Annotated in this window: 38 protein-coding genes (1 of these 38 only partly in view); 28 read left to right on the top strand and 10 right to left on the bottom strand. The window is 42.3% G+C overall.

Going from position 1 to position 54610, the window contains the following annotated elements; genetic code table 11:
* Positions 1 to 247: 247 nt before the first annotated feature.
* The gene (locus tag GQS54_RS05875) at positions 248 to 682 is read left to right on the top strand and encodes a hypothetical protein (protein ID WP_166423074.1); all 435 of its coding nucleotides are present in this window, start codon (positions 248 to 250) and stop codon (positions 680 to 682) included.
* 288 nt (positions 683 to 970) lie between these two features.
* On the opposite strand, the gene GQS54_RS05870 is transcribed toward GQS54_RS05875, so the two are convergent.
* A complete protein-coding gene (locus tag GQS54_RS05870; RefSeq protein WP_166423073.1) occupies positions 971 to 1498 on the bottom strand; it encodes a transposase in 528 nt (175 codons plus the stop codon).
* Positions 1499 to 1691: 193 nt separating this feature from the next.
* Between GQS54_RS05870 and GQS54_RS05865 the strand changes: the two genes are divergently transcribed.
* A complete protein-coding gene (locus tag GQS54_RS05865) occupies positions 1692 to 2888 on the top strand; it encodes a leucine-rich repeat-containing protein kinase family protein (protein ID WP_166423072.1) in 1197 nt (398 codons plus the stop codon).
* A gap of 101 nt (positions 2889 to 2989) precedes the next feature.
* Here the strand turns inward: GQS54_RS05865 and GQS54_RS05860 are convergent, their stop codons facing one another.
* Entirely contained in the window at positions 2990 to 3160 is a 171-nt protein-coding gene (locus GQS54_RS05860; RefSeq protein ID WP_166423071.1) for a hypothetical protein, read from the bottom strand.
* A 313-nt stretch (positions 3161 to 3473) separates the two neighbouring features.
* Here GQS54_RS05860 and GQS54_RS05855 point away from each other — a divergent pair, with 313 nt between their 5' ends.
* Entirely contained in the window at positions 3474 to 4307 is an 834-nt protein-coding gene (locus tag GQS54_RS05855; RefSeq protein ID WP_166423070.1) for a PEP-CTERM sorting domain-containing protein, read from the top strand.
* A 338-nt stretch (positions 4308 to 4645) separates the two neighbouring features.
* Here GQS54_RS05855 and GQS54_RS05850 read toward each other — a convergent pair whose 3' ends face one another.
* The 6 genes from GQS54_RS05850 to GQS54_RS05825 all read right to left on the bottom strand — a co-directional run bounded on the left by GQS54_RS05850 (position 4646) and on the right by GQS54_RS05825 (position 11145).
* Positions 4646 to 5557: a lipase chaperone family protein gene (locus GQS54_RS05850; RefSeq protein WP_166423069.1), complete on the bottom strand. Its 912-nt coding sequence runs from the start codon at positions 5555 to 5557 to the stop codon at positions 4646 to 4648.
* 5 nt (positions 5558 to 5562) lie between these two features.
* On the bottom strand, positions 5563 to 6486 hold the full coding sequence (locus GQS54_RS05845) for a triacylglycerol lipase (RefSeq protein ID WP_166423068.1): 924 nt from the start codon (positions 6484 to 6486) through the stop codon (positions 5563 to 5565).
* A gap of 295 nt (positions 6487 to 6781) precedes the next feature.
* The gene (locus GQS54_RS05840; protein ID WP_166423067.1) at positions 6782 to 7570 is read right to left on the bottom strand and encodes a 3-hydroxybutyrate dehydrogenase; all 789 of its coding nucleotides are present in this window, start codon (positions 7568 to 7570) and stop codon (positions 6782 to 6784) included.
* The gene (locus GQS54_RS05835; RefSeq protein ID WP_166423066.1) at positions 7563 to 8621 is read right to left on the bottom strand and encodes a PHB depolymerase family esterase; all 1059 of its coding nucleotides are present in this window, start codon (positions 8619 to 8621) and stop codon (positions 7563 to 7565) included. Before GQS54_RS05835 ends, GQS54_RS05840 begins: the two co-directional genes overlap by 8 nt.
* Positions 8622 to 8638: 17 nt before the next feature.
* Entirely contained in the window at positions 8639 to 9835 is a 1197-nt protein-coding gene (locus tag GQS54_RS05830) for a homoserine O-acetyltransferase (RefSeq protein WP_166423065.1), read from the bottom strand.
* Between the two features lie 14 nt (positions 9836 to 9849).
* On the bottom strand, positions 9850 to 11145 hold the full coding sequence (locus GQS54_RS05825; protein WP_166423064.1) for an SLC13 family permease: 1296 nt from the start codon (positions 11143 to 11145) through the stop codon (positions 9850 to 9852).
* 192 nt (positions 11146 to 11337) lie between these two features.
* On the opposite strand from GQS54_RS05825, the gene GQS54_RS05820 reads away from it, so the two are divergent.
* Together GQS54_RS05820 and GQS54_RS05815 are read left to right on the top strand one after the other, a co-directional pair.
* Positions 11338 to 13662 (top strand): TonB-dependent receptor, encoded by a 2325-nt coding sequence (locus GQS54_RS05820; protein ID WP_166423063.1) that lies wholly within the window; start codon positions 11338 to 11340, stop codon positions 13660 to 13662.
* A 398-nt stretch (positions 13663 to 14060) separates the two neighbouring features.
* Complete coding sequence (locus tag GQS54_RS05815) at positions 14061 to 14702, top strand: response regulator transcription factor (RefSeq protein ID WP_166423062.1); 642 nt, start codon at positions 14061 to 14063, stop codon at positions 14700 to 14702.
* Positions 14703 to 14824: 122 nt separating this feature from the next.
* Here GQS54_RS05815 and GQS54_RS05810 read toward each other — a convergent pair whose 3' ends face one another.
* Positions 14825 to 16669, bottom strand: coding sequence for a sodium:proton antiporter (locus GQS54_RS05810; protein ID WP_166423061.1), 1845 nt, complete (start codon positions 16667 to 16669; stop codon positions 14825 to 14827).
* A gap of 113 nt (positions 16670 to 16782) precedes the next feature.
* Positions 16783 to 20187 carry a hybrid sensor histidine kinase/response regulator gene (locus GQS54_RS05805; protein ID WP_166423060.1) on the bottom strand — a complete coding sequence of 1135 codons (3405 nt, stop codon included), beginning with the start codon at positions 20185 to 20187 and terminating at the stop codon, positions 16783 to 16785.
* Positions 20188 to 20389: 202 nt separating this feature from the next.
* Between GQS54_RS05805 and grpE the strand changes: the two genes are divergently transcribed.
* The 23 genes from grpE to GQS54_RS05690 all read left to right on the top strand — a co-directional run.
* Entirely contained in the window at positions 20390 to 21004 is a 615-nt protein-coding gene (gene grpE / locus GQS54_RS05800) for a nucleotide exchange factor GrpE (protein WP_166423059.1), read from the top strand.
* A gap of 125 nt (positions 21005 to 21129) precedes the next feature.
* On the top strand, positions 21130 to 23049 hold the full coding sequence (gene dnaK / locus GQS54_RS05795; protein ID WP_166423058.1) for a molecular chaperone DnaK: 1920 nt from the start codon (positions 21130 to 21132) through the stop codon (positions 23047 to 23049).
* A gap of 208 nt (positions 23050 to 23257) precedes the next feature.
* A complete protein-coding gene (dnaJ, locus tag GQS54_RS05790) occupies positions 23258 to 24394 on the top strand; it encodes a molecular chaperone DnaJ (protein WP_158770113.1) in 1137 nt (378 codons plus the stop codon).
* Between the two features lie 291 nt (positions 24395 to 24685).
* The gene (locus tag GQS54_RS05785; RefSeq protein ID WP_166423057.1) at positions 24686 to 25153 is read left to right on the top strand and encodes a cytochrome c; all 468 of its coding nucleotides are present in this window, start codon (positions 24686 to 24688) and stop codon (positions 25151 to 25153) included.
* A gap of 260 nt (positions 25154 to 25413) precedes the next feature.
* Positions 25414 to 25878: a GAF domain-containing protein gene (locus GQS54_RS05780; protein ID WP_166423056.1), complete on the top strand. Its 465-nt coding sequence runs from the start codon at positions 25414 to 25416 to the stop codon at positions 25876 to 25878.
* Positions 25875 to 26162, top strand: coding sequence for a hypothetical protein (locus GQS54_RS05775; RefSeq protein WP_166423055.1), 288 nt, complete (start codon positions 25875 to 25877; stop codon positions 26160 to 26162). The genes GQS54_RS05780 and GQS54_RS05775 overlap by 4 nt, the downstream gene beginning before the upstream one ends.
* Positions 26163 to 26183: 21 nt before the next feature.
* Positions 26184 to 26834, top strand: a complete 651-nt coding sequence (gene proQ, locus GQS54_RS05770; RefSeq protein WP_166423054.1) for an RNA chaperone ProQ — start codon at positions 26184 to 26186, stop codon at positions 26832 to 26834.
* Between the two features lie 4 nt (positions 26835 to 26838).
* Complete coding sequence (gene prc / locus GQS54_RS05765) at positions 26839 to 28878, top strand: carboxy terminal-processing peptidase (protein ID WP_166423053.1); 2040 nt, start codon at positions 26839 to 26841, stop codon at positions 28876 to 28878.
* A gap of 194 nt (positions 28879 to 29072) precedes the next feature.
* Positions 29073 to 30419, top strand: coding sequence for a sodium-dependent transporter (locus tag GQS54_RS05760; protein WP_166423052.1), 1347 nt, complete (start codon positions 29073 to 29075; stop codon positions 30417 to 30419).
* 2 nt (positions 30420 to 30421) lie between these two features.
* Positions 30422 to 31939 carry a Na+/H+ antiporter NhaC gene (gene nhaC, locus GQS54_RS05755; protein WP_166423051.1) on the top strand — a complete coding sequence of 506 codons (1518 nt, stop codon included), beginning with the start codon at positions 30422 to 30424 and terminating at the stop codon, positions 31937 to 31939.
* 100 nt (positions 31940 to 32039) lie between these two features.
* Complete coding sequence (gene pepN / locus GQS54_RS05750; protein WP_166423050.1) at positions 32040 to 34664, top strand: aminopeptidase N; 2625 nt, start codon at positions 32040 to 32042, stop codon at positions 34662 to 34664.
* Positions 34664 to 34885, top strand: a complete 222-nt coding sequence (locus GQS54_RS05745; protein WP_006993987.1) for a DUF2835 family protein — start codon at positions 34664 to 34666, stop codon at positions 34883 to 34885. The genes pepN and GQS54_RS05745 overlap by 1 nt, the downstream gene beginning before the upstream one ends.
* A gap of 180 nt (positions 34886 to 35065) precedes the next feature.
* A complete protein-coding gene (locus GQS54_RS05740; RefSeq protein WP_166423049.1) occupies positions 35066 to 37132 on the top strand; it encodes a DUF1302 domain-containing protein in 2067 nt (688 codons plus the stop codon).
* An 11-nt stretch (positions 37133 to 37143) separates the two neighbouring features.
* Positions 37144 to 38511, top strand: a complete 1368-nt coding sequence (locus tag GQS54_RS05735; RefSeq protein WP_166423048.1) for a DUF1329 domain-containing protein — start codon at positions 37144 to 37146, stop codon at positions 38509 to 38511.
* A gap of 60 nt (positions 38512 to 38571) precedes the next feature.
* On the top strand, positions 38572 to 39570 hold the full coding sequence (locus tag GQS54_RS05730; RefSeq protein ID WP_166423047.1) for a YCF48-related protein: 999 nt from the start codon (positions 38572 to 38574) through the stop codon (positions 39568 to 39570).
* 6 nt (positions 39571 to 39576) lie between these two features.
* Positions 39577 to 41892, top strand: coding sequence for an efflux RND transporter permease subunit (locus tag GQS54_RS05725; RefSeq protein WP_166423046.1), 2316 nt, complete (start codon positions 39577 to 39579; stop codon positions 41890 to 41892).
* Between the two features lie 283 nt (positions 41893 to 42175).
* Positions 42176 to 47014 carry an NAD-glutamate dehydrogenase gene (locus tag GQS54_RS05720; protein ID WP_166423045.1) on the top strand — a complete coding sequence of 1613 codons (4839 nt, stop codon included), beginning with the start codon at positions 42176 to 42178 and terminating at the stop codon, positions 47012 to 47014.
* A 71-nt stretch (positions 47015 to 47085) separates the two neighbouring features.
* Positions 47086 to 48093 carry a quinone-dependent dihydroorotate dehydrogenase gene (pyrD, locus tag GQS54_RS05715; protein ID WP_166423044.1) on the top strand — a complete coding sequence of 336 codons (1008 nt, stop codon included), beginning with the start codon at positions 47086 to 47088 and terminating at the stop codon, positions 48091 to 48093.
* 118 nt (positions 48094 to 48211) lie between these two features.
* Positions 48212 to 48748 (top strand): cell division protein ZapC domain-containing protein, encoded by a 537-nt coding sequence (locus GQS54_RS05710; protein WP_166423043.1) that lies wholly within the window; start codon positions 48212 to 48214, stop codon positions 48746 to 48748.
* Between the two features lie 142 nt (positions 48749 to 48890).
* Positions 48891 to 50996, top strand: coding sequence for a bifunctional 23S rRNA (guanine(2069)-N(7))-methyltransferase RlmK/23S rRNA (guanine(2445)-N(2))-methyltransferase RlmL (gene rlmKL, locus GQS54_RS05705; protein WP_166423042.1), 2106 nt, complete (start codon positions 48891 to 48893; stop codon positions 50994 to 50996).
* Positions 50989 to 51225 carry a glutaredoxin family protein gene (locus GQS54_RS05700; protein ID WP_166423041.1) on the top strand — a complete coding sequence of 79 codons (237 nt, stop codon included), beginning with the start codon at positions 50989 to 50991 and terminating at the stop codon, positions 51223 to 51225. The genes rlmKL and GQS54_RS05700 overlap by 8 nt, the downstream gene beginning before the upstream one ends.
* Positions 51222 to 53132, top strand: a complete 1911-nt coding sequence (locus GQS54_RS05695; RefSeq protein ID WP_166423040.1) for an ABC transporter ATP-binding protein — start codon at positions 51222 to 51224, stop codon at positions 53130 to 53132. The genes GQS54_RS05700 and GQS54_RS05695 overlap by 4 nt, the downstream gene beginning before the upstream one ends.
* A gap of 30 nt (positions 53133 to 53162) precedes the next feature.
* A protein-coding gene (locus GQS54_RS05690; protein ID WP_166423039.1) for a DUF3466 family protein crosses the window boundary here: on the top strand, positions 53163 to 54610 show its 5' portion. Its footprint extends 262 nt past the window's final position; 1448 of the gene's 1710 nt are visible here — the first part of the coding sequence; its start codon is at positions 53163 to 53165; its stop codon lies off the right edge, out of view.

Raw genomic sequence — 54610 nt, 5'->3', positions numbered from 1 at the left:
ACGCAGTGGCCGTCGAAGTTACAACTGGAGTAATTTCAAGAAGATGCTAGAGTATTTCCAAATACAGAAGCTACAAGGTAGCAAAAGAGTTATCCATGTTTACTGGTATTAAAGTGAGTGTGATTTACACGGGTGAATATATAACTGAAGAGCCGGATGCGGTAATTCCGCACGTCCGGATCTGTGTGGGGTCGGCTCAGTGATGGGCCGCTCTACCACGATTAAGTAAAAGGATATATATCGCGCTGTGGATATAGTTACTAAAAATGAACGATTGTTTTTCAAGTTACTTCCAGTCGTAGCTCCAATTATTCTTGTCGTTATTTTTGGGGTTCTTTCATATTTTTGGTATGTATCGAAATCAGCGTTAACTCCTTTTGAAACTATATTAACTAATAATAAATCTACTGTTATTTTGTGTGGCAATATCACCTTAGAAAAGACACCTGTTCAAATAGCCTTTAAAAATCTTGAGTACACCAAAATTAGTGGTACTCATCCGATAGATTTTTATAAGTTAAGCGTGGAATCGGGTGTTAATAAATCAGAAGTTAGTCTTGGTCAGGATTCAAATGATAAAAGTATGTTTTGGCTGTATTCTAAAACGAGTAAAATTAAAGGTTTTACTCTTGGTTATATTAAATCAGAGTACCTAAAAGATAATGTCGGGCAGTGTAGTTAAATTTACTTATAATAAATAAGAATAGGTCGTGTGAGCGACAGCGAACCACGACTTAATCCTATTGTTGGACAAGCCCGGATTGGAAGTTTTCTGCTTATATAGTAGATATATCGAAGGTCGGCTGAGGAGTGGTAAGTCGTTGTTATGACTTACCTTTTTATATCCGAGTTTGGCTAAGACCGCCATTTTACTGTTTTGGCTATCTGTTTTATCATCTTTTTTTAATTCTTTTTGTCTATTTATCTCCTTGTTTGTTTTTGCACACTGTAGCGTGGGCGCATCCTGTGCCTAAGCGCATTCCATTGCTGCTTGGGTTGGCGGTATCTGTGGTATGAGATTGTTTCGTTTCATCCATATCAGTTGCAGTTTTGTGCCGCAGTCAGGGCAGCACATCGCGGCTTTATGCCGAGGTGCTGGCGGTGTGAGAATGACCTTCAACATCAGTTGAATGCGCTGCAATGTGCGGCTGGCATTGCCATGTAATAAGCCATAATCTCGTGCTCGTCGAAAGCCTTTTGGCAACACGTGTTGTATCACACGCCATAAGAATTGGACGGCAGACTCGGTGATGGTTTGATATTGACCAGAGGTACTGTTTTTATAACGAAAGGTGATCCTGCCTTCATGGCAACGCAGGATGTTGTGTTCGTTGATGACGCCGCGATACAGATACCGCGCTAGGTAGGTTAATGCTTTATCACCTTTACCCACATGCTCACAATCCGCATTCCATTCTTTGGGTGTATTTTGAGGTAAGCGATATGCGGCCTGCCTTAAACATGAGTCAAAGGAATTTGCTTGCACTGGTTTTAACAACGTGTCTTCTTGGGTTTACCTTGCTTGTCGATAGTAAGTTAAATTGTTGGCCCTGACACTCGGTGTGATCGACTAAAATTGATGCTTTCGAATTCAGTGAGCTATCTTTTTTTGCCCTTTTTCAGTAGGCTATCGCGTTTTCTAGGGCTTGACTGCGTCACATTTCTTAACTTTCTAAATCGGATTTTCTATTTTGCACACCCTAAATCAGCTTAAAAACGGCGAGCTTGTTGGTATAACTCGACTCTTCTTATCTGAAGGTCTTACCGAATTTCCCATGGAGATTTTAACGTTATCCGATAGCCTTGAAGTGCTCGACTTATCCAATAATGCTTTAAGCAGTTTGCCTGATGAACTTGTTCAGTTCAAAAAACTTAAAATAATCTTCGCTTCTAACAATCAATTTGAGATTTTGCCAGAAGTGTTGGGGCAATGCGAAAACTTGGAAATGGTTGGCTTTAAGGCTAATAAAATTAAGCAGGTGCCAGAGCACGCATTACCCATCAAGCTGCGCTGGTTAATTTTAACGGATAATCTAATAGAGGCGTTGCCAAACACCTTAGGCGAGCGTCCTCGATTGCAAAAACTAGCGCTAGCGGGGAATAAGTTAACAAGTCTGCCTGAAAACATGCATCAACTACATAATCTAGAATTGCTGCGCATTTCTGCTAACGATTTGAGTGAGTGTCCCGAGCAATTATTGAACCTACCAAAATTGGCTTGGTTCGCGTTTGCGGGGAATCCTTTTTCGTATGCCGATGTGCATATTGAATCGGTGCCTCATATCAGCGCTTCTAGTTATCTATTACACGAAGTACTTGGGCAGGGGGCATCGGGTGTTATTTCAAAGGCTACGTGGCATAAGCCAATATATGATTTTCCGCCACAGGTGGCTGTTAAAGTATTTAAAGGGCAGGTAACCAGTGATGGCTATCCAAAAGATGAATTACAAGTTTGCCTTAAAGTTGGTGGTCATAAAAATTTGGTTAAGCCATTGGCTCAGGTAACTGAAGTTGATTATTTAGCCCTAATTATGGAGTTAATTCCCGCTGACTATCGTAATCTTGGACTACCGCCATCGCTCGATAGCTGCACTCGGGATACGTTCACCGATAATTTTACGCTGACATCAGCTGAAATTGACAAAATCATCAATCAAATGCAGCAGGTATTTGCGCATTTACACGCTAATCAAGTGTGTCATGGGGATTTATACGCCCATAACACCTTACTTGATAACGACGCCAATATCATTTTTGGGGATTTTGGCGCGGCCAGTATGTACCACATGTTAAGCGCTGAGCAGCAAGCTAAAATAAAGAATATAGAATCGCGGGCGCTTAAACATTTTAACGATGATATGCATAGTCTATTAGCGCTTGAGGCCTAATAAGCTATTTCTATAACCAATATTATGTACGCATTAAGCGGCCAAACACACCAAGCGAAAAACGATTTGATTTGTACTTTGTTCGTTATACAGCTGCGGGATCAGTCTTTTTTATCAATCGTGACTGAAATATTTTTCGACGATCCAGCATACCATTTTTGTACATAAATAGAGCCCAACACTGGGGCTTTGCCTTCTTCTGGCACCTCTTTATAGCGCACACTATTTTTAGTAACTTTTTCAAGGGTAAAGTTTAGTTTTACTGCTGACATAAGGTTTCCTTCTCAATGTAATTTCCCCGTGATGACGAGTGGTCACGTATGATATCCCAGATTATCTAAAAAAGCGTAACGCACATTTTGACTGTCAGTTGGGTGATATTTATCACGGTAAAAATGTCAGCTTTATTTACACAATTCATCAATATTATTTTGGGCGGTAAATTTTTTTCCTTTAAATCAATAAGGTAAACAAATGGTGTAAAATATGCATTTTACCGGTAGAGCAAGCATTAATTGTTCGAATGAGTAGGCATTCAGCAGTAGTTTATTCAACTTTTATGGCCCTGTTTAAAGGAATATACAAATGAAAAAATTACTAATTGGCAGCATTTTAGCGCTCTCCAGTATGGGGGTAAATGCGGCGGTTGTTTCAGCCGGTGGTATCTCTTGGGATGACACTAATCTCGGACCTGGCGGTATGTCTAATCAAGTAAACTTTCAACAATGGTTTACCACTACGCCCACGTTTACCGACACCAATGGCTCACCAGCCAATACAGCAGATGATTATCAACGGATAACTTCCGATGCGGCGGTAAATGGCGCATTGGGCACTGAACTTGTAGGTTTAGGCGAGTTTTACAGCTTTAACGATGGCAGAGATCCTGGCGGTTTTTGTGATAGCGGCGCTTGCGAACTTACTTTTGCATTTGGTGGGTTGGTGGTAAGTAGCTTTGCCGGAGCGACACCTTTATTTGATACAAGTAATGCGTGGTTCAATATTTATATTGATCAAATTCCAAATTTTGATAGCGCAGTTGTGACAGATACCACGTTAGGCTCAGGGGCTCATGCGCTTTTTGCTGAAGCACAAGATGGTCTGTTGTTCGCGGCGTTCGATTTTGACTCCTTTATTTTAGACGGCACTATTTTAGGTGGTGAGTCAGAAGCTGAGCTAAGTATTCGCACAACAGCGGGCTTAGGATTAGCAGATGTTCAGGCGGCATGGAATTTTGATAGTATTGGGTCGGATATTGGCCTTACGGCGGGTGCAATTTTCGATAATAGTATGTATTCCTCACAAGGTAATGGCCAATCGATAGGCGTTCCAGTTCAAGCGAGTGCCCCAGCCACCATAGCATTATTTGGATTAGGCTTATTAGGTTTAGCTGCAGTATCACGCCGTAGAAAAAGTTAATTAACAATCGAATTAACAATCGAATTAACACGTTAATGTAAATAATGGCCTTTGCCGTCTCGCAAAGGCCATTTTTTTTAGAATTTTTTGCTTATAAGCTTAATTGGGTAAACCTATAATTAATTCTGTGCTGAGTGTTAAAGGAGTTTGTGCCTATACCCTAAAGAATACTGTTTTCAGCTGATAAATAGTTTTTCGACCAAAATGTGTCACTCTCATTAGCTAGCTATTAAACACGCAGCTAATCAATCTGATAAGCTCGAATAAATACCATACCATGCAGAAATCGGATGAAAGTGGGTAGCTGTTATATTACGTAATTAGATTGATGATGGTGCTTATTGCTCACTAATGACAGCAATACGCCTAATTTCATTAGCCGTGAATAATTGGGTTTTTAATTTTTGTATTTCAATACTTAATTGCTCGTCTTGATAATGCTCGCTAAGATCTCTTCGTCTCGTTAGGTACTCACCGATACGTTGTTGCCAATTTTCACGTTGCTTTTTTAAGGCGATTAATCGTTCTGCGGCCTCTTCACCAAACTCTGCAGCAAGGGTATTGTAACTTTCTGTACTCTCATCGCCTTGTTGGCGCTGTGTCATTAATTTATGTAATTGAAACGTTGGTTGAAGGGCCGATCTAGACGATTCAGGCAAAGAGGCAATATGTGCTTCGAGCAGATCGCGCTTCTGGGACAAATCTAGGGTTGGGTCTAACTGAATTTCCAAACGTTGTATCGCTCCCTCATCCCACTGGATCTCTCGGGTGAATAATAAGGTATTTTCTGCTGGTGTGAAGAATCGCTCACGTATGATGTGTAAATCATCCATGCGCTTAACGAAGGTGCTCACATCTCGAGGTGATGGACCATCTATCTCCACTAACGCTTTTTTATAATCAATATATCGAACAAGTAGGGCGGTTAAACCATGGCAGTCGGCGAATAAGCTGCATTGGGTGCGAAACGACTGCCACATTTCCTTTTCATTCTCTTGATAATAAACAATATAGGAGTCTAAACGGTCCTTTAGTTGTTCATTAAACCAGTGTGGTTTTAACACCTCTTGAAACTCGCTGGTCTTTATTTGTGCGCTGTCGCTGCTGCCACTAATGACGTTGTTACTAGGCGAATGTGCAACCGACGAAGGCTGCATATTGATATTTTCTGAGGGCACGAGCAAGTGGTACGCTAGTAGTACACCGCCCAGTCCCAAGATAATTATTGCCAGCGTTAAAATACCTCGCAAGATACCTATAATCCCATGTTTTTTAGACGATTAGCGTGCTTACGATAAAGGGTGATCGGGTCGGTTTCAAAGAGATGATGGATCCCCAAAGTTTGATTTACCTCGTCAAGGTGATTCATTTTGTAGTTGTCTTTTATCACGTAGCCCAAATGGCTGCTACAGGATGAAACAAGGCCATCATTTGGTTCATTAAATAATAAGCTAATTACTGAAAGCGGACCATCTACAGGGTCAAATACATTGGTAAAGGGTCGTGCACCGCTCCATGAAAAATAGGCAACACCATTTTCTGCATAGATATCGCCTTGGCCGCAATAGTCATCGGGTATACCCTCAGGATAACGGTTATTGAATGCTAGAGAGCCTGCAGTACTAAGTGAGTCTAGCGACGCGATAGCGCTTTGGGGTAAATCGCTGTTGCCTGATAGTAATTCTATCAGTCCGGCTAAACTATTGCCGACAGTGGCGAGCACGGTCTCGGGAACACTATTTTCGGGCAGTGAGTGACGTAATAAGTCAGCGACAGGCGTGCCCCAATTTACACCCCCTACACTGGTGACCGATGCCACAAGTTGTGGACTGACTGAGGCGACATAGCGGGAAGTAGGGCTACCATGGCTATGGCCAATCAAATTAACTTTAGCTGCACCGGTTAACGCTAAAATATCTTCGACTTGGGCAAGAAGTTGTTCTCCGCGCACTTCTGTACTATTTGCAGCAGAAACAGCAGCGATAAATACTTTCGCGCCATCTCTGGAGAGCGAATTTGGGATGCGATAGAAATAATCGATACCGAATACGTCGTCGAAACCAAATAAACCATGAACCAATACAATGGGGTACTTCGTTTTGGTGTAGTTAGATGCACTGGCAACAAATGAAGTTATAAGACACAACAACACAGTAAAATATATACGGGCTAGTTTCATATCAGCTCTCTTTATAATTTAAGTTAACAATTATTTTACATAACAGTAGCATTATCTCATCAGAGGTCAAACCAGAAAAATGTCTAACGGCTAACTCGACTTTAGTTTCATGTTAGCCAGTTACATAAATCGCCATAATAAGGCCTTTATATAATCATTAAGGTTGGTCGAGCATTTGAGCAGATTAATAATGTGTAAAAGAGGTGAGCCATTCTTGGGTAGATAAAAGAAAGGCCTGACTCCCAATACTCAGAAGCCGGCCTTATTTGGTCACTTAGTTGGACTAGCTAAAGGCCTAACGAGCCGTCCAGCCACCATCAATGACGATTGTTTGAGCAGTGATGTTACGGGCGCTATTTTCCATTAAAAATGCGGCACTACTGACTAATTCATCAATATCAATAAATGATTTCTTCGGCATAGGTTCAAGCATGATTTTATTGATCACATCCTCTTCACTCATACCGTGCTCTTTTGCTTGAGCAGCTATTTGCTTTTCTACTAATGGTGTTTTTACATAAGCAGGACATAGCGTATTAATCGTTACATCGCAGTCACCGGTTTCTAAGGCAATCGTTTTTGAAAAGCCGAGTAGGCCGTGCTTGGCCGCGACATAAGCTGACTTAAAAGGGGAAGCAATAAGGGAATGTACCGAGCCGATATTGATGATGCGGCCATAGTTTTTACTGCGCATGCCGGGCAAAAAGGCTTGCGTTAACATGGCTGGGGCGACCAGCATGATATTAATTAGCTGTTGCCATTTTTGCGCTGGAAAATCTTCTAGCTTGGCTACATGCTGGATACCCGCATTATTGATCAGTACATCAACGGTATCAGGTGCTAAAATAGCTGGTAGTGCGGCGACTTGTTGAGTATCTGTTACATCGAGCATAACAGCCCGGGCGCTTATTCCTTGTGCACCCAATTCATCAACCGCATTATTAGCGGCGTCTAAGTTCATATCTGCGATAATAATCTTATGACCACTAGCGCCAAGCTGCTGCGCTAGACCTAAGCCGATACCGCTTGCTCCGCCAGTGATAAGTATGGTGCGTGATACTAAGTGCTGATTAGATTTAGTCATGTTGAGTCTCTTGTTTCGCTAACGCGTGTATTATTTGCTTAACGGCTTTAATTTGCTCACCGTGTTGATTGGCGTAATCATCTCCTGTGTAGCCCCACCAGTCCCAACAGCCTTGTGGGTTGAGCGGCATCATCATGGAGCTTTTGGTTTGCGGATAAAGAACAACCATTTGATTAGTGTCTGCCCAATTATTTAGACCTGTTTGAGTGGCGTAGGCATCGCCTATAGCGTTGGCATTTTGATTACAGCCGTGAAAGCTCACATGTACTGTACAAGATCCTCCTTCTTGGCAAGATTTAGGTACATAAAGGTACCCCTTATCGGCCAAGCTTTGTGCTGGTTTTCCGCCTAATTCATGCTGATCAATTTCAACTAATTGACCGTTTTGAGTTTCGTTACGCTGATTTAATTCACCATAAATAAAGTTAAGCATTTCACCCGCGGCGTCGTAGTCACAATTTCCAATAAAAGGCGCTTCTGATACATCACATTTTGATCCCGAATTTAAAGTGGGAAATAGATGAGCAAAGGGCTTATCGGTGATATAGACAATATTTTCAGCTTTTACCCAGTGTTGATATTGGGTAAACAAGGCCTGGTTAACTTGTGGTAATACTCTGGTGTCCAGTGTGCCACTGAGCAACCAAACTTTATGTTGTTGTAAATTGCTTAATGGCGGCAACTTGCCCGCTTCTTGCCATTGAATTACTTTACTGTTAAGAATATCTAAACTAATCGGACTGTTAAGTTGATTAACACATTGGTTTAGAGCGGTTTGAATACTATTCTGTGCGCAATAATAGGGGCCCGCAGCAATAATGCCAACACCTGATACCCAGTCTGAATGCGCCAGTTCAAATTGCGTAGCCATATAGCCACCACTTGATAACCCCGAAAGACTAATATGGGAAAGGTCGAGATTAAACTGGCCCTTAGAAAGGGCTTGGTCGGCAATTTGTTTTGCCGCTAAATTTCCATGAGCTGCACCCAACATCAAGGCTAATGCGCTAGTTATGCAGGTTTTCCCTAGGATAGTGGATGAAATTTTCATAATGTTCCTTTTATCTATTATTCTTGCAGAAATGCGCTAATTGCTTTAGCCGACTGACTGATCCCAAGTACGCCATTTAGGTGACCTAAATTGCCCGACAACTCTTGGTATTGGGTGTTATTACCTAATTTTTGAAGGGTGTCTGTAGCATCTTTAGCCAAATACGGCATCAGCAGTAAGTCAGTAGTAGAGGGTAAAAATAGTGTTTTGGCTTTAACTTGGGCTAAAGCGTCTCGCAAGTCCCCGCTGTGTCCAGCCATATATAGTTGAGAAGCACGGACTAAATACAACAAATGATTGGCGTCCATTAATTCAGCGCGACTCTGTGCTCTGCCGCGCAACCAATTAACGATGCTGTGATTTTTATTAATATCGTGTAATGGGTCTTGTTCCATGGCTGAATATTCTAGTTTTTTACCGGTAGCGTTAAAAAAATCGGGTGTTAGGGCGTCTTGGGTAATAAACATTAACGCGGCGGTTAGCCCTTGCATTGGACGTTCGCCGTCATAATAATCACCGCCAGCCCAATTTTTATCCAATCGAATGGGAATTGCCCATTGCTCAAGTAGCGCGGTGGTCCATGCATCGCTCTGCCCAGATCCGATTACGGATATCATTCTGGGGACCCAATCAGGATATGCTGTTGCCCAATCAAGGGCTTGCATAGAGCCCATTGACGCACCGACCACTGCATGCAGCCGCGATATGCCTAACGTTTCTAACAAGGCTTTTTGCACATTTACAAAATCGCGGATGGTCACCACGGGAAAAGTTAAACCATAGGGTTTAGCTGTATCAGGGTTAATAGAAGCAGGCCCGGTAGTCATCACGTTAGGGTCAAAAGCGTTTAAGTTAGCCAATGTGTCCACGCTTATCACAAAGTATTTATTAGTATCTATGGCCTTATCTGGACCAATAATCGCATCCCAGTAGCCAGGCGCTGCATCACTGGGCTGATACTTGCCGGCGGCGTGTGAAGTGGCACTAAAATAGTGGGTGATCAGTATTACATTATCTTTAGCGTCATTGAGGTTGCCGTAACTTTCCCATCCAACTTGTACTTGTTTAATGGTTTTACCACCAAATGTTTTGAAAGTGTCAATTTCAAAACGTTGTTTTTCAACCAACAAGTCGGATGTTGCGTAGCTCAATTGACAGTTCAGAACACCTAAAACAATCAACGCTATGGTCACTATTAGATTTCGTAACTGCATAAAATTAGCTCTCATTAAAATAGGTTAAATAAGGCAATGGCCAGCACGAGCCCACAAAGTGGCACAACGACAGTGAGTGCGCCTACAGCCCAATATGCGCGCTGGTGTGTTTCGTTACAAATAGCACGGATCACTGTCACTACGTAGCCGTTATGTGGCAGAGAGTCTAATGCGCCAGATGAGATAGACACGACTCTGTGCAGCTCTTCTGGATTAACGCCTTGGTCGATATAATGCGGTGCTAACAAGGGCAGGGCAATGACTTGACCTCCTGAAGCTGAGCCTGTTAAACCGGCGATAACGCTGATCGCTATAGCTGCACCAATCAATTCATTGCCAGGAATATGTGTCATCACTTCAACGGCTGTTTGAAACGCCTCGGTAGATTTAGCAATGCTTCCAAAACCGACTACTGCCGCGGTATTCCCGATGGCCACTAACGCTCCGGTGGTGCCAGCGCTAATTGCATTTTGCATATTTATAAAATAGCGATAATTGATGATCATAAGCGTTAACACACCGCCGCTTAGGGCGATGATTAACGCGAGATGCCCCAAGCTGTCATGCAGCGCGAATGAAAGAATGAGTACCACAAGTAAAGGTAACAAACCGGTAATAGGGCTAGGTAACTCTCGGTTTGTTACTTTTGGATCTTGGGCCCACTGTTCAAACGTTTCACCATTAGCCAGGGCTTTATTGATCATGCGGCGCATCCACCAGAATCCAAATGTGGCCATAAAAATGGCCACCACTAAACTGACTTCCCAACCCGCAAAAGGCGAGGTGCCAAGATACTTAATGGGGATCCAGTTTTGAATTTCAGGAGATCCAGCAGAGGTCATGGTAAACGTCACCGAACCAAATGCCAGTGCAGCAGGAATAAATCTGCGCGGTAAGTTTGCGTCTTTAAACAAACTGAGTGCCATTGGATATACTGAAAATGCCACTACAAAAAGGCTTACACCACCGTAAGTTAAAATGGCACAGGCTAACACCACGGCCGCTACAGCTTGGCTACGGCCCAATTTTGAGATGATAAAGCGGGCAACAGCATCTGCTGCGCCAGTGTCTTCCATAAATTTACCGAACAACGAGCCAAGTAAAAACATAAAAAACCAAGATGCAATAAATCCAGAGAATCCCTGCATATAATTATTAACGAAATTCACTTCACCAATGAAAACGGGTATTCCACTGGTAAGCGCGACAATCAGTGCGCACAAGGGGGCGGCAATAAATAGATTCATGCCGCGAATAGTTAACACTATTAGCAGCAACAATCCGCCTATTAAACCAATTAAACTGAGCATGTTATTTTCCTTTAAATGAATACTTGTGACCGCAAGCAAGCACCTAAAGTGATGACGCAAGTGTGTCTCAGCCCTGTTAATTTGCCCATAGTACTATGGTACTAAGGACGCCAAATCAAAACTCGATTAAGGTATTTACGACCGCAGCAAGCAGACCACGACAAAACTAAAACTGCTATTTAAGGACACACTATGAACAAACAAAGGTTTACCCAATCGATTATTGCTGGCGCTGTTGCATCAGTGCTGTGTTACCAACCTGCATTATTTGCCCAAGAAGCAAATAACGGCGCACAAACTGAAAAAAAGGGCTTAGAGCGTATTGAAGTCACGGCCCGTAAAACCGTTGAAAGTTTGCAAGAAGTGCCTATCTCTGTCACGTCTCTAGGGGCAGTAGAGCTGGATGAAAAAGGGATTTCGGTTCTGACTGAAATTCAGCAGTTTTCACCCAATACCACGCTACAAAATAGTCGAGGCACGAACTCAACGCTAACCGCTTTTATTCGCGGGGTAGGCCAGCAGGATCCACTTTGGGGTTATGAACCAGGTGTTGGAATTTACATTGATGATGTGTACGTGGCACGTCCTCAAGGGGCGGTATTAGATTTGCTGGATGTAGAGCGAATAGAAGTGCTGCGCGGCCCACAGGGAACCTTGTACGGCAAGAATACTATAGGCGGCGCAATTAAATACGTGACTAAACCTATGAGCGGCGACCCAACGCTGAATATTCAAGGTACTGTGGGTAGTTATTCTCAGCGGGATATAAAACTAACTGGCCAGTTGCCATTAATCGAAGACAAACTCTATATAGGGTTTGGCATTGCAGATTTAACCCGTGATGGTTACGGTGAATATTTACAGTCTGCGCTAGATGGCCAAGATTTAGAAAACTACAATAAAGATTTAACCGCAGCGCGGATAACCGTAGAGTTTACCCCCACTGATGATTTGTTTTTCCGCTTTGCCTGGGATAAAACCGAAGATGACTCAAATGCAAAAGGTGGCTATCGTTTATTACCTAGTCGTCTAACGGATGCGCCAGTACCCAATAGTGTGTTTGACTCATACACCAGCTTGCCTACTGAAAATAATGTTGAACTTGAAGGTTATAGTTTAACGGCTAATTGGGACGTAAATGATGATTTAAGCTTGAAATATATAGGGGCTCATCGCGAAAGTTACTCTCCCACTAATATTGATTTTGATAATACTGCGATTGATATATTTGATGTTCCAGCTATCTATGAAGATGAAAACAACACTCATGAATTACAATTAGCCTATAGCGGTGATGGGTTTAATGCCGTGGGCGGTATTTACTATTATGACGGTGAGTCTTGTGGACAATTTGAAGCAATTCTTGGCTTTCTCGGACGTGCCGCATTCGGTGTTCCGGGTTTAACGCGCGAAGTTTCAGGGTGTAATAATAGTGAAAGTATTGCAGCCTATGTTCAATCTTCAATCGAAGTAACCGAGCAACTATCGCTTACTTTAGGTGCACGTTACACTGACGAAGAAAAACAAGCCACAGTACGAAATGGCCTCGTTTTCGCAAATGTTTATCCTGAATCAAATTGGATCCCAGGCTACGTTCGCCCTGAAGGCGAGTTAGTACCGCAAGTATTGGGCAGTGATTCAGATGGAGATGGCATACTTGATGCGCCAGCGAAAGAAAGTTGGTCTCGTTTTACCCCGCGCGTTGGTGTCGAGTATCAGATGAATAGCGATCTAATGTTTTTTGCTAGTTACTCGCAAGGTTTCAAATCAGGTACCTATAATCCAAGAGCGACCATTAATGAGCCTGCGGTCGACCCAGAAGTAGTTGATTCGTTTGAACTGGGCATGAAAAGCGATTGGAACGATAATCTACGCGCTAACGTAACCTTGTTCGCCCTTGAACATAATGATCGCCAGTACATTTCAGTATTGCCTGTTACGTCGCCTGAAGATCTGCAACAAATATTAGGCAACGTGGGTAAATCGAAAGCCAAGGGGGTCGAAGCCGAAATTACGTACGCTGCGACAGATGAACTGACCTTTGATATCGCTTTGGGATATATCGATGCAGAATTTGAAGAGGTATTTCAAGAAACCCTTGAAGGGCGAGTAGATGTAGCTGACACCTTTGCTATTTCGAACACCCCTGAATATACAGCTAATTTTGCCGCTAACTATCTGCTTAGCACCGATATGGGCGACTTTATTTTTAATGCCAACTACTACTACCGCGACGATTACACTATTACCGAAACGTCCAATAGTTTGATTACCCAAGACGGCTACGGTTTGGTTAATTTAAGTGTGTCATGGCAGAGCGAAGATGGTACTTGGTATGGTGGCCTGCATGCGAAAAACCTTACGGATGAAGAGTATGTTGTCGGCGGATATCAGTTTGTGGTGGAAGACTCAACAGACCCAACAGGTTATGCCGCAGGTACGGGAGGGGATAATACCTTAATTGGTTATTATGGCGACCCACGTACGGTAAGTTTAACCGTCGGTTATCGCTTTTAGACTGGCTGAACGAAAGGTAAATAAGCACTGTTTTACCGAACAGTGCTTAAGCACAGCGGATAAGATTTTGGTTTAATTTAATATTAAGGTTTTAACCCTAAACTTTACAATGTCAGTTTACTTATAAAACGTGTTAAAAATTGGTCAGTTTTAATGATGTTTGGCAGTGTAAACTGCCTTTTTTATGGGCCATATATAACGTATATGCGCTAAACCTTTTGCCATTTTATAGCAATGATGAACCACGCTATATTATGTGTTTCTGAGTGTTATTCACCTATTTCAATCCTTGACAGCAAAATTGAATTCACTGATAGTGTTGATAAATAATGTTATTATTTATCAACTAACTAGCGACAATCGTTAAATCCTTCTCGTGTTATAAATGAGTGCTACTAATGCAAGCTAAAGCCATTGTTGCTGACGACCATCCTCTGTTTCGTAGTGCTATGAAGCAAGCCATACAAGACGTATTGGGTAGCGACATTCTTGAGGCTGCCTCATATCAACAAACCATTGATTTATTGAAAGAACATAATGATGTTGAACTAATTTTTTTAGATTTGAATATGCCAGGTAACGACGGGCTCACGGGATTAACATTAATTCGCAGTCAGTTTCCTGACGTGCTGGTGGCGATTGTTTCAGGGGACGAAACACCCAGTATGGTGCGAAAAGCCATCGATTTTGGCGCCTGTGGTTATATTCCGAAATCGACACCGCTCCCTATGATTGGGGCTGCTGTACAACAACTGCTTGACGGCGAGCAATGGTTGCCTGAAGAACTCATCGCTCAGGTACAGAAAATTGAGGGCAGTGAAGAACAAGAATTTGCCTTAAAACTTGCCCAGTTGACGCCTCATCAACTTAAGGTGTTGCAGTTAATGGCAGATGGCTTGCTTAACAAGCAGATTGCTTATGAGCTAGGTGTGAGTGAATCGACCATTAAACAACATGTATCAGCTGTGTTACATAAATTGGGCTTTAACAATCGCACCCAAGCAGGTGTGTTATTTAAGCAAATGTTGAAAGTTGATTAATCTATTAATATTGCGCTACTTCAATGAGTAAGCAGTAGATAATTTACATGCTGCGTTTGGCCATAATAGTCATAAAAACAAGAAAGCCTAATATATTCTATTAGGCTTTCTTGTTTAAGGGCTTAACCGGGGAGTTTTGATTCTTCCGTTATGGTTGTCGTATCTTCGACTTTTTCCGCAGGTTTATCAGCGTTAACTAAACTGACTATTTTCCACTCAGCCTTAGGCTTAACGTTACTGGATGTGGTGAACATCTGCACGTGATTGTGTGTGTCAATGGCGCAAAGTTTAATAGCTCGGTCCTTGTACTGCTCTTTGTAATCATCGTAAGTAAAGGTATCAGACAAGCGGGTTGTCTTTATCGTTGCCCCTTTGGCGACCATGCCTGCCAACTTGCCATATGTCGCATCATCACTGAATAAGCCTAATTTTTTCACGTAAGATTCGGACACTTGGTGACTCGGCCGCTGTTGTTGTTCGTTATTGCTTAGCCCCAGCACGGTGCCTTTGCCCATTTCATGCTCGAAATGGTAGGTGACCATGGGGTTTAACTGACGATAAGGTGATATCACCAATACGGTACCAAACATGGATAAATCGAGTGTACGGGCAGCATGTTCTGACATGGGATTACCGAAGTAAGTCGGGATATTCTCCATACGTGCCAAGCGCATATTGTTCCAGTTCGTATCTGTGATGCGCACTTGTATATCATGAGTCATAAGTTCTTTAGCGAACAAGCGACTAAATAACCCACCTCCAAAAATCAAGAATCCATGAGGCGCGGGAGCACGCATATCAAGTTTTTTAGCAATCGTTACAGAGGTTAAGCTTTGCAGTACCACAGTGGTAATGATAACGAGAAACACCATTGGCACTAAAAGGGCCGCTTGATCGTAATTAAGCACTTCAAGCTTTAATGAAAAAAGAGCAGAAACCGCCGCTGCAACAATTCCCCGAGGCGCTATCCAGCTAAGTAAGGCTATTTCTCGCCAATTTAATCCTGTGCCCAATGAGGATAGAAACACACCCAATGGCCGTGCAACCACTATCATGGCTACAAGCACCCATATGACTCCCCAGCCAACATTTAGCATCGAATGCATATCAATACGCGATGCGAGTAAAATAAATAACCCAGATATCAATAAAACGCTTAACGTTTCTTTAAATTCAAGAATGTCTTCTACGTCCACGTTCTTCATATTGGCTAACCACATGCCAATAACTGTGACCGTGAGTAGGCCTGATTCGTGAGCTATTAAGTTTGAGCCCGCAAATGCGCCTAACATAAGTGTCAGCACAGCGGTATTTTCTAGGTAATGGGGCAGCCAGCTATTACGTAGCACTAAACCAAGTAAATAACCGGTTGCCGCCCCTATGCCTAAGCCTACGCTAATCGTTAGGCCAAATGCATACAAGGTGTGGCTCAAGGCATCTTGGGTAGAGATAATATACTCAAACACTAATACGGCGAGCAACGCGCCGATAGGGTCGATGACGATGCCTTCCCAACGCAAAATATTAGATACTTTACTACTGGGACGGACTGTTCGCAGCATAGGTACAATAACTGTAGGGCCGGTGACGGTCACAATCGCGCCAAACAAAAAGGATAATTGCCAACTTATACCTAAGGCATAATGCGCTACAGGAGCGGTAATAAGCCAGGTTACCAAGGTACCGACGGTGCACAAGTTACGCACCATGGAGCCATGTCCGGCGAGATCGCCAAAACGCAGAGTCAACGAGCCTTCAAATAAAATAATGGCCACAGACAAAGATACGATTGGAAAGAGCAAGTCACCAAAAAGCGCATCAGCGTCTATAACGCCATAAACGGGTCCGACTAAAATTCCCACAACCAATAAAGGTAATATGGCAGGAAGTTTAATTTTGTAGGCGAAGTATTGGCAGGCAATGGAGATAAGTCCCACTGCCACTAAAGGAATGATAGGGTCGCTCACGTGAAGTCCTTGTAGCAACAAATTAATTAGTCTGCGTTTGATCTGACCACAGGTCGCTTAGCAAAAGCAATAATACCTTTGATACTTTATCAGTAGCATAACTAATTACATTATTATTTGATGGGTAATAGCTGTTTTATTAAGCGTTTCAACGCAATAGGTTTAAGCGGTTTAGGTAAATAATGTAATTGCTCATTGATAGCCAATTGACGAATATCTTCATCTTGGCGAGCTGAATTTAAAATTCCCGGCAAAATAGCCTTTTCATTTGTAGCGAATTTACGCCTAATTGTACGTGCCACATCAATACCGGTTTCGCCGTGATCAAGTTGATAATCAAGGATCATTAAATCTACTGTATGGCTGAGTAAGTTTAACGCGCATTGCCTGTCGGTAGCAGCAATGACGGTGGCTCCCCAATCTGTAAGTAAGCGTTGTAAGGCATCAAGTATTTGCGGTTCGTTATCAACAATAAGTACCCGTTTATTTAACAACGGAAGTCCAGACTCATAATTTGACTTCATTGGCATATTGGGTTCACAGGCTTGTTTTTTTCCAATGGGTACGGCTACATCAAACCACGTTCCTTTACCTAATATTGAATGCAGTGTGACTGGATGCCCGAGTAGGGCACTGATACGTTCTACAATCGTTAAACCCAAGCCCAAACCTTGTGAACTTGGGCTTGTATCGAGCTGATGAAATTCTAGAAAAATTTCTTGCTGCTTGTCTTTCGCAATACCGGCTCCGGTATCAATAACGCAAATGCGAGCCTGACCGTTTTGACGTTTCACCCCTATTAAAACACGCCCTTTTTGTGTATAGCGTATGGCATTTGAGAGCAAGTTTTGAATAATGCGTCTTAAAAGTTTTGGATCGGAAATAACGATTAAATCAGTATCTACATAAGTTACGCGTAACTTTTTTTGTTGTGCTAAGGCCGAAAATTCATTAACCATGGGGCGTAGAATACTGCGTAATGGAAAGGTTTGAATATGGGCAGTTAACGCGCCGGATTCTAGTCTTGTCATATCAAGTAACATGGATAAAAGCGATTCAGCATTGCTAAGAGAATCAACTAAATTCGCACTCATCTGGGCCATTTCTCCCTCTGGTGCTTTTTGTTTTAGCATGGCCGCAAAAAGTGAAGCAGCATTAAAAGGCTGCATTAAATCGTGTCCTGCAGCCGCTAAAAATTTGCTCTTGCTCTCATTCGCGCTCTCTGCTTCGCGGCGAGCTTTTTCGAGATCGCTATTGGCTTTTTGCAGTTCTTCGGTTCGTTTTTCTACTCGGCTTTCTAAATTAATTTTAGCTTGTTCTAACTGTTGCTGAATATTGATGTATTCAGTGATATCGCTATAGGTAGTCACGAAGCCACCTCCGGGCAAGGGACTGCCATTTAGCTCAATGACTTGGCCGTTTTCTTGGTGACGTACATATTTATACTTACTACCTGATTGCATAAAGGCGACGCGCTTACTTATTTCTGTTTGAATATTGCTTTGGCCTGTATCAGCGTTATGGCCAAAGAGGCCACGTTTTGCGTTAAACTCAAGTAATTCATAAATCGACATACCAACTTGCACGAAACCTCTAGGATAGTTAAATAACTCTACATAACGCTGGTTCCAAGCAAGCAGCGAAAGTTCTCGGTCGAGTACGACTATGCCTTGTTGAATATTTTCTACTGATGATTGAAGCAACTCATGGTTGAACTGAAAGGTTTGACTCGCTTCTTCTACTAATTCAACCAATTCGGAGAGCTCTACATCGCGTTTCTCTCCTATAGCGGACAGGAGAATACGCGCACTTGCGCTGCCTACTTGACTGGCTAATTCGCTTTCAATGCTGGTTAATAATTTGGGGCTGGCATACCCAGATAACTGATTGGGGGACATTTTAGCGAGCAAAGCTTGGTGGCGCTCTGCGCCCCAGACCTTTTCTGTTATCGCTAATAGATTCGATACTTTAACCGCATGTCCAAAGGGCTGAGTGCTGTGGGTAATGGCATCTATCGCATTGGGTTTGCCTCGTAAACCTTGCAGCAACGAAACGATAATAAAACAGCCGATATTGGCCCCTAAACTATATAAAAAACCGACGGAAAGCTGAAAATCACTCGGAGGGGCATTGAAGTAATAACTGGCAATGATGCTTGGCCACAGTAGCCAATAAACCCAACATAAGGCACCTGACAGCAACGCTAATTTCGCCGCTAATGCGGTGCCGCGTTTCCAATACAAGCCTAACAGCAATATAGGAAAGGTCTGGGACAGTAGTGCAATAGCAATGACACCACTTTGCACTAAAGACGTGGATTGACTGATATTGACATGATAAAAATAAGCAACGCCCAAAACGACTAGAACGGTGGCCCGGCGTATAAATAAGATACTGGTGGGTTTTAGGCCGTGACGTTGTTGGGTACGAAGTTGCAATGTTAACCAAAGTGGTGTGGCAAGGTTGTTAGAAATCATAATGCCCATGGCAAGGGTCGCGACAATGATCATGCTGGTGGCAGCTGAAAGGCCGCCGATGAACGCAACCATCGTGATCCACAAATTGCCAGATGCAACAGGCAACGCAAGTGCATAAGTATCTGTGCTTACATTGCCGTCAGAAAATATCATTTGCCCAGCGAGGGCAATAGGCAGTACAAAAATAGTCATGCCCAGCAAATAAAGCGGAAATAACCAACGTGCAGTGCTGATTTCTTTCTCACCATTATTCTCGATGAAATTGATATGGAATTGACGGGGAAGACAAAACATCGAGCATACCCCCAATAACATTTGACTGATGTAAACCCACACACCTGAATCGGCTCTTATAGTTTGTTGAGCTTTGGTGTCGAGTTGCGCTTTTCCTAATAAGTCAAATACCCCGTCGTATAAACTGTAACAAACGAACAGTCCCACAATCACTAATGCAGCCAACTTGACCAATGATTCGAAGGCCACCGTTAGCATTAAACCCGGGTGTTTATCGGTTAGATTTAGCGAACGAGTCCCAAATAAAACCGCAAACAAGGCCATTAATAACGCCACATAAAAGCCAACACCATCGGACCATAAGCTGTCGGCACCGGTAACCACGCGGATCCCTCCTGTAACGGCGTCTAGCTGTAACGCGATATAGGGAACCACGCCAATAAAGCACAATAAGGTGACCAAGGCGGCCAAGAAGTGCGATTTGTCGTAACGCAAACTAATAAAATCAGCCAGTGAGCTTATATTATGTTGATGACAGACATTGGCGACACGCCTGAGTACGGGGTGTGCAAAGAGAAAAACACAAATAACCCCCATATAAGTCGGAATAAACGCCCAGCCATAGTGGGCAGCTTGGGTGGTGGTCCCAAAAAATGCCCAGGAAGTGCAATGCACACCCAAAGCTAAACTATATATGTAGGGATGTTGTTGGTTTACCTGAGCACGTTTATCGCCCCAAAAAGCTAACATAAACAAAATAAGTAAGTAGCCAACTACTATGGCCATTAAGGACAAGACACTAAACATAGGTATTCGCATTTATTATTATATCAATACTTTATCCTGAACAAGGTTCAGGTAAAAGCGCGTATTTTCACTAAGCCCCAGTAAATTTTAGACACAATTTTTTTAAAACATCACAAAAAAAACTTGAAGAGCATAAAAGCAGCCCCATTATTAGCTGCAACATAATTTAGCTTTCATGTGATACCTAAGAACGGAGTAAATAATGAGTAACGAAGATCAAGCTCAAAAAGATGAGGCCCAGCCGACAAATGAAGACGCCACTCGCGCTAATGCTGAACACGATGAGACTGTGGTAGAAGAATTAAGTGCTGAACAAGCACGTATTCTTGAGCTTGAAGCTGCTTTAGCTGCATCGGAAGCGACACTAGCTGCGCAGAAAGATTCTGTTATGCGTGCAATTGCCGATGCTGACAATGTTCGTAAGCGTGCAGAAGGTGAAGTCGATAAAGCGCGTAAATTTGCATTAGAAAAATTTGCTGCGGAATTATTACCCGTTGCAGACAACTTAGAGCGTGCGTTACAAGTTGCAGATCGTGAGAACGATGCGCTTAAGCCAGTGGTTGACGGTGTAGAAATAACCCTTAAATCATTTGTTAGCAGTATTGAAAAATTCGGAATGAAAGTTATCGACCCTCAAGGCGAAACGTTCAATCCAGAGAAGCATCAGGCTATGTCGATGCAAGAAAATGCTGAATTGCCAGCCAATACGGTTATGGCAGTGATGCAAAAAGGTTACGAATTAAACGGGCGATTATTACGTCCCGCTATGGTCATGGTATCACGCGCTCCAGAGAGTGGTGTGGATACACAAGCTTAATTCGTGAACAAATAACAAAATATTTCACTGAAATGGGAAAATTTTTCAATTTATGAATTGAAAAATTCAAAAATAACCCCACAAAGTGTACAGGCATTATTAAATAATTTTTTGGAGAAAAACTAATGGGTAGAATCATTGGAATCGACTTAGGTACAACCAATTCATGTGTTGCAGTACTTGACGGTGATAAAGCAAAAGTAATTGAAAACGCAGAAGGGGATCGTACTACCCCTTCCATTATCGCATACACTCAAGATGGTGAAACACTAGTTGGTCAACCAGCAAAGCGTCAAGCGATAACCAATCCTCAAAACACAGTATTCGCTATTAAGCGTTTAATTGGTCGTCGTTTTGAAGATAAAGAAGTTCAGCGTGATATCGATATCATGCCTTTCAAAATCATCAAAGCTGATAACGGTGATGCGTGGGTTGAAGCCAAAGACCAGAAATTGGCTCCACCGCAAATTTCTGCTGAAGTATTGAAAAAAATGAAAAAAACCGCCGAAGATTATCTTGGCGAAGAAGTGACGGCAGCGGTTATAACTGTACCTGCATACTTTAACGATTCACAACGTCAAGCAACCAAAGATGCTGGTCGCATCGCTGGTCTTGAAGTTAAACGTATTATCAACGAGCCAACGGCTGCAGCACTTGCATACGGTATGGACAAGAAAAAAGGCGACAGCGTCGTTGCAGTATACGACTTAGGTGGTGGTACGTTTGATATATCTATCATCGAGATTGATGAAGCTGACGGCGAGCACACGTTTGAAGTACTTGCGACCAACGGTGACACTCACTTAGGTGGTGAAGATTTCGATAACCAAGTTATTAACTACTTAGTTGAAGAATTTAAGAAAGATTCAGGCATGGATTTACGTAAAGATCCGCTTGCAATGCAACGTCTTAAAGAAGCTGGTGAGAAAGCGAAAATCGAATTGTCTTCTGCTCAACAAACAGAAGTTAACTTACCGTACATTACGGCCGATGCGTCAGGTCCTAAACACCTAACTATCAAATTAACACGTGCAAAACTTGAATCTCTTGTTGAAAAAATGGTTAAAGCGACGCTTGAACCTCTAAAACAAGCACTAGCTGATGCAGACTTATCTGTAGGCGATATCAACGATATCATCCTAGTAGGTGGTCAGACACGTATGCCATTGGTTCAAAAATATGTAACTGAATTCTTCGGTAAAGAACCAAGAAAAGATGTTAACCCTGATGAAGCAGTCGCGGTAGGCGCAGCAATTCAAGGTGGTGTTTTATCTGGTGATGTGAAAGACGTACTTCTTCTTGACGTAACGCCTCTTTCATTGGGTATCGAAACAATGGGCGGCGTAATGACTGCCTTGATAGAGAAGAACACAACGGTTCCTACCAAGAAGTCACAGACATTCTCTACAGCTGAAGATAACCAGTCAGCGGTAACAGTGCATGTACTTCAAGGTGAGCGTAAGCAAGCTGCAGGTAACAAATCGCTTGGTCAATTCAACCTTGAAGGTATAAGACCAGGACAACGCGGCGCACCGCAAATTGAAGTTACTTTTGACATCGATGCTGATGGTATCTTACACGTATCTGCTAAAGATAAAGACACCAATAAAGAGCAAAAAATCACTATCAAAGCATCTTCTGGCTTAAGTGATGATGAAGTTGAAAAAATGGTTCAAGATGCTGAAGCCAATAAAGAAGAAGATAAAAAATTCGAAGAAATGGTGCAAGTACGCAACCAAGCTGACGGACTAATTCACGGTACACGTAAGCAAGTCGAAGAAGCTGGTGATGCATTATCTGATGAAGATAAAGCTGAAATTGAAACGGCAGTATCTGCACTTGAAGAAGCTGTTAAAGCAGGTGAAAAAGAAGCAATTGAAGCTAAAACTCAAGAGCTCATTCAAGCCTCTGCTAAGTTAATGGAAGTGGCTCAAGCGAAACAAGCTGCTGCCGGTGGCGCTGAAGGGCAACCAGAAGATGCCGCTAAGCAAGACGACGATGTTGTTGATGCCGAGTTTGAAGAAGTAAAAGACGACAAAAAGTAATTTTTGTTGACTACATCAGCCCGAACGCTTTAATGGCGTAAGGGCAAGCTCGGGCGCATGGAAACTTTCCATAGCGCCCGTGTTTGTTTCAAAACCCGGTGAGTCATTAGGTTTTATTACCGAGACGTGAAATCAGGTAGTGAGATTGTAAGAGAAGAATAGGTAGTTAGTGAGAGACTGGCTACAAATATCAGGATAAACAAGCTATATGTCGAAGCGAGATTATTATGAAGTGCTGGGAGTCGATAAATCGGCAGCTGAGCGCGATATAAAAAAGGCTTACAAGCGCCTTGCTATGAAATATCACCCGGATAGAACCCAGGGTGACAAAGCCATGGAAGAGAAATTCAAAGAGGTTCAAGAAGCCTACGAAATTCTTACCGATTCCCAGAAACGAGCTGCATATGATCAATACGGTCATGCAGGTGTCGATCCGAATCGAGGTCAAGGCGGCGGTCAAGGTGCAGGCGATTTCGGCGATATATTTGGCGACGTATTCGGTGATATTTTTGGTGGTGGCCGTGGTGGCCGTCAATCCAGAGCAAGCCGTGGTTCAGATTTACGCTACAATCTAGAGTTAAGTCTAGAAGAAGCTGTACGTGGTAAAAGTGTTGAAATTCGCGTTCCTACGTTAGCGGAATGCGATACGTGTGACGGCTCTGGGGCGAAAAAAGGCTCAAGTGCAAAAACATGTACTACCTGTCACGGTCAAGGCCAAGTGCAGATGCGTCAAGGCTTTTTTGCTGTTCAACAGGCTTGTCCTACTTGTTCAGGCAAAGGCAAGATCATCACCGACCCATGTCGTGAGTGTCACGGTCAAGGCCGTGTTGAGAAAACCAAAACTCTATCTGTAAAAGTACCCGCAGGTGTGGATACCGGAGACCGAATTCGTCTTTCAAATGAAGGCGAAGCAGGTGAAAATGGTGCACCAGCAGGGGACTTATATGTGCAAGTTCATGTTAAGCAGCACAAAATTTTCGAGCGTGATGGCAATAATCTATATTGTGAAGTGCCCCTTAGTTTTACTCGTGCAGCAATAGGCGGTGAGATTGAAGTACCCACGTTAGAAGGGAAGGTTAAGCTTAAAGTGACACCTGAAACGCAAACGGGCAAAATGTTTCGCTTGCGTAATAAAGGCGTTAAATCGGTCCGAAGTGGTAGCGTCGGTGATTTAATTTGCAAAGTTGTCATTGAAACGCCAGTGAATTTGAACAGTCGTCAAAAAGAGCTTCTTGAAGAACTTGAGGAGTCTATGGGGACAGGCAAAGACACAGCGAAAAATAGACCCAAAGAAAGTGGTTTTTTCGATGGCGTGAAAAAATTCTTTGAAGATTTAACAAACTAAGTTGTACGCTTTTTGATCACTAAGCCGCTGAAAAGCGGCTTTTTACTGTTTGCCTATTAGAATGATGTTGAAATACACACAGCGTAAATTGTGCAAATTTTAGTGTAAGTTACGCACCTAATTTGCTAGCCTGTAACTGTTACATTTGATGGATTAACGTGAAATTTTTCAACGACCTATGATGTTCAATTGTATCCAACAGGTAGATTTTCAACGGGCTTTGTTTATTACTTCAACACAGTTCACTTAACTTTACTCTATAAACTTAGACACCGATAAACGCGAGGGACTATGAAAAAACTATTAGTAAGTGCATTAGCCAGCACCATTTTATTAACAGGTGGCGCTGTTGCTCAAGAAGCAAGCTCAGAGAAGCAAGCTAAAAGTGCAGTGCAGTTTAGACAAGCATTATTGCAATTGGTACGCAGTAATGTCGGTGCGTTAGGTGCAATGGCCAAAGGTGCGATACCTATGGATGCCCAAACGATTGAGACGAACGCCACGCGTATAGAACAACTGTCGTTAATGATGGATGACTACTTTGCGTTAGACACATCTTCATTTGATGTTGAAACAGAAGCGTTACCAAAAATATGGGATAATCGCGCTGATTTTGCTACTAAGGTTGACGCGCTTACTGATGCTTCAGTAACGTTGAAAACTGCAGCCATTAAAGGTGAAGAAAGTGCTTACAAAGATGCTATTGGTGGTGTTTTGCGTTCTTGCAAAGGTTGTCACGATACTTACAAAGCAGAGTAATTGTAAGTCACTCTATACTTACTAAGGCGCCTAGGCGCCTTTTTTAATCGCTGAATAATGTATCTATTTGGTAACATTGTTGGATTCCTAGCGTACTTGTGACATCTTGAAGTTGTACTTAATGTGAGCAATTGGATTAAATTTTCCATTAAAGGTAAAAAGATCGGTAATTTTCTTTATATTTGAACTTGATCCAGTTAACTTGGGCGCCATATCCAGCCGTAACTAATCAATTCACTTTATATACTGGTGTTCAAAACGTGACGTTAAGCAAAACTGACCTGTACAAAGAGGTCGCCCAACAAGCGCAGGCACTGATGGCTGGCGAAAAGGACCTGATTGCTAATCTAGCAAATTTAAGTGCACTTATGTATATGCGTTTGCCTAAGCTAAATTGGGCTGGATTTTATTTATTAAAACACCAAGAATTAGTACTAGGGCCGTTCCAGGGTAAGCCTGCCTGTATTCGTATTCCGCTTGGGCGCGGTGTTTGTGGCACAGCTGCTCAAACTGGTGTTGCCCAATGTATTCAAGATGTACATGAGTTTGAAGGGCATATTGCCTGTGATGCAGAATCTAATGCTGAAGCTGTATTACCGGTATATCAGCACGGAAAAGTAATGGGTGTTATGGATTTAGACAGTCCTTATATCGGTCGCTTCGATCATGATGATATGATTGGCCTACAAAACTTGGTCAATATATTGCAGGATGCGATAGCATGAAAAGCTCGATAGATATTCATGTAACGCTTGCGACCCGAGATGATATGGATTTTTGGGAAGATAATGCAGAAGAAGCAATGGATCGCTTTAACTCGCTGTTGCATCAATTATACGACAGTGCAGACGAAGATATTGACACCGTCAGTTTAGAAAATATGATTCAATATATATGGGAAAACTGGCGTAACGATAGTCATTTACTTGACATAGACGATGATGATTTATTCGAATGGGTTGACCAACTATTGGCAACTTGGGATGATGAGCATCAAGAACCTCGCTAACAACACTAACTAGAATATTTAATGGATAATCCTCAAAAGTTTTCAAACAGTAAAGAAGTCATCAGTTTTTTAAGTGAATCATTTCCAGCATGCTTTAGTGTGACGGGTGATGCAAAACCTTTAAAAATTGGCATTTTCCAAGATTTAGCTGCGCGCTTAGCAGAAGATGAACGTGTGAGCAAAACGTTGCTACGGTCATCTCTTCGGCACTATACAAATAGCTGGCGCTATTTGCACAGTGTTAAAGAAGGCGCTTTCAGAGTTGATTTAGATGGGAAAGAAGACGCTCCTATCGAAAAAGAGCATTCTGATCATGCGCAAACTCAATTGGAAGAGAGTAAAGCTAAGGTAGCTGAAAAGCGTAAAGCGCAGAATGCAGCTAAGCCTGCAGCAAAGAAAAATTATAAACCTAAGTCGGTGCCGGCATTTAAATCCTCACCCAAGGGAACTAATCAGGACAGTGCGAAGCCCAAAGCTAAGTTACCACCTCCTGAGAAACTCTCGGCTGAGCAAATTGTTGCAGGAACTTCGGTTACTGTGAAGATAGGCAAATCACCTATGCCTGCTACAATTACTGATGTCAGCAAAGATGGCGTTCAAGTTCAACTTGATACAGGTATGGTGGTAAAGGTTCAAGTAGATAACTTGAGGTTGGCCCGTTCTAAGAGGTAGTTTAATGATCAATTCAATTCGCGTTTGTGCGGTTTCCGCTCTTTTTGCATTTAGCACGGTAGCCCTTGCGGTTAATCATGCAGAAAGTGTTGACGAAATTCCTGTTTTAAAGCAGGAGTCGCAACATGCGGTGTCGGTAAAACGCATATCGTCTAATTTCTTACGTTCGCACTATAAGCAGATTACGTTAGACGATGCGCTATCAGAGAAAGTATTCGATCGATACATGCGTTCTCTTGATAGCAGCCGAAATGTATTTTTGGATGCTGATGTGCAGAAGTTTAAGCTTGAGCAAGATCATTTCGATGAAGCTATTGAAATGGGTGACTTAGATATTGCGTATCAAATTTTTCAATTAAACATGCAGCGTCGAATTGAACGTTATGAATATGCGTTAACCTTACTCGACAAAGAGTTCGATTTTGAAAAAGCCGGTGATACATTCACATTTGACCGTGAAGATGCTGATTGGCCTAAGAGTACTGCCGAACTCGACGAGTTATGGCGCCAGCGTGTTAAATACGATGCATTAAACTTAAAATTGGCTGATAAAAAATGGCCAAAAATTCAAGAGCTGCTTAGCAAACGTTACGAGCGTGCAATTAAGCGCTTAAAGCAAACCACCAGCGAAGACGTGTTTCAAACATTGATGAACTCGTTTGCCCGTAGTATCGAGGCTCATACCAGTTACCTGTCGCCACAAAATGCTGAGCGTTTCCAAATGGAAATGAATTTGTCGTTTGAGGGAATAGGCGCGGTATTGCTAAGTGAAGATGACTTCACCACTATTCGTAGTGTTGTTCCGGGTGGTCCGGCGGATCTTTCGAAGAAGATTAAACCTGAAGATAAGATTGTCGGCGTTGCCCAAGACGATGACGATTTTGTTGATGTGGTTGGTTGGCGCTTAGATGAAGTGGTTGAGCTTATCAAAGGACCCAAGGGCAGTGTAGTTCGCTTACAAATTCAAAAAGGCGACTCTGAAAGCACAGTGCCAGAGGTTGTTAGCTTAACGCGAGATAAGATAAAGCTTGAGGACAGAGCTGCAAAGTCTGAAGTGTATGTGCCAGATAGTGGTCCGCACCAAGGTGAAAAACTGGGTGTGATAACCATTCCTTCTTTTTACAACAAGCTCAGCAACGATGTGCGCAAAGAGTTAGAAAGCCTTAAAGAACAGAAGGTCGAAGGTATTATCGTTGATTTACGTGGCAATGGTGGCGGTTCATTAACTGAAGCAACGTTGTTAACAGGCTTATTTATAGATAAAGGCCCAGTTGTACAAATTCGCGATGGTGCAGGGCGTATACGGGTTGAACAAGATGTTGATGGCGTAACTTACTACGACGGTCCACTGACTGTATTGGTAGACCGATATAGTGCGTCCGCATCAGAAATTTTCGCTGCTGCCTTACAGGATTACAGTCGAGCGCTTATATTAGGTGAACAAACTTTTGGTAAGGGTACCGTACAACAACATCGTGGTTTAGGCCGTATTTATGATTTGTACGAAAATCCATTAGGTAGCGTGCAGTTTACCATCGCAAAGTTTTACCGAATTGATGGTGGTAGTACGCAACATCAAGGTGTTGTGCCGGATGTATTGTTTCCTTCCGCTATCGATCCAAAGGATTGGGGTGAAAGCCAAGAAGAAAATGCTCTTCCTTGGGACAGTATTAAACGCGCAAAGTATTCTACTTTTGGTGATACCTCTCAAGCCGCGATGCAGCTAAGTGAATTACACGCTAAGCGTGTTAAGTCGGATCCCGAATTTGGCTACATTTTTGAGGATATTGAGCAGTATAAGAGTAAGGAAAATGATAAGACCCTATCTTTGGTCGAGTCTGAACGTATTAAAGAGCGTGAAGAGCGTGATACGAAACGCCTAAAAAGAGCCAATGAACGACTTGTTCGTCATGGACTTGAGCCGGTAAAAAGTCTGGACGATTTACCTGAAGACCAACCAGAAATTGATCCTTTCTTAGATGAAGCGGCGAATATTACTTACGATCTACTTGGTACAGGTAAGTACGCAATTCAATCCAAATAAAGACTAACGCATAAAAAAGGGCTGGGGAATCTAGCCCTTTTTTGTTGGTGAAACTTTTCTAATAGCATGGTGTTGCTCAAACCGATAAACTAACGACATAAAATGCATCAACCCACCCACGGGGATTCACAATCATGGGAGTTGATGAAAAATAACAAACCTCATAAAAACTAAAATAATGATAAAGGTGATTGATGAGTGCACGTGGAGAGTTTTCATCTCGTATAGGCTTTGTATTAGCCGCAGCAGGTTCAGCGGTTGGTCTAGGTAATATTTGGGGTTTTCCGACCCAAGTTGCCAGTAATGGTGGCGCGGCATTCGTGCTGGTTTATGTGCTATTAGCGTTTGTTTTAGCCTATCCCGTACTAATGGCTGAATTGATTATCGGACGTGCAACTCGCTCTAATATGGTCGATGCGCTAGGTAAGATATCCAACAGTAATATTGGTCGCGCAACTGGTGTGTGGGGATTTATTACTGTTTCTATGATCCTCGCCTTCTATGCGATTGTCGCAGGGTGGATGATCAGTTATTTCTTTGAATCAGCCACACAATTAATGGGTTGGGACAGTGCGTCTGAGTGGTTAACCGACTCGTCTATGCCTCGTAGTTTGATTTTTTGTGGTGTGTTTATCGCTTTGACAGCTTCAATTGTTGTGGGTGGCGTCAGTAATGGCATTGAGCGCTGGTCGGTTCGATTAATGCCTACTTTGATTTTAATTATTTTACTACTCATCGCGTATGTGAGCACACTTGATGGCGCGATAGATGGCTGGAAAGCGTACTTGATACCTGATTTTAGCGCCATTTTGAACGCTGATTTATTAATTAGCGCTATGGGGCAGGCTTTTTTCTCTATGTCACTGGGTGTTGGTACCATGTTGGTGTATGGCTCTTATGTGAGTAAAAATGAGAACCTACCTGTATTGGGGGCGTCAGTCGCGTTAGTGGATATTGGCGTGGCCATTTTGGCGGGCATGCTTATTATTCCCGCAATGTATGTAGCCGCGAATAACGGCGTTCAGATTTTCTCTGACAGTGGTGCGCTAATTGCCGGTGATAGTCTTATATTTACGGTACTTCCTGCGTTGTTCAATACCATGGGAGGTGTAGGTTATGTGGTGGCATTCGCATTTTTCGCGTTGATGGTGATTGCTGCGTTAACGTCCTCCATTTCTATGCTAGAGGTACCGGTTGCCTACGTTGTTGAAAGCAAAGGGTTAGCCCGTAAGAAAGCGGTGTGGATTTTAGCGCTTATTATTTTCGGAATGAGCAGCATCATTATTGTTAATTTTGATCAGTTATTCGGTTTGGTTATCGCAGTCACCACACAGTACAGTCAACCGTTGCTCGGTTTAGCATTGAGCATTTTTGTTGGTTGGGTATGGAAACGGGATCAAATTCTTGCAGAAATTAAGCAAGGTAACGAACAAGCTGAGCACGGTTTATTCTGGAAAATTTGGCCTTGGTATCTGAAGTTTGTGTGTCCGGTTATCATCCTATTTATGTTTATTCGTTCACTTAATATTTTGGATTTTTAGTTATGGAAAATGTAACGATAAAACAGAAAAAAGTACCCAGTCTATTGGATGCACTAATCCCACTTGGTGTATTGGTCACGTTATTGAGTACATCAGTTTATCTATTCTCAGATAATTCCTCATTTGGACCGAATCAAATTGCCCTGTTATTTTCTATGGGAGTAGCGGCGGTTATTGGGTTAAAAAATGGCTACAGTTGGGCTGAAATTGAAAAGGGCATAGTAAAAGGTATTTCCTTATCCCTTGGCGCCATATTAATTTTGCTCGCTGTTGGCGCGTTAATCGGTTCGTGGATGTTGTCGGGCACCGTACCCACACTTATCTTTTATGGCTTAGAATTACTCAATCCATCATTTTTCTACGCCGCAACGTGCCTGATTTGTGCGATTGTCGCCATGAGCATCGGAAGCTCTTGGACCACAGCCGCAACTGTGGGCGTTGCATTAATGGGCGTCGCGTCAGGTATGGGCATGTCAGATGCGATTACTGCCGGTGCCGTGATTTCAGGTGCGTATTTTGGCGACAAAATCTCGCCTTTATCTGAAACTACCAATTTAGCACCTGCTGTTGCGGGCACAGAGTTATTTGAGCATATTCGATATATGTTGTGGACAACCGTTCCTAGTTTTGTCATCGCGTTAATTCTCTTTACCATCATTGGTTTTTCAGGGGATGCGCAAGAAACCTCGAGCAATATTGCTGAAATGCAGACCTTGCTAGCGCAAGAATTCAATATCAGTTGGATAATGCTCGCCCCGTTAGTTGTGCTTTTAACATTAGCCATAAGGAAAATGCCGGCATTTCCCGCTGTTGCCATTGGTGCATTATTAGGTGCGGTTTGGGCGGTATTATTTCAGCCAGATGTTATCCAAAATATGGTGGACGAGGAACAGCAAGGTGCACTAGGCGTGACTGCAGTAGTATGGACATCGCTGTTCGATGGAGTGGCGTTTAGCACTGCGGATGAAAATCTAAACTCGCTGCTTAGCAGAGGTGGTATGTCAAGTATGCTCAATACCATTTGGTTGATCATTTGTGCCATGAGTTTTGGCGCCGTGTTAGAAAGCACCGGTTTATTAAAAGCAATAGTGGCTTTATTTTTACGTGGCGCGCACTCCGCTGGTAGCATGATCAGTCGTACTATTTTGACGTGCATTGGTACTAATATCATTACGGCTGACCAGTATATTTCGATTGTTATGCCTGGGCGCATGTATAAAGAAGAGTACGCAAAACGTGGCTTGCATCAACTCAACTTATCACGAAGTCTAGAAGACGGAGGTACCATTACGTCACCTCTTATTCCTTGGAATACCTGTGGTGCATATATGCAAGGTGTTTTGCTTGTTCATCCATTTGACTACTTTATATATACTTTTTTCAACCTAATTAATCCTGTGCTGGCTATTATTTATGCTTATCTTGGGGTTAAAATATTGCGTATTCCCATTCCTGAAGTCGTGGTTGAAGTAGGCGACGAAAAAGTTGTTATCGAGTCACCTCAGGCAAAACTAAAATAACATGCTACGGGTGGTGTTATGTAGTCTGCTAATTGCGTTACATGCGCAACTACCAGAGTACATAACGCGATTTGTCATTAGCTTATACTAAGAGGATTCTATGTCGGTTTTATCTCCTGTTGCCAAAAAACGCAGCGATTATCTCGTTCCCGATTTTTTAATTCACCATGTTGATATGGTGTTCCACCTAGATGTTGAAAAGACTCGAGTGGTCACTACTTGTCGATTTACCCGTAACGGCCAGCATCAGCGCCCACTAGTACTTGATGGTGAGAGCCTGCAACTTATTAGCGTTTTACTAAACGATAAACCGGTAAGTGATTTCGACGTGACCGACGAGCGTCTCACGCTCCATACCAGCGAAAACGAATTTGTTTTATGTATCGAAACACAAACTAATCCGCAGGAAAACAAAACGTTAGAAGGTTTATATTATTCTGCTGGCGCTTACTGTACGCAATGTGAAGCTGAAGGTTTTCGCAAAATAACCTATTTTCTCGACCGACCTGACGTGCTGGCCAAATACGATGTAACTATTTTTGCTGACAAGGCTCGTTATCCCCATTTATTGTCAAATGGTAATCAAATTGATAAAGGTGAATTAGACGATGGCCGCCATTGGGTTAAGTGGCAAGACCCATTTAACAAACCGAGTTATCTTTTTGCTTTGGTAGCAGGGAATTTTGATTTACTTACCGATCGCTTTATTACGCAAAGCGGACGCAATGTAGCGCTAGAGTTGTATGTGGACAAAGGGGCGCTTGATAAAGGTCACCACGCGCTGGCCTCACTTAAAAAGGCCATGGCATGGGATGAACAGGTTTTTGGCTTAGAATACGATTTAGATATTTACATGGTTGTCGCTGTGGATTTTTTCAATATGGGCGCCATGGAAAATAAAGGTCTTAACGTCTTTAACAGTAAATTTGTCCTGGCGGATGCTGAGTCAGCCACCGATGATGATTTTTTTAATATTGAAGCGGTTATCGGGCATGAATATTTTCATAATTGGACCGGCAACAGGGTGACGTGTCGAGATTGGTTTCAGCTAAGTCTGAAAGAAGGATTAACGGTATTTCGTGATCAACAATTTAGCGCCGATATGTCCTCGCCAGTGTTTAATCGTATTAAAAATGTACAGATTATTCGCGAGCATCAGTTTGCTGAAGACGCCAGTGCGATGGCGCATCCAATTCGTCCGGAAGAAGTAATAGAAATGAATAATTTCTATACCGTGACGGTATACGATAAAGGTGCAGAAGTTATTCGCATGATGCATACGTTGCTTGGCGTAGCCGGTTTTAGAAAAGGCATGGATTTGTACTTTGCGCGATTCGATGGCCAAGCAGTTACCTGTGATGACTTTGTGCAAGCGATGGAAGACGCAACACAAGTCGATTTAACACAGTTCAGACTGTGGTATAGCCAGTCGGGTACGCCCAAAGTTACTGTAACCGATAGCTTTAATGCTAAAACAGGTTGCTATACATTACGCTTTGAACAAACAACTCCGCCTACAGCCGACCAAAAACAGAAAGATAATTTACATATACCGTTTAAATTTGAATTATTGGATGAGCAGGGCAGCAGTATCCGCGATGAATCTGTTCCTGAATTAAGCGCTAATATGATTGAGTTAATTAACAAAACCCATGAGATAACTATTAATGGCTTAACGACTGCGCCAACACCGTCACTGCTGCATAATTTTAGCGCACCCGTTAAGGTTGATTACGCCTATAGTCATCAGCAACTAAGTAACATTATTCTGCACTCAAGTGATGATTTTGCTCGCTGGGATGCCAGTCAAAGTCTGTATAGCCGCTGTATCCATAATTTAGCCACCACCCCAGATGCACCAGATGATGAATTGCTCGATAGCATGCTTGATGCAGTGGATGGGATGTTTGACGTTACTGACGCTAACCCAGCTCTAGCGGCCGCAATGTTAAGCCTGCCCAGCTTTGAAACACTTAGCCAACAAGTTGATGAGATACAGGTTGAATCGCTCTACCATGCCCAGCGTAGCGTGCGAAATTTAATCGCCAGTACCTTAGCCGAAAAATGGTTAACGCTCTATCAAAAGCAAGCTCGGGTGCCTTATCAATACGTTGCTGACGACGTTGATAGCAGGCGGTTACGTAACTTAAGTTTGAGTTATTTGGTACAGGCTGGTATGCCTCAGTCACGTGAATTATTGCTAGAACAGTTCACTAACGCAGATAATATGACTGATAGCCTCGGGGCGTTAAAGGCTGCTCAGTATGGTGAACTGGCACAATTCGATGAGTTGATGACGCAGTTTGAGCAGCGCTGGCGACATGATCCGTTAGTACTTGATAAATGGTTCGCTTTACATGCAAATATGGAACGCAACGATATACTTGTCCGCTTACCGTTATTATTAAGTCATGAAAAGTTCAGCATAGATAACCCTAATAGAGTGCGCTCTGTATTGGGCAGTTTTGCGTTTTATAACGTGCTTGGCTTTCATGCCCTTGATGGCAGTGGCTATAAATTTTTGGCTGATTATATTCTTAAGCTTAATAGTGTAAATCCTCAAGTGGCAGCGCGGATTATTACGCCGCTAACCCAGTGGCAGAAATTTGATGAAAAACGGCAAGAGCTTATGCGTTATCAGTTAGCCCGGATTGCTGATTGCAAAGATTTAAGTAAAGATTTAATCGAAAAAGTCAGCAAGAGTCTCAACTACACAACGCACTGATGCAAACTTTATATTTTCGTTTAGCGCTCAGTTATGAGCGCTGTGAACCCCTTTATCTTACTAGCACGCAAAACGTCATCGTACTTGCTGACAATGGCAAGCGCGTGCAATTACCCGCCAAAAACTTACGTCCTTTTATACAGCATAACGGCATTCATGGCCGATTTCGCTTAATTATCACTGATACTAATAAGATAAGCAGTCTAGAAAAAATAGTCTGAATGGTCTATTTTTTATACTGTTGATTCTACAACCTACTGAAAATAAAGACTTTGTATTGTTAAATACTGGTACGATTAGTCCTTGCTATCGAAGCGATTTGGTGTAATCATTTTGTTAAATTTGAGTGGTTTAATTGAATGGTATGTTAGTACTCAGTACTAATGATTAGGGAGGTAAAGATGAGTCGTGAAGTCTTCGGGTTTAAAAAGTCGCCTATAGCATTAGGCATAGTGGGGCTTGTAGGTGCGGCATTGATGCCAGCGCAAGCCGCCAGTTGGAATGAAGGCGATTGGTCTGTGACCTTTGACTCAAATTTTTCATTGGGAACCAGTATTCGAGTAGAAGAGCGTGACTTCTCGCGTGTAGGCAACAGTAACGGTGTGCAATTTGATTGGTCGGGCTACAACCCTGCAACAAATCCAATATACAGCTCTGCTGACGTGTGGGCTTCGGGTACAGGTGGTTATTCAACCAACGGCGATTTGGGCACACTAAATTACGAAAAAGGTAACCCTTTTTCGACTCTGTTTAAAGGTGTGCATGAGTTAGATATTCAATATAAAAACATGGGCGTCTTTATGCGCGGCATGTATTTTTACGATTTTGAAATGAAAGACAGCTCACGTGATTGGCAAAATCCAATTACCGGCACCACGCAAGATCCTTGCGCGTCGTCAACAGCAAGTGATGAGTTGTGTTCAGATGTGCGTTTACTCGATGCATATTTCTACTCTGATTTCTATATTGGTGACATGCCAGTTTCGTTCCGCGTGGGCAATCAAGTTGTCAGTTGGGGGGAAAGTACGTTTATTCAGCATGGTATTAACTCAACCAATCCAGTGGATGTATCTCGTGCACAAGCACCTGGGGCAGAATTAAAAGAGGTCTTTATTCCCGTGGGCATGGTATTCGCCCAGTTTGGATTAACCGAAAACCTCAGTTTATCCATGTACTATCAATACGAGTGGGAGCGCAGTCGTTTACCGCAAGCGGGGAGTTATTTCGCTACCAATGATTTCGCCGGTGAGGGTGGTCAAGCGCAAAATATCCAATTGGGCTTCAGTGGTAACCCTGATATTGATTTAGATTTCTTGTTAACTAACCTAAATGCCTTAGGCGACGCACTAAGATCAGGAGGCGATGCTTCATCTATCGGCGCTGCGTATTTAGCCTACCCAACAAAAGTAGCCGTTCGTGGTTTCAGTGACACAGCACATACAGATGCTGATGACCAAGGTCAATACGGTATTAAGATTGGTTATTACGCTGAGGCGTTAAACGAAACAGAATTTAACTTTTACATGCTTAACTATCATAGCCAACGTCCACTTATCGCTGGTTTAACGTCTGATTTCACTGCGGCGAGTATTGGTGCTGATTTAACGATGTTAGCAACGACAGAAATCACTAAAGAAAACGTAACGGATCTTAGAGCCTTTACGAAAACGGGATTTGTTTATCCTGAAGACCTTAAGCTTTACGGATTTAGCTTTAACACTAATGTGGGCACAACGGCTTTAGCGGGTGAAATTGCGTATCGTGTTGATGAGCCACTTCAGCTTGATGATGTTGAATTATTATATGCAGCTATGCCTCAACAGTTAGCGATTGCTGGTTTGCGTCCTGATTTTGCAGGTATTTCTCAGCTTGATGGTTACCAAGGCTTTACCACTGGTTCTGGTGAAACGGCACAAGGTTATCTAGAGTCAGATACGTTACAAATGCAGGTAACAGCGACACATATTTTCGGTCCTGCGTTGGGTACCGATAATTTGGTAGTATTAGGTGAAGTAGGGTATGTCAGTATTCGAGACTTCCCGGATACAAGTCTTATTCGTTTAAATGGTCCAGGTTCGGTGCGTACACCGTCTCTTGCACCAACGGCAGACGGCAACACGCGTGAAGGTTTGCATGTTGGTATATCCAATGGTCCGGAAACGAACCCATTCCCAACGTCTAGTGCGTGGGGATATCGCTTGCTCGCTAATGCGTCGTTTAACAACGTTTTCGCTGGTATCAATTTACAAGCTAGAGCCACATTTTCTCATGATGTAAATGGTATTACACCCGATCCTCTGTTCTTGTTTATTGAAGATAGAAAATCAGCCAGTGCATCTTTGACATTTGATTATCTAAGCAAATGGTCGGCAACGGCATCTTACAATGCGTTCTGGGGTGGTGAAGGCACAACCAATGCCCTTTCAGACCGTGACTTTGTTTCTTTTAACATCAAGTATTCTATCTAAGGAGCCATATTATGATTAGAAAATTTGCTCTCATCGCGTCTGCAATGGCGCTAACATTTAATTCAGGCTTAATTCAAGCCAAGGTTTCAGAAGCTGAAGCGGCTAAATTAGGTGCTGAACTAACGCCAGTGGGCGCTGTAAAAGCAGGTAATGCAGATGGTAGTATTCCTGCATGGACTGGCGGTATTACTGAAGTACCTGCAGGGTACACAGTGGGTGACCATCATCCTGATCCGTTCGCTGATGACAAAGTGCTCTTTAACATTACCGCGAAAAATTATCAGGAATACGCTGAGTTTTTGAGTGACGGTCAAAAAGAGTTGTTTAAAGCTTATCCTGACACCTACAAAATGCCGGTTTATCAAACGCGTCGGTCTGCGTCATTACCACAATTTGTGTACGATGAAACAGCCAAAAATGCGCTTATGGCTGAGCTAATCCAAGGTGGCAATGGTATTAAAAATGCTGCAATTGGTATTCCATTTCCTATTCCACAAAACGGAGTAGAGACCATTTGGAACCACATTTTACGTTATCGCGGTGAAAGCGTTAAACGTTACGCAGGCCAAGCAGCGCCTACCGCTTCTGGTGATTATAACGTGATCGGTTTCGAAGAGGAGCTGATGCAGAAGTATTCAGCTAAAGATGCAACACGTGAAAAGCTACTTGAAGAAAATGTTATCTCTAAGTTCAAGCAAAGTGTGACCTCTCCAGCTCGTTTAGCCGGTACAGCGTTGTTGGTACATGAAACTATGGACCAAATACGTGAACCTCGCCAAGCGTGGACTTACAATACAGGTCAACGCCGAGTTCGTCGTGCGCCGAATGTTGCATACGATGCCCCAGGAACAGCATCAGATGGTTTACGTACATCAGATGATTTCGATATGTTTAACGGTGCGCCTGATCGATATAACTGGGAGTTGAAAGGCAAAAAAGAACTGTATGTTGCTTATAACAACTATCATTTACATAGTGATAAAGTGAAGTATGAAGATATTCTTCAACCTGGTCATATAAATCCAGATCTAACGCGCTTTGAAAAACATCGTGTATGGGTAGTCGAAGCCACGCTTAAGCCTGAATTCCGTCATATCTATCAAAAACGTGTGTTTTTCATCGACGAAGATAGCTGGCAAATTCAAGTTGCGGATATGTACGACAATCGCAATGAATTGTACCGAGTAGGCATATCTCATGGAATTAATTACTATGAAGTCCCGACACAATGGTCAACGCTAGATGTTTACCATGACTTAAACTCTCGTCGTTACCTCGCGTTAGGTCTCGATAACGAGGAAAAGATGTACGAGTTTAATGCTGATTTAAATGATCGCGAATTTACCCCCGAGGCCATGCGCCGAGCCGGTAGACGCTAATCGAGTAAAAAAACGGTTGGCTATTGCCAACCGTTTTCATTTTTATGGAACCCAATTACTATGAAATTATCCATTGCAAGTGCAGTGATTGCCGTTTTACTTGCACCTTTATCCACTGTTCAAGCCGCTCAAAGCAGTTTTCAAGCCCCTTTAGTTGACCAGTCTTTATTACTTGATATTACCCAAAGTGGTGAGCAACTTATTGCTGTTGGTGAACGCGGCCATATTATCCGCTCCACTGACGGGCAAAAATGGCAGCAAGTAAACGTACCTTCAACGTCTACATTAACCGGTGTATATTTCGTCGGCCAACAAGGTTGGGCTGTGGGACACGATTTGGTTATTTTACACACTGAAAATAACGGCCTCAATTGGGAAGTTCAAAATTTCGCACCGGAACAGGAACGTCCATTACTTGACGTCGCTTTTTTTGATAAAAGTGAAGGTATCGCCATTGGCGCTTATGGGGCTTTTCTTCGGACCCAAGACGGTGGTAAAAACTGGCATAGCGAATTGCATGCTGAGTTTGTAAATCAAGATGACCAAGAATATCTAAATGAACTTCGTTTAGAAGATGAAGCATTTTATAAGGAAGAACTCGCTGCAATTTTACCGCATTTAAACAGTGTGTCCGTTTCAGGTAATCAAGTTTACTTAGCTGGCGAAGCAGGTCTACTAGCTATGAGTTCTGATAAAGGTCACACATGGCAGCGAATGAACATTGATTATCACGGTTCTTTTTTCAATATCGCAAAAGCCGAATCTGGGGATTTAATTGCTACTGGACTTCGCGGTAACGTATTCGTGTTCAATAATGTCGAGCAACAATGGAAAGCACTTGACGCAGGTAGTCAGGCATCAATGAATGCCATTGTTTCTGTAGACGAGGATCGTACGGTTTTACTGGGTAATAATGGCGCAGTGGTTACCATTCAAGGTGACGACGTGAACTATCAACAGCAAAGCGACGGGCAAACACTTGTTAACGGAGTGTTTTATAACAATCAAATTATCGCAGTGTCGGTTGACGGCATTAAACATTTGCAGCAAGCACGGTAGCCGTTCATGAGTAATATAATCAAATTTTTAGAATCCTTAATTTTCAGAAACCGCATTGTTGTGTTGTTGATATTTTTAGTGGCAACTGTATTTCTAGGTTATCAGTCATCACAACTTCGATTAGACGCAGGTTTCACCAAAAATATTCCTCTTAATCATGAGTATATGCAGAATTACATGAAGCATGTGAATGATTTTGGTGGCGCTAACAGTATTCTAGTTTCAGTGTGCGATACCAAGGGTGATATTTTCAATCAAACCTTTTTTGATACCCTTAAAGATGTTCATGATCAGTTGTTCTTTATCAACGGCGTTGATCGTTCATTAGTAAAATCACTATTTTCATCGTCCACCCGTTTTACTGAGATTGTAGAAGGCGGTTTTGCAGGCGGACCGGTCATACCAGCTGATTTTAATTCTTCCGAGCAGCGCGGATTGGACAAGGTCTCGTCTAATATTGAAAAGGCGGGTATCGTAGGCAGCTTAGTATCTGATGATTATAAATGTGCGATGGTCACTGCCAAATTATTAGACTTGGATCCTGAGAGCGGTGAGAAACTAGATACCTTAGCGTTAGCTGATCACCTTGAAACTCAGCTTCGAGGACAATTTGAATCCGATGATATCAGTATCCATATTATTGGTTTTGCAAAGATGATAGGTGATGTAGCTAACGGCGCTAAAGATGTATTGGTATTCTTTGCTATTGCCATCGCAATTACCGCTGTTTTGGTTTACTTCTTCTGTAAATCTTTGATGCTTACAGTCTTACCGTTGTTATGTTCGATCATTGCGGTAATTTGGCAAATGGGCTTGTTAACACTGCTTGGCTTTGGTCTTGATCCGATGTCAATTTTGGTGCCATTTTTAGTGTTTGCCATTGGCATCAGCCATGGCGTTCAAATGATCAATTCAGTTGGCAAAGAAGTGACTAAAGGCAGCACGTCGTTTAATGCAGCTAAGTTAGCTTTCACCACGTTATTGATTCCAGGTGGTGTAGCCTTATTGTCAGACACAATCGGATTTATGACATTATTGGTTATCGATATCGGTATCATTCGTGAACTTGCTATTACGGCGAGTATGGGTGTGGCGGTTATTATTTTAACCAATTTATTGTTATTACCTGTTCTTATGTCTTTTGTTAAGTTCAGTGACAAATACAAGCAAAAGTTTGCCGGTAAAGAGGATCGCGCGGATAAATTTTGGGATTGGATTGCAGCGTGTTCTAGCCCGAAAGTTGCAGTGGGTATTTTGGTTGTGACGGCAGTCCTGTTTGGATTTGGTTGGATGCAAGCTCAGAAAATGAAAATTGGCGATTTGCATGCTGGTGCTCCTGCACTGCATGAGTCTTCACGTTACAACCAAGATACGTTTTTAATTACTGACAAGTATGAAATCAGTACCGATTATTTGTCTATTTTAGTTGAAGCCACCAAAGATGCTTGTACCTCATACGACGTTATGAATGCGATTGATGAAATGCAGTGGCGCATGACTAACATCGAAGGCGTGCAATCTGCGGTAAGTTTGGCGTCTGTAGCGAAAATTATTAATGCGGGTTATAACGAAGGAAATGCTAAATGGCGAGTGTTGCCTAGAAACCAGCAAACTTTAGTACAAGATATAGCACGGGTCGATACCTCTTCTGGTTTGTTAAACGGCGACTGTTCTGTGATGCCTATCATTTTGTTTATGAAGGACCATAAAGCTGAGACGATTAATCGCGTAGTAGAAGCAATAAAAGAATATCGTGTAGATTTCGAAACGCCTGAACTACAGTTTAAACTAGCGTCAGGGCCGATTGGTGTTATGGCTGCACAAAATGAAGCCGTGGATGAATCGCAAAATCCGATGATGTTATATGTGTTTGGGGCGGTGATTTTGCTATGCCTTATAAGCTTTAAGTCATTACGTGCAACAATGGCTGTGGTTATTCCCTTATATGTAGTTTCAGTATTAGCGCAAGCGTTAATGACGTATCTACAAATTGGCTTAACCGTTTCTACGTTACCCGTTATTGCATTGGGTGTGGGGATTGGTGTGGATTATGGTATTTATATTCTATCGACCATGAATCATAAACTTAAAGCTGGCATGCCTGTACGCCAAGCCTATTTTGAAGCATTGAAAGAACGAGGAAGTGCAGTGTTATTTACCGGCGCTACTTTAGCAGTTGGCGTCAGTACTTGGGTATTTTCGTCGCTTAAATTCCAAATGGACATGGGAATTTTGCTGACCTTTATGTTTGTTGTGAACATGATGGGCGCCATTATCGTGCTACCTGCCTTGGCGAGTGTATTTTGGCGTAAGCAAAAATAAATTCGCATAATTATTTAATATTTTGCATAAAAAAGGCCGTATGGCCTTTTTTTATGAGCGAAATTCAGATAACTATTTCAATTGTAAATTTGACGTGAATTTAAGGCTTTTAATGGTCGTCTATTTTAGCGAGAATAGTCATATATAGATGAAAAACTGTATATATGTCAGTCTATTGTCTAGTCTCATACAATATCGTCGGCGGTACTGACATTGTAACAAATTGTTAATGCGTCGATTCAATACCACTGTTACTTCCAAAAAGTAAGGAATAGGTAAACACATGACGGTTGCAACACACCAGCATTCAGTTTTGTTAGAAAACGTAGTCAAACTTATTGAAAAAAAGGTTGATAAGTCACAAGTTGACTTGGTCAAAAACTTTTCTCGTATTTTGTTCAACAATATTTCCACCGATGATTTGGATAATCGCAGTGATAGTGATTTATATGGAGCGACGCTCAGTCTGTGGAATAAGTTTTTAAACTTCGATGCCAGTAAGCCAATTATCCGTGTATTTAATCCAGAGGTAGGTAAACATGGTTGGCAATCAACCCATACCATAATAGAGATTTTAGTACAGGATACGCCGTTTTTGGTCGACTCAGTGCGCATGGCGTTAAACCGCGTTGGCGTAACAGCCCATTTACTATTGCATAGCCCAATCGCTATTCAGCGTGACGAAAGCCATAAATTTACCGGCTTTATTGATGGCAATAAAAAAGTTAAACATGCCAATAAGGAAACTATTTTCTTAATTGAGGTTGATAGACAAACTACTAAGAAAGCCTTAGACAGTTTGGCAAACGAACTGATGTCAGTTGTTAATGAAGTGTCATTGGCCGTGCAAGACTGGAAAGCAATGAGTGATAAACTCGATGTGATTATTAAAGAGTTTCCAAATAACCCATCGCCAGCTACGGCAGAACAAAAAACACAAACCATTAAGTTCTTGTCTTGGTTAAACGACCATAATTTCACCATTATGGGTTATCGATCATATAGTGCTAAGGCCGTTGAAGGTGATTATCGGTGGTTAGCGGATAACGAATCAAGTTTAGGATTAATGAAAAACTCCGTGAGCGAACGCGAACGGGTTTTATCCAATATTCCTGGTTCTGCCCGTGAAGAAGCATTGAGTAATCATCCACTTTTGCTAACGAAAACCAATCGTCGTTCACGTGTTCATCGTCCTGCTTATCTTGATTATATTGGCATCAAGCGTTTTGATGATAAAGGAAATGTGGTTGGTGAGGACCGTTTTATTGGCCTTTACTCTGCTTCTTTTTATAACAGCAGCGCGACCCAAGTACCGGTACTGCAACACAAGATTGATAACATTTGTCAAAAATCAGGATTTGATAAAGATTCACATGGACATAAAGCGTTCTTGAATATTATTGAAACTTATCCTCGTGATGAATTATTACAAGGCAGTGAAGACGAGTTAGCACAAATTGCGTTAGGTATTTTTCAAATGCAAGAGCGTGGAATTTCGCGTTTATTTGTGCGTAAAGATGTATTTGGACGTTTCGTTTCTTGTATGGTTTACGTCCCTAGGGAGCGTTACAACACACAACTACGTAAAGATACTCAGGTATTGTTGCAGAAATCGTTTAATAGCCAAGAAGACGTAGAGTTTACGACTTACTTTTCAGAATCTGTATATGCTAGAACGCAATATATTGTCAGAGTGAAAGACAACAATTCGGAATATAACGTGAAGGAAATTGAAAAGAATATCATCGAGCTGACTAAGAGTTGGAACGATAAATTAACGGCTACCATTCGTACTACTTATGGCGAAGCGGCTGGAAAAGTTATCGAGAAAAAATACGAAGATGCATTTCCCCCCAGCTATAAAGAGCAGAATTTGCCTAGCGCCGCATTGGTCGATTTAGAGAAAATTGAATTACTTAGCGCAGAGCATACCTTAGATATGCTGTTCTACCGGCCTCAAGAAGAAGCCCTTGATAGTGAAATCGTTAAGTTAAAGCTATTTCATAAAAATGAGCCTATTCACTTATCTGCCGTGTTACCCATGTTAGAAAATTTCGGTCTTCGCGTAATCGAAGAAAGTCCGTATCGGGTTAAGTCCAGCGATGGTCAGATGAACTGGATTATGGAATTTACCATGTTACATAGCACCAGTAATCGTATGGATTTGGTGCGTGCTCAAGCCTTGTTTCAAGATGCGTTTGCTAAGGTTTGGTCCAATGATTTAGAAGATGATGCTTTTAACCGTCTCGTGCTTGGTGCAGGATTGCCAGGTAGAACTGTGACCATTTTACGCGCTTATGCAAAATATATGCGTCAAATTGGAAGTTCTTTCAGTAAAGATTATATTGCCAACACACTTGCCCATTATCCTGATATCGCTAAGATTTTGGCCTCGTTGTTTAATCAACGTTACAACCCGAAAGTGCGCCGTTCGAACAAGCGTGAGGAGACATTACTAAACGAAGTGAAAAAGCACTTGGATAATGTTTCAAACTTAGATGATGATCGTATTATAAGGCGCTACTTAGATCTAATTCTTGCCACAACTCGAACCAATTTCTATCAGAGCGATAATCAAGGTAACGAAAAGTCTTATGCCTCATTTAAAATGTTATCTGAGCTTATTCCAGATATGCCTTTGCCACGTCCCAAGTTTGAAATATTTGTTTATTCCCCACGCATTGAAGGTGTTCACTTACGTGGTGGTAAAGTGGCGCGAGGCGGGTTGCGTTGGTCTGATCGCCAAGAAGATTTCCGTACTGAAATTTTAGGCTTAGTTAAAGCGCAACAAGTCAAAAATACGGTTATTGTGCCAGTGGGGGCAAAAGGGGGATTTGTTTGTAAAAACTTGCCTGTTAATCAAGGCCGCGAAGCATTTCAAAAAGAAGGCCAAGCGTGTTATAAAATTTTCATCCGTAGTTTACTTGATATCACTGATAATATCGTCGATGGCGAAATAGTCTACCCTCGAGATGTGGTGCGTCTTGATGACGATGACCCTTATTTAGTTGTTGCGGCGGATAAAGGCACGGCTACATTCTCAGATATTGCCAATGGTATATCTGAGGAATTTAATTTTTGGTTGGGTGATGCGTTTGCTTCTGGTGGCAGCATTGGTTACGACCATAAGAAAATGGGCATTACCGCTCGTGGTGGTTGGGAATCGGTTAAACGTCATTTTCGTGAAATGGATGTTGATTGTCAAACGACCGATTTCACTTGTGTTGCGATAGGCGATATGGCGGGTGATGTGTTCGGTAACGGCATGCTGTTATCAAACCACACTAAATTAATATGTGCATTTAACCATCTGCATATTTTCTTTGATCCATCTCCAGACGTGAAAGCCAGCTATGCAGAACGCAAACGCTTATTTGAAAACCCTTCTCTGGGTTGGAATGATTATGATAAATCGTTGATTTCGTCAGGTGGTGATATTTTTAGTCGTTCTTCTAAGTCGATTAAATTAACCGCCGAAATGAAACAATGGTTGGGCACTAAACAACTCACCATGACACCGAATGAACTTATCCATAATATTTTGCAAATGGAAGTCGATTTAATCTGGAACGGCGGCATTGGAACCTATGTTAAAAGTGCGAAAGAAAGTCATTCACAAGTAGGTGATCGGGCAAATGACGATACACGTGTTAATGGTGCACAGGTAAAAGCCAAAATTATCGGTGAGGGTGGCAACCTCGGGCTCACACAATTAGGTCGTATTGAGTTTGCTCGCAGCGGCGGAAGAGTTAATACCGACTTTATTGATAACGTTGGTGGGGTGGATTGCTCTGATAACGAAGTAAATATTAAAATTTTGCTCAATGCCTTGGTTAATGCGGGAGACTTAACACGCAAACAACGAAATAATCTATTGCACGAGATGACTGATGATGTGGGCGATTTAGTTATCCAAGATTGTTATCGCCAAACGGAATCTATTTCTATTACCCAATTGAGTGGCGGCAGTCAGTTAAAAGAACAGTTACGTTTTATTCATAATTTGGAAAAAGAAGGCAACTTAAATCGTGAAATTGAATTTATTCCCACTGACGATGAAATTTCTGACCGTTTAGCAGCATCCCAAGGACTTACACGTCCAGAACTATCCGTGCTGATTGCCTACGGAAAAATGATGTTGAAAGAAAGATTCAATACGCCGGAAATTACGGATAATCCCTATCATCGTAAATTATTGATCAGCGCGTTCCCGGCCGTTTTGCAAAAACGTTACGCCGAGCAAATGGAACAGCATCCACTGCGCAGCGAGATTATTGCCACTAAGTTGACCAATAATTTAATCAACGACATGGGAATGAATTTTGTTTTTCGCATGCAGGAAGAAACCGGTGCCAACATTGATGAGATAGCCAATGCGTATTGCGTGGTCAAAGGTATATTCTCAATGGAATCACTATGGGCTGAGGTACAAGACTTAGACAATAAAGTCAGTGCACAAACGCAACTTTCAATGCTTGAAAGTATGCGCCGCACGTTACGCCGTGCTTCGCGTTGGTATTTGCGCCACGGTGTAAAATCCATGGATATTCAAGAAGCAATCGACAGTTACACGTCTACCTTTGCTGATTTGTTCAAAAACCTCAAAGATTACCTAGTAGAAGACGAGTATCAAGAACTGGAAGCGAATTGCACTCGCCTGACCAACGCAGGAGTTCCTGAAGATATCGCTTATAAAGTCTCTAGTTTAAGTAATTTATTCCCCTGTTTAGATTTAGCACAAATTGCCAAAACAGAGGGGCGCAGTATTAAACTGGTTGCAAGTCTATATTTTAAACTCGGATCACGTCTTGAACTCCATTGGTTCTTGGAACAAATAAATAAACAGACGGTTTCTAACCATTGGCAAGCTCTAGCACGGGCGTCATATCGGGAAGAACTCGATTGGCAACAACGCGCCTTAGCAACAGTATTACTGACTGGCGCACCAAAAAATAATGACGCGGAATTGATACTCGGTACATGGATGGAACATAATCAGGCTCTATTAGAGCGTTGGTATAGTATGATGTCGGAATTCAAAACCAGTAGTACTCATGAATTTGCGAAGTTTTCAGTCGCATTACGTGAATTAATGTTGCTTAGCATAAACGCTAACGCTTAATATTAACCGTACGGTCTTTAACGCCCTGGTATCGCACTGGGGCTTTTTTTTGTCTGAGGAAAACGAACACCATGTATGCCATTTTACAGAAATTTTTATTTACCCAAGATGCCGAGTGGAGTCACGACTTTACGATTAATTGGCTTAAGCGCACGCAGCATACATTTTTAAACATGGCCTACAAACAGCGTATCGCAGACAAACCTGTTGAGTGCTTTGGTTTGCACTTTAAGAATCCTGTTGGTTTAGCTGCCGGGTTAGACAAAAACGCAGAATGTATTGATGCCTTTGCGGCGATGGGATTTGGTTTTATAGAAGTTGGTACGGTTACCCCTAAACCGCAAGCAGGTAACGATAAACCCCGAATGTTTAGATTACCAAAAGGGCAGGCGATTATTAATCGTATGGGATTTAACAATAAAGGGGTCGATTACCTTGTAGAGCAAGTTAAAAAAGCGCGTTATACAGGGGTGTTAGGTATCAACATTGGTAAAAACAAAACCACTCCCGAGGATGAAGCGCTAAACGATTATTTGATTTGTTTGCGTAAGGTTTATCAGCATGCTAGTTACGTTACGGTAAATATATCGTCACCTAACACGCCGGGACTTAGAAACTTGCAATACGGTGATGCGCTCACGCAATTATTAAGCGGCTTAAAAGCAGAGCAAATCAAACTTAAAGCGCAACATAATAAGCAGGTTCCTATCTTAATTAAGATCGCGCCTGATCTGCAAGATTCTGAGTTAAGCTCGATGGTTGATTCTTTTTTAAGCGTTGGGATCGATGGGGTGATCGCAACGAATACGACTCTCGATCGTGAAGCCGTTAAAGGTCAGCAGCATGCCGAAGAGGCTGGCGGTCTGAGTGGGTCAGTACTCACAGACAGAAGTCAAAGGATCGTAACATCCTTATGCAGTCAGCTGGCGGGGCAGGCGCCAGTCATTGGTGTGGGGGGGATTGATTCGGTGTTGGCTGCGAAAGCTCGGATCGAAGCCGGATCGCCTTTAATTCAGGTGTATTCGGCGCTGATCTATCAAGGTCCGAAATTGATAAAAGAGATCGTAGACTCGTTATAATGATCAATGCCTGATCGGCTTCTTTTATCACCTTTAAGTATGACGAAAAGTGCATGATTCCAAGGTAAACTATGCTAGCTTTTATTTAAGGATTAAATTCTAACTAGGCTAAGGAATCATGCTTCTTCCTAATACAAATTGGTTTTGGTATACGCACGATAACGAACTGCGTCTCGACCTAGGTCACACATTGACCTTTGTGGTGCCTTTTGCCCTAAAGAATTTAGTTAATTTACCTACCGATAAACAGTTATTTAGTCTTGAAGATACCGAGCACTATGTGGCGTTAGCTGAAAACTTAGATAGCAGCGGGTTAGCTTTGTCAGAAGGGCAGTTGGTGCAAGTTTTATTAAATGCTACGGCTGCGCTTAAATTCCATAAACCTGTTTGCATGAAGAGTTGGTTGTACAAAGCCCAATCGACTAGTGGGGTGCATTGTCAATTGGCGATGTTAGAGGCAGCTGACAATGATAATAGCGAATTAGGTCAGGTCATTGTGATAGAACAGCACGGCACAACGGCAACGTGTATGCTTATTTCTGAACAATTTATCGTAAGCAGTAGTAAAACATTAGCGCAGTTTGAAATAATTAAAGTTATGAGCGATCGACTCATTCCATATCTCGCTGATATTCCTATTTATAAACGCGCTTAGTTGTAAGCCTCCCTCAGCATTTATCCCTGTCGTTATTCATTTTTCATTCTACAAATTAACAATCTGATTTTTCTGCATTTAGCCATGCGATAACTCCTTTATTACCGTATAATCGCGCCCGAAGAAATAACTGGATCGGTATATGTTTGAATTTTTAGTCACCACGTCTAAGGGGCTCGATGAGCTTCTTGCCAAAGAAATATCTGCGCTGTGTCCGCAATTATCCGTAAAAACCAAGCCTGGTCAGGTGTTGTTTAGCGGTGAAATTGAGCACGCATACAAAATTTGCTTGTGGTCGCGTTTGGCCAATCGGGTATTGCTTAAGGTTGCAGAAGGCCACGTGGATGTCGCTGATGACGTATATCAAATCACCAGTAGCGTAAATTGGACATCGCATTTCAGCGTTGATAGTACATTTGTCGTCGACTTTGTTGGCGCCAATCATTGTATTAACAATACCCAATTTGGTGCATTGAAAATTAAAGATGCGGTTGTAGACCAATTTAATGAATTGTTCGAATCACGACCCTCGGTGAGTAAAATTGATCCCGATATTCGCTTGCAAGGGAGAATGTGGAGTGACAAGTTAACGGTTTATCTTGATTTGTCAGGGCACAGTTTACATCAACGTCATTACCGTGTGAAAACTGGCTTAGCGCCTGTAAAAGAGCACATTGCTTGCGCTATGTTGGTGCGCAGCGGTTGGACGCAAAATAAAGCATTACCTTTGCTTGACCCTATGTGTGGTGCGGGCACCATTGCGATTGAAGCGGCGCTTATGGCTGCCAATATTGCCCCAGCGCTGAAGCGCAAAGACTGGGGCTTCACGCGCTGGCTTCAACATGATGCTACGTTATGGCAATCACTGTTAACCGATGCAGAATCAAAGATTGTTGAGTCAACTAGTGTGATTTGCGCAAGTGATATCGACCACGGTGTTGTTGCCATTGCTAAAGAAAATGCCGATGCTGCTGGGGTATTCTCAGCTATACAATTTAACACCATAGATGCATGCAAAGTGACGCCGCCTAAAGGACAGGCACCAGGTTATATTGTTAGTAATCCGCCTTACGGTGAAAGACTGAGTGAAATTACCGCTTTGCTTCCGTTGTTCCAAGATTGGGGAGTGAATCTTAAAGAACATTTCAAAGGTTGGAATTTATCTTTATTGACGTCTAATCGAGATTTGCTGCGCAGCATGAAAATGTTCGCTAACAAAGAATATAAGTTGATGAACGGCAAATTAGAATGTCAGTTGGTTAACTTCGCATTAGATGAAAAGAACTGCGTTACCAGAGAAGTATCACTTAATAATAATGACTTTGCTAATCGCTTGACTAAAAATCTCAAACGTCTCAGTAAATGGCTTAAAACGGAAAATACCAATTGTTACCGTATTTACGATGCAGATTTGCCAGAATACAACGTAGCAATCGACCGCTATGGAGACTGGCTAGTTGTGCAGGAATATGCTGCCCCGAAAGATGTACCTGCAGCGAAAGCGAAGCGACGTTTACATGAAGTGATTGTGGCATTGCCCAGCTGTGTTGATGTGCCATCAGAACAGATTGTGATGAAGGTTAGGGCGCAGCAAAAAGGTAAAAGCCAGTACGAGAAAGTCTCTCAGACTCAGAAGACAGTTGAAGTGTATGAGAACGGTGCCAAGTTCAAGCTTAACTTGACTGATTACTTGGACACTGGATTATTTCTTGACCACCGGATAACACGCCAATTAGTCCAGCAGCGAGTCAAAGATAAAGACGTACTAAATCTTTTTGCTTATACCGGCAGTGTTTCGGTACACGCGGCCATAGGTAAGGCTAAATCAGTGACTACCGTTGATATGTCGAATACCTATGTGGATTGGGCAAAAGAGAATTTTGCGCTAAATAATTTAAAGGGACCCTATGAATTTATTCAAGCGGATTGCTTGACTTGGTTAGATAGACATAACAAACAGTATGATTTTATTTTTATCGATCCACCGTCGTTTTCTAATTCCAAACGTATGGATACAACATGGGACGTTCAGCGCGACCATTTAGCATTGCTCAGTAATGCCGTAAGATGTTTACGCCCTGGTGGGGAAATCATGTTTTCCAATAATTTACGCCAGTTTAAATTGGATGAAGAGGGCATCGGCAAGTTAGGTCTGAGTATTCAAGATTTTACCCAGAAAACCTTACCTGAAGACTTTAAGCGTAATCCAAAGATACATGGATGTTGGGTGTTTACCCTGAATGTCTAATGTAACCATCTTGTTATACTCCGGCAAAGATTGCTGCCTGTGTGATGAAGCAGAAGTTATTTTAAATTACGCGGCACCAGACGCATCTTATAACAAGGTTGATGTTAGAGCGTCTACAGAGTTATATCATTTATACGGTGCACGTATCCCAGTACTGAAAAGGTTAGACACAGAGCTTGAGCTCGAGTGGCCTTTCAATGAACAACAATTAAGAGAGTTTTTGTCTTGAGTTTATTACAACTTAAAAATGCCAGTATTATTTTCGGTCACCCACCTTTATTAAGTGGTGTGGAATTAGTAATCCATCCAGGTGAACGTGTGTGTCTTGTTGGCCGAAACGGTTGCGGTAAGTCCACATTATTAAAAATTATTGCTGGAGAATTGAAACTAGACGATGGCCAGAGATTAGTCGGCAATCAAGTTAAAATTTCACGTTTACCGCAGGATCCACCGCAAAGTGTAGATTGCAGTTTGTTTGATTATGTAGCCGAAGGCATGGCTGAGGTAGGGGAGATCCTGAAAGCGTATTTCCATCAGACTCATGTTATTGCTACCGATTACAGCGAAGCACAGATGGACAAGCTCGAAAAGTTGCAGCAACAACTTGATCATCATAACGCCTGGCAGTTTGAACAAAAAATAATGCAGGTGTTAACCCAGCTCAAACTTGACCCAGATCAACAGTTGTCTTCGCTTTCAGGCGGCTGGCGCCGTAAAGCGGCACTTGCAAGAGCACTTGCTAATCAGCCTGATATTTTATTATTAGATGAGCCTACTAACCACTTAGATATTAGTATGATCAAATGGTTGGAAAACACGGTCCTTGATTATCAAGGCGCAGTGGTTTTTGTCAGCCATGATAGGGCCTTTATACGTAACGTTGCCACACGTATTGTTGATTTAGACCGTGGACAACTGGTTAGTTATCCTGGTAACTATCAAGAGTATTTGGATAAAAAGGCCCATGACTTAGAAGTTGAAGAAACGCAAAACGCCTTGTTCGACAAAAAATTGAGTCAAGAAGAAGCCTGGATAAGACAAGGTGTTAAGGCTCGTCGCACACGTAACGAAGGGCGCGTTCGTGCATTGAAAGCATTACGTAATGAACGCAGTGAACGACGTGATGTAACAGGTCGTGCTGTTGTCACACTTGGCCAAGGACAAAACTCAGGCAAGATTATCTTTGAAGCTGAAAACCTTAGCTATCAAATCGACGATAAAAATATTGTCGACCACTTAGACTTCACCATCTTCCGCGGCGATAAAATTGCCCTTATCGGCCCTAATGGTTGCGGTAAGAGTACGCTGATAAAACTATTGCTAGAACAACTAGAGCCAACGTCAGGCACGGTGCGTTGCGGTACCAAAATAGAATTAGCCTATTTCGATCAGCATCGCTCGCAACTTGACGTGTCGCTCAAAGTGATTGACGCCATTGCTGATGGTAAGCGTGAAGTAGAGATAAACGGCAGCAGCAAGCACGTTATTAGCTATTTACAGGACTACTTGTTTACACCAGAGCGAGTGAATGTGCCTGTGAGTTCATTATCGGGCGGCGAAAAGAACCGTTTGTTATTAGCCAAATTAATGCTTAAGCCAAACAACTTACTTATTCTCGATGAGCCAACCAATGATCTCGATGTAGAAACCTTAGAGTTACTAGAAGATATACTCGGTAATTATAAAGGTACGCTTATCTTGGTTAGCCATGATAGAGAATTTGTCGACAACGTTGTGACTTCAAGCCTGTTTTTTGAAGGCCAAGGTAAAATTAAAGAGTTTGTCGGTGGCTATGCCGATATTTATCAATGGTATGCTGCAAACGCGGTATCAAAACAAGCAAATAAAAACAAAACTGAAACTTCTAAACAAAGTGATAGTCCTAAGACCAAGCCTCAAAGTAAGCCGAGTAAAAAATTATCGTATAAGCAGCAACTTGAACTCGAAAAACTGCCTCTTTCAATCGATAAATTAGAAAAAGAAATCGCGCAATTACAATCGCAAATAAGCGATGGGGATTTTTTCAAGAAAGATAACGACGCTACATCCAAGATACTAGCCCAACTTGCTGATGCTGAAAGCAGCTTGACCGAGGCTTATGCGCGTTGGGATGAGCTCGAAGCTTTAACTGAATAAAATAACATATAAAAGAAATCAGGATTTTAAATGAATAAAACTAGATTGGCAGCATTCGCATTTTCTGCATTGACGATATCCTTGGCTAATGCCGCGCAATACAATGTGGTTGAGCTCGAAACAAATAACGTAGGCTTGAATACCTTCCCAAGTGATATCAACGCCAGTGGGCAAATCGCTATTAATGTTTCAATACCGTTTAATCCACCTATTGATGCATCGTTACTAAATTTCGAGTCGCAAACGCTTATTGATAACTTGACTGATATTGAAGCAGCGAAAATAGGTAACTATAACGACGCTGATTATACATTTCTATATGGATTACTGACGGCTGATGCCAACAGTGAAGGTCTAACCATTCAACAAATTGCTAATCGCCATGCTTATGTTGAATCAGACAATAACAGCGCTTTAATCCCTGGCTTTGATGTACTTGATGCAAACACAAACGAGTATACCTTTAGCAACGATACACTTGTGCGAGGAATAAATGACTCGGGTACGACGGTAGGTAGCAGTTTCGACGTATTTTACACCTTAGATTACACCTTAGAATCAGGTACTGATATTACCTATGTAGTGAATGATTTTTACAGCCGTGCATTTGCCACAGTGAATAATACAACCATTGAATTGCCTCCCATTGATGATACGGCAGGGGGCCTGAGTGTAGCCTATGACGTAAACAACAGTAATCAGGTTGTTGGCTACAGTACGACTACACTTTTAGACGGTTCTACACTGCAGACTTCAGTTGATAATTGTAATGATGAAGATGTCCGTGGAGACGAGCCAGCGGAAGTCTGCCTACGTCGAATTAACTTAAGTTCTGCATCTGCTAGTGGTGAGAAATCGTTAAAGTTCAACTTTCAGCGCCGAGGTACTATTTGGCAGTTGGATAATCAAGGGCAGATCATTAGCACGAAAGAGCTAGGCTTGGCTTATACCCCTGAAGAAGACGACACCAATGGTTATGAAAGCAAAGCTTTAGCGATCAATGATAACGGTGTAGCCGTAGGTGAATCCTCAGGTCAATATCGCGATACTAATTTTATTCGTACCTTTGCTGCTATTTATGAAGGCGATACAGTCACTGAGATTACGGATGACCAAACCTATACATCAAGTACCGCAACGGACATTAATAATAGTGGTTTAGTGGTTGGTTCAGCGGTTAAGCAGGTTAATGGAATCTCGCGTAGCAAATTTTTTATACATGATATAAATACTGATGAAACCGTTTTCCCAGAAGATTTTTTCTTGGGCTCATCGAGCTTTGCCAATGCCATCAACGATGCTGGCATAGTGGTAGGTAAAGGCGAGATAGAAGCAGGTGTATCGGCCAGAAGAAGCCACGCCTTTCGATTTGATAGCAATTCGTCTGAATTTATCAACATGAATGATTTAATTCAATGTAATTCACCTTATACGTTAGTGAATGCCACAGGCATCAATAATGACGGTGTGATTGCAGC

Origin of the sequence: Paraglaciecola sp. 20A4 (assembly GCF_011378905.1) — a bacterium.
Classification (GTDB): domain Bacteria; phylum Pseudomonadota; class Gammaproteobacteria; order Enterobacterales; family Alteromonadaceae; genus Paraglaciecola.
Note: the sequence above shows the minus strand (reverse complement) of the source record. Positions and strands in the feature narration are given on the sequence as shown.

Excerpts from the sequence above, each read along its gene's own strand:
- GQS54_RS05835 (WP_166423066.1), bottom strand. The coding sequence starts at position 8,621 with ATGAAAATTTCATCCACTATCCTAGGGAAAACCTGCATAACTAGCGCA.
- proQ (WP_166423054.1), top strand. The coding sequence starts at position 26,184 with ATGGATAATCCTCAAAAGTTTTCAAACAGTAAAGAAGTCATCAGTTTT.
- GQS54_RS05845 (WP_166423068.1), bottom strand. The coding sequence starts at position 6,486 with ATGAAACTAGCCCGTATATATTTTACTGTGTTGTTGTGTCTTATAACT.
- pyrD (WP_166423044.1), top strand. The coding sequence starts at position 47,086 with ATGTATGCCATTTTACAGAAATTTTTATTTACCCAAGATGCCGAGTGG.
- GQS54_RS05735 (WP_166423048.1), top strand. The coding sequence starts at position 37,144 with ATGATTAGAAAATTTGCTCTCATCGCGTCTGCAATGGCGCTAACATTT.
- GQS54_RS05815 (WP_166423062.1), top strand. The coding sequence starts at position 14,061 with ATGCAAGCTAAAGCCATTGTTGCTGACGACCATCCTCTGTTTCGTAGT.
- nhaC (WP_166423051.1), top strand. The coding sequence starts at position 30,422 with ATGGAAAATGTAACGATAAAACAGAAAAAAGTACCCAGTCTATTGGAT.
- GQS54_RS05830 (WP_166423065.1), bottom strand. The coding sequence starts at position 9,835 with ATGCAGTTACGAAATCTAATAGTGACCATAGCGTTGATTGTTTTAGGT.
- GQS54_RS05725 (WP_166423046.1), top strand. The coding sequence starts at position 39,577 with ATGAGTAATATAATCAAATTTTTAGAATCCTTAATTTTCAGAAACCGC.
- grpE (WP_166423059.1), top strand. The coding sequence starts at position 20,390 with ATGAGTAACGAAGATCAAGCTCAAAAAGATGAGGCCCAGCCGACAAAT.
- GQS54_RS05785 (WP_166423057.1), top strand. The coding sequence starts at position 24,686 with ATGAAAAAACTATTAGTAAGTGCATTAGCCAGCACCATTTTATTAACA.
- prc (WP_166423053.1), top strand. The coding sequence starts at position 26,839 with ATGATCAATTCAATTCGCGTTTGTGCGGTTTCCGCTCTTTTTGCATTT.
- GQS54_RS05760 (WP_166423052.1), top strand. The coding sequence starts at position 29,073 with ATGAGTGCACGTGGAGAGTTTTCATCTCGTATAGGCTTTGTATTAGCC.
- GQS54_RS05730 (WP_166423047.1), top strand. The coding sequence starts at position 38,572 with ATGAAATTATCCATTGCAAGTGCAGTGATTGCCGTTTTACTTGCACCT.
- dnaK (WP_166423058.1), top strand. The coding sequence starts at position 21,130 with ATGGGTAGAATCATTGGAATCGACTTAGGTACAACCAATTCATGTGTT.
- GQS54_RS05820 (WP_166423063.1), top strand. The coding sequence starts at position 11,338 with ATGAACAAACAAAGGTTTACCCAATCGATTATTGCTGGCGCTGTTGCA.
- GQS54_RS05805 (WP_166423060.1), bottom strand. The coding sequence starts at position 20,187 with ATGTTTAGTGTCTTGTCCTTAATGGCCATAGTAGTTGGCTACTTACTT.
- rlmKL (WP_166423042.1), top strand. The coding sequence starts at position 48,891 with ATGTTTGAATTTTTAGTCACCACGTCTAAGGGGCTCGATGAGCTTCTT.
- GQS54_RS05860 (WP_166423071.1), bottom strand. The coding sequence starts at position 3,160 with ATGTCAGCAGTAAAACTAAACTTTACCCTTGAAAAAGTTACTAAAAAT.
- GQS54_RS05775 (WP_166423055.1), top strand. The coding sequence starts at position 25,875 with ATGAAAAGCTCGATAGATATTCATGTAACGCTTGCGACCCGAGATGAT.
- GQS54_RS05740 (WP_166423049.1), top strand. The coding sequence starts at position 35,066 with ATGAGTCGTGAAGTCTTCGGGTTTAAAAAGTCGCCTATAGCATTAGGC.
- GQS54_RS05700 (WP_166423041.1), top strand. The coding sequence starts at position 50,989 with ATGTCTAATGTAACCATCTTGTTATACTCCGGCAAAGATTGCTGCCTG.
- pepN (WP_166423050.1), top strand. The coding sequence starts at position 32,040 with ATGTCGGTTTTATCTCCTGTTGCCAAAAAACGCAGCGATTATCTCGTT.
- dnaJ (WP_158770113.1), top strand. The coding sequence starts at position 23,258 with ATGTCGAAGCGAGATTATTATGAAGTGCTGGGAGTCGATAAATCGGCA.
- GQS54_RS05710 (WP_166423043.1), top strand. The coding sequence starts at position 48,212 with ATGCTTCTTCCTAATACAAATTGGTTTTGGTATACGCACGATAACGAA.
- GQS54_RS05840 (WP_166423067.1), bottom strand. The coding sequence starts at position 7,570 with ATGACTAAATCTAATCAGCACTTAGTATCACGCACCATACTTATCACT.
- GQS54_RS05720 (WP_166423045.1), top strand. The coding sequence starts at position 42,176 with ATGACGGTTGCAACACACCAGCATTCAGTTTTGTTAGAAAACGTAGTC.
- GQS54_RS05825 (WP_166423064.1), bottom strand. The coding sequence starts at position 11,145 with ATGCTCAGTTTAATTGGTTTAATAGGCGGATTGTTGCTGCTAATAGTG.
- GQS54_RS05855 (WP_166423070.1), top strand. The coding sequence starts at position 3,474 with ATGAAAAAATTACTAATTGGCAGCATTTTAGCGCTCTCCAGTATGGGG.
- GQS54_RS05745 (WP_006993987.1), top strand. The coding sequence starts at position 34,664 with ATGCAAACTTTATATTTTCGTTTAGCGCTCAGTTATGAGCGCTGTGAA.